Source organism: Paenibacillus radicis (ex Xue et al. 2023) (genome assembly GCF_024722015.1).
Taxonomy (GTDB): domain Bacteria; phylum Bacillota; class Bacilli; order Paenibacillales; family NBRC-103111; genus Paenibacillus_S.
The window spans coordinates 57,672-115,342 of sequence record NZ_JANQBD010000003.1 but is presented as its reverse complement, the minus strand read 5'-3'; the positions used below and the strand labels follow the sequence as shown (position 1 = coordinate 115,342).

At 44.3% G+C, this 57,671-nt stretch carries 48 protein-coding genes and 2 pseudogenes (2 of these 50 cut by a window edge); 25 read left to right on the top strand and 25 right to left on the bottom strand.

Features of this window, described 5'->3' with window-relative positions; genetic code table 11:
• The 4 genes from NV381_RS05345 to NV381_RS05330 form a co-directional block, all read left to right on the top strand.
• Window positions 1-99: the 3' portion of a sialidase family protein gene (locus NV381_RS05345; RefSeq protein ID WP_258212241.1), read on the top strand. 960 nt of this gene lie to the left of the window's left edge; the window shows 99 of its 1,059 coding nt (coding positions 961-1,059); its start codon lies beyond the left edge, outside the window; it ends in the stop codon at window positions 97-99.
• Between the two features lie 92 nt (window positions 100-191).
• Complete coding sequence (locus NV381_RS05340; RefSeq protein WP_258212240.1) at window positions 192-629, top strand: GNAT family N-acetyltransferase; 438 nt, start codon at window positions 192-194, stop codon at window positions 627-629.
• 21 nt (window positions 630-650) lie between these two features.
• On the top strand, window positions 651-1,391 hold the full coding sequence (locus tag NV381_RS05335; RefSeq protein WP_258212239.1) for a papain-like cysteine peptidase: 741 nt from the start codon (window positions 651-653) through the stop codon (window positions 1,389-1,391).
• A 183-nt stretch (window positions 1,392-1,574) separates the two neighbouring features.
• Window positions 1,575-2,717 (top strand): hypothetical protein, encoded by a 1,143-nt coding sequence (locus NV381_RS05330; RefSeq protein ID WP_258212238.1) that lies wholly within the window; start codon window positions 1,575-1,577, stop codon window positions 2,715-2,717.
• 112 nt (window positions 2,718-2,829) lie between these two features.
• Here NV381_RS05330 and shc read toward each other — a convergent pair whose 3' ends face one another.
• A complete protein-coding gene (shc, locus tag NV381_RS05325; protein ID WP_258212237.1) occupies window positions 2,830-4,731 on the bottom strand; it encodes a squalene--hopene cyclase in 1,902 nt (633 codons plus the stop codon).
• A gap of 257 nt (window positions 4,732-4,988) precedes the next feature.
• On the opposite strand from shc, the gene NV381_RS05320 reads away from it, so the two are divergent.
• The 5 genes from NV381_RS05320 to NV381_RS05300 all read left to right on the top strand — a co-directional run bounded on the left by NV381_RS05320 (window position 4,989) and on the right by NV381_RS05300 (window position 9,859).
• On the top strand, window positions 4,989-5,603 hold the full coding sequence (locus NV381_RS05320; RefSeq protein WP_258212236.1) for a DUF3267 domain-containing protein: 615 nt from the start codon (window positions 4,989-4,991) through the stop codon (window positions 5,601-5,603).
• 2 nt (window positions 5,604-5,605) lie between these two features.
• On the top strand, window positions 5,606-5,956 hold the full coding sequence (locus tag NV381_RS05315; RefSeq protein WP_258212235.1) for a VOC family protein: 351 nt from the start codon (window positions 5,606-5,608) through the stop codon (window positions 5,954-5,956).
• A gap of 350 nt (window positions 5,957-6,306) precedes the next feature.
• Window positions 6,307-7,875: an extracellular solute-binding protein gene (locus tag NV381_RS05310; protein ID WP_258212234.1), complete on the top strand. Its 1,569-nt coding sequence runs from the start codon at window positions 6,307-6,309 to the stop codon at window positions 7,873-7,875.
• A 198-nt stretch (window positions 7,876-8,073) separates the two neighbouring features.
• On the top strand, window positions 8,074-8,973 hold the full coding sequence (locus tag NV381_RS05305; protein ID WP_258212233.1) for an SDR family oxidoreductase: 900 nt from the start codon (window positions 8,074-8,076) through the stop codon (window positions 8,971-8,973).
• A 205-nt stretch (window positions 8,974-9,178) separates the two neighbouring features.
• Window positions 9,179-9,859: a VOC family protein gene (locus tag NV381_RS05300; protein WP_258212232.1), complete on the top strand. Its 681-nt coding sequence runs from the start codon at window positions 9,179-9,181 to the stop codon at window positions 9,857-9,859.
• 19 nt (window positions 9,860-9,878) lie between these two features.
• On the opposite strand, the gene NV381_RS05295 is transcribed toward NV381_RS05300, so the two are convergent.
• Complete coding sequence (locus NV381_RS05295) at window positions 9,879-10,778, bottom strand: LysR family transcriptional regulator (protein ID WP_258212231.1); 900 nt, start codon at window positions 10,776-10,778, stop codon at window positions 9,879-9,881.
• A 129-nt stretch (window positions 10,779-10,907) separates the two neighbouring features.
• Between NV381_RS05295 and NV381_RS05290 the strand changes: the two genes are divergently transcribed.
• From NV381_RS05290 to NV381_RS05270, 5 genes are all read left to right on the top strand, one after another.
• A complete protein-coding gene (locus NV381_RS05290; protein WP_258212230.1) occupies window positions 10,908-11,579 on the top strand; it encodes an O-methyltransferase in 672 nt (223 codons plus the stop codon).
• Between the two features lie 39 nt (window positions 11,580-11,618).
• Window positions 11,619-12,020 carry a pyridoxine/pyridoxamine 5'-phosphate oxidase gene (locus NV381_RS05285; RefSeq protein ID WP_258212229.1) on the top strand — a complete coding sequence of 134 codons (402 nt, stop codon included), beginning with the start codon at window positions 11,619-11,621 and terminating at the stop codon, window positions 12,018-12,020.
• Window positions 12,021-12,061: 41 nt separating this feature from the next.
• Window positions 12,062-12,271, top strand: a complete 210-nt coding sequence (locus NV381_RS05280; RefSeq protein ID WP_258212228.1) for a pyridoxine 5'-phosphate oxidase C-terminal domain-containing protein — start codon at window positions 12,062-12,064, stop codon at window positions 12,269-12,271.
• Window positions 12,244-12,801, top strand: a complete 558-nt coding sequence (locus NV381_RS05275) for a GNAT family N-acetyltransferase (protein ID WP_258212227.1) — start codon at window positions 12,244-12,246, stop codon at window positions 12,799-12,801. The genes NV381_RS05280 and NV381_RS05275 overlap by 28 nt, the downstream gene beginning before the upstream one ends.
• Before the next feature lie 302 nt (window positions 12,802-13,103).
• Window positions 13,104-14,537, top strand: a complete 1,434-nt coding sequence (locus NV381_RS05270; protein WP_258212226.1) for a DHA2 family efflux MFS transporter permease subunit — start codon at window positions 13,104-13,106, stop codon at window positions 14,535-14,537.
• Between the two features lie 58 nt (window positions 14,538-14,595).
• Here NV381_RS05270 and NV381_RS05265 read toward each other — a convergent pair whose 3' ends face one another.
• Together NV381_RS05265 and NV381_RS05260 are read right to left on the bottom strand one after the other, a co-directional pair.
• Window positions 14,596-14,784 (bottom strand): hypothetical protein, encoded by a 189-nt coding sequence (locus NV381_RS05265; protein WP_258212225.1) that lies wholly within the window; start codon window positions 14,782-14,784, stop codon window positions 14,596-14,598.
• 91 nt (window positions 14,785-14,875) lie between these two features.
• Window positions 14,876-15,421, bottom strand: a complete 546-nt coding sequence (locus NV381_RS05260) for a TetR/AcrR family transcriptional regulator (RefSeq protein WP_258212224.1) — start codon at window positions 15,419-15,421, stop codon at window positions 14,876-14,878.
• Between the two features lie 195 nt (window positions 15,422-15,616).
• Between NV381_RS05260 and NV381_RS05255 the strand changes: the two genes are divergently transcribed.
• The 3 genes from NV381_RS05255 (at window position 15,617) to NV381_RS05245 (ending at window position 20,275) form a co-directional block, all read left to right on the top strand.
• On the top strand, window positions 15,617-16,780 hold the full coding sequence (locus NV381_RS05255) for an MFS transporter (protein ID WP_258212223.1): 1,164 nt from the start codon (window positions 15,617-15,619) through the stop codon (window positions 16,778-16,780).
• 107 nt (window positions 16,781-16,887) lie between these two features.
• Window positions 16,888-17,871: an aldo/keto reductase gene (locus NV381_RS05250; RefSeq protein WP_258212222.1), complete on the top strand. Its 984-nt coding sequence runs from the start codon at window positions 16,888-16,890 to the stop codon at window positions 17,869-17,871.
• Window positions 17,872-18,049: 178 nt separating this feature from the next.
• Window positions 18,050-20,275, top strand: a complete 2,226-nt coding sequence (locus tag NV381_RS05245) for a YcdB/YcdC domain-containing protein (protein ID WP_258212221.1) — start codon at window positions 18,050-18,052, stop codon at window positions 20,273-20,275.
• An 80-nt stretch (window positions 20,276-20,355) separates the two neighbouring features.
• Here NV381_RS05245 and NV381_RS05240 read toward each other — a convergent pair whose 3' ends face one another.
• Window positions 20,356-20,895, bottom strand: a complete 540-nt coding sequence (locus NV381_RS05240) for an NADPH-dependent FMN reductase (RefSeq protein WP_258212220.1) — start codon at window positions 20,893-20,895, stop codon at window positions 20,356-20,358.
• Window positions 20,896-21,147: 252 nt separating this feature from the next.
• On the opposite strand from NV381_RS05240, the gene NV381_RS05235 reads away from it, so the two are divergent.
• From NV381_RS05235 to NV381_RS05220, 4 genes are read left to right on the top strand one after another with little or no spacing between them, the layout of a single operon-like run.
• Window positions 21,148-21,591 carry a MarR family winged helix-turn-helix transcriptional regulator gene (locus NV381_RS05235; RefSeq protein WP_258212219.1) on the top strand — a complete coding sequence of 148 codons (444 nt, stop codon included), beginning with the start codon at window positions 21,148-21,150 and terminating at the stop codon, window positions 21,589-21,591.
• Between the two features lie 52 nt (window positions 21,592-21,643).
• Window positions 21,644-22,585, top strand: coding sequence for a ring-cleaving dioxygenase (locus tag NV381_RS05230; protein ID WP_258212218.1), 942 nt, complete (start codon window positions 21,644-21,646; stop codon window positions 22,583-22,585).
• Window positions 22,586-22,601: 16 nt separating this feature from the next.
• Entirely contained in the window at window positions 22,602-23,660 is a 1,059-nt protein-coding gene (locus NV381_RS05225; protein ID WP_258212217.1) for an LLM class flavin-dependent oxidoreductase, read from the top strand.
• 12 nt (window positions 23,661-23,672) lie between these two features.
• A complete protein-coding gene (locus NV381_RS05220; protein WP_258212487.1) occupies window positions 23,673-24,239 on the top strand; it encodes an NADPH-dependent FMN reductase in 567 nt (188 codons plus the stop codon).
• A 358-nt stretch (window positions 24,240-24,597) separates the two neighbouring features.
• Here the strand turns inward: NV381_RS05220 and NV381_RS05215 are convergent, their stop codons facing one another.
• The 9 genes from NV381_RS05215 to NV381_RS05180 form a co-directional block, all read right to left on the bottom strand.
• Window positions 24,598-25,335: an HAD family hydrolase gene (locus tag NV381_RS05215; protein WP_258212216.1), complete on the bottom strand. Its 738-nt coding sequence runs from the start codon at window positions 25,333-25,335 to the stop codon at window positions 24,598-24,600.
• Between the two features lie 329 nt (window positions 25,336-25,664).
• On the bottom strand, window positions 25,665-25,850 hold the full coding sequence (locus NV381_RS05210) for a hypothetical protein (RefSeq protein WP_258212215.1): 186 nt from the start codon (window positions 25,848-25,850) through the stop codon (window positions 25,665-25,667).
• Between the two features lie 23 nt (window positions 25,851-25,873).
• Window positions 25,874-26,281 (bottom strand): SDR family NAD(P)-dependent oxidoreductase, encoded by a 408-nt coding sequence (locus tag NV381_RS38390; RefSeq protein WP_419182247.1) that lies wholly within the window; start codon window positions 26,279-26,281, stop codon window positions 25,874-25,876.
• A 270-nt stretch (window positions 26,282-26,551) separates the two neighbouring features.
• Window positions 26,552-26,809, bottom strand: a complete 258-nt coding sequence (locus tag NV381_RS05205) for a hypothetical protein (RefSeq protein ID WP_258212214.1) — start codon at window positions 26,807-26,809, stop codon at window positions 26,552-26,554.
• Window positions 26,810-26,945: 136 nt separating this feature from the next.
• The gene (locus NV381_RS05200) at window positions 26,946-28,703 is read right to left on the bottom strand and encodes a glycoside hydrolase family 3 protein (RefSeq protein ID WP_258212213.1); all 1,758 of its coding nucleotides are present in this window, start codon (window positions 28,701-28,703) and stop codon (window positions 26,946-26,948) included.
• Window positions 28,704-28,755: 52 nt separating this feature from the next.
• Window positions 28,756-29,406, bottom strand: a complete 651-nt coding sequence (locus tag NV381_RS05195) for a carbohydrate ABC transporter permease (protein WP_308861665.1) — start codon at window positions 29,404-29,406, stop codon at window positions 28,756-28,758.
• Between the two features lie 224 nt (window positions 29,407-29,630).
• Window positions 29,631-30,206 carry a hypothetical protein gene (locus NV381_RS05190; protein WP_258212211.1) on the bottom strand — a complete coding sequence of 192 codons (576 nt, stop codon included), beginning with the start codon at window positions 30,204-30,206 and terminating at the stop codon, window positions 29,631-29,633.
• A gap of 183 nt (window positions 30,207-30,389) precedes the next feature.
• A complete protein-coding gene (locus NV381_RS05185) occupies window positions 30,390-30,662 on the bottom strand; it encodes an HU family DNA-binding protein (RefSeq protein WP_258212210.1) in 273 nt (90 codons plus the stop codon).
• Window positions 30,663-30,774: 112 nt separating this feature from the next.
• Window positions 30,775-30,978 (bottom strand): cold-shock protein, encoded by a 204-nt coding sequence (locus NV381_RS05180; RefSeq protein ID WP_119792120.1) that lies wholly within the window; start codon window positions 30,976-30,978, stop codon window positions 30,775-30,777.
• Window positions 30,979-31,147: 169 nt separating this feature from the next.
• Here NV381_RS05180 and NV381_RS05175 point away from each other — a divergent pair, with 169 nt between their 5' ends.
• The 3 genes and pseudogenes from NV381_RS05175 (at window position 31,148) to NV381_RS05155 (ending at window position 33,388) form a co-directional block, all read left to right on the top strand.
• Window positions 31,148-32,065, top strand: coding sequence for a tyrosine-type recombinase/integrase (locus NV381_RS05175; RefSeq protein ID WP_258212209.1), 918 nt, complete (start codon window positions 31,148-31,150; stop codon window positions 32,063-32,065).
• Window positions 32,066-32,078: 13 nt separating this feature from the next.
• Window positions 32,079-32,740, top strand: a pseudogene (locus tag NV381_RS38385) (DUF4158 domain-containing protein); the annotation flags it as partial.
• Window positions 32,741-32,971: 231 nt separating this feature from the next.
• Entirely contained in the window at window positions 32,972-33,388 is a 417-nt protein-coding gene (locus NV381_RS05155; RefSeq protein WP_258212206.1) for a transposase, read from the top strand.
• Between the two features lie 581 nt (window positions 33,389-33,969).
• Here the strand turns inward: NV381_RS05155 and NV381_RS05150 are convergent.
• The 3 genes from NV381_RS05150 to NV381_RS05145 all read right to left on the bottom strand — a co-directional run bounded on the left by NV381_RS05150 (window position 33,970) and on the right by NV381_RS05145 (window position 36,557).
• A complete protein-coding gene (locus NV381_RS05150) occupies window positions 33,970-34,368 on the bottom strand; it encodes an SMI1/KNR4 family protein (protein ID WP_258212205.1) in 399 nt (132 codons plus the stop codon).
• 628 nt (window positions 34,369-34,996) lie between these two features.
• Window positions 34,997-35,332, bottom strand: coding sequence for a GNAT family N-acetyltransferase (locus NV381_RS38380; RefSeq protein ID WP_419182244.1), 336 nt, complete (start codon window positions 35,330-35,332; stop codon window positions 34,997-34,999).
• Window positions 35,333-35,651: 319 nt separating this feature from the next.
• Window positions 35,652-36,557 carry an AraC family transcriptional regulator gene (locus tag NV381_RS05145; RefSeq protein WP_258212204.1) on the bottom strand — a complete coding sequence of 302 codons (906 nt, stop codon included), beginning with the start codon at window positions 36,555-36,557 and terminating at the stop codon, window positions 35,652-35,654.
• A gap of 134 nt (window positions 36,558-36,691) precedes the next feature.
• On the opposite strand from NV381_RS05145, the gene yicI reads away from it, so the two are divergent.
• Window positions 36,692-39,013, top strand: a complete 2,322-nt coding sequence (gene yicI, locus NV381_RS05140) for an alpha-xylosidase (RefSeq protein ID WP_258212203.1) — start codon at window positions 36,692-36,694, stop codon at window positions 39,011-39,013.
• 400 nt (window positions 39,014-39,413) lie between these two features.
• Here yicI and NV381_RS05135 read toward each other — a convergent pair.
• The 8 genes and pseudogenes from NV381_RS05135 to NV381_RS05095 all read right to left on the bottom strand — a co-directional run.
• Window positions 39,414-39,676, bottom strand: a pseudogene (locus NV381_RS05135) (RNA-guided endonuclease TnpB family protein); the annotation flags it as partial.
• Between the two features lie 463 nt (window positions 39,677-40,139).
• Window positions 40,140-40,277, bottom strand: a complete 138-nt coding sequence (locus NV381_RS05125; RefSeq protein WP_258212201.1) for a hypothetical protein — start codon at window positions 40,275-40,277, stop codon at window positions 40,140-40,142.
• 356 nt (window positions 40,278-40,633) lie between these two features.
• Window positions 40,634-42,970: a WD40/YVTN/BNR-like repeat-containing protein gene (locus NV381_RS05120; protein WP_258212200.1), complete on the bottom strand. Its 2,337-nt coding sequence runs from the start codon at window positions 42,968-42,970 to the stop codon at window positions 40,634-40,636.
• Between the two features lie 40 nt (window positions 42,971-43,010).
• Entirely contained in the window at window positions 43,011-45,833 is a 2,823-nt protein-coding gene (locus NV381_RS05115; protein ID WP_258212199.1) for a glycoside hydrolase family 3 protein, read from the bottom strand.
• A gap of 100 nt (window positions 45,834-45,933) precedes the next feature.
• Window positions 45,934-48,033, bottom strand: a complete 2,100-nt coding sequence (locus tag NV381_RS05110) for a cellulase family glycosylhydrolase (protein ID WP_258212198.1) — start codon at window positions 48,031-48,033, stop codon at window positions 45,934-45,936.
• A 71-nt stretch (window positions 48,034-48,104) separates the two neighbouring features.
• Window positions 48,105-54,680: an Ig-like domain-containing protein gene (locus NV381_RS05105; RefSeq protein ID WP_258212197.1), complete on the bottom strand. Its 6,576-nt coding sequence runs from the start codon at window positions 54,678-54,680 to the stop codon at window positions 48,105-48,107.
• A 127-nt stretch (window positions 54,681-54,807) separates the two neighbouring features.
• On the bottom strand, window positions 54,808-56,832 hold the full coding sequence (locus tag NV381_RS05100; protein WP_258212196.1) for a beta-galactosidase: 2,025 nt from the start codon (window positions 56,830-56,832) through the stop codon (window positions 54,808-54,810).
• A gap of 101 nt (window positions 56,833-56,933) precedes the next feature.
• A protein-coding gene (locus NV381_RS05095) for an ABC transporter substrate-binding protein (RefSeq protein ID WP_258212195.1) crosses the window boundary here: on the bottom strand, window positions 56,934-57,671 show its 3' portion. Its footprint extends 939 nt past the window's final position; the window shows 738 of its 1,677 coding nt (coding positions 940-1,677); its start codon lies off the right edge, out of view — the gene reads right to left on this strand; it ends in the stop codon at window positions 56,934-56,936.

Sequence of the window (57,671 nt, the reverse complement as noted above, 5' to 3'; positions counted from 1 at the left end):
CAATCACGTGACGGCAAGCTCCATATAGCTTATACATATTTACGCAAAGGGCTGCGGTATGTGCGTGTGAACGAAGACTGGGTTCGTGAGCACAGTTAAGCAGCAAGTTGGCTGAGAATTCAAATAAAAGTATTGAAATTCTCAGTTAGACTTGATATTATGTCCTTTAAAAACTAAAGGTGCGGATATAAATGGATAATGAAAAAGAAGATCTGGTAATAAGTAATGACAAATCATTTTTGCACTTAGACACCGTATTTGAATTTCTTTCCAGAAGTTATTGGGCGAACAAACGTTCAAAGGAACGAATTAGAATATCTATAGAGAATTCGATTTGTTATGGAGTTTACATAAATAATAGGCAGGTCGGATTTGCACGTGTAGTTACAGATGGTGCAACCATGTACTACCTTTGTGATGTTTTTATTGACGAAGCTTACAGAGGACAAAGCATAGGAAAGAAATTAATAGAGAGCATCATTAAATCGGAAGAGCTAAAGGATTTAACGGGAATACTCGGAACCAAAGATGCTCATGGATTATATAAACAATACGATTTTGAGTTGGATCAAGAGAAGATGATGAGAAGAACGCCTGATTTTATTAGAAACATGAATAGACTGGGATAGCATAAGCAATAGGATGTTCCCATGGAGCTACTTCATAATCAAGGAGTTTTTTACGATCTAAGCGCACCTTATATGCCACACCGGAATAAAGTAACACTGGGCCATGTGATTACCTGTACAGGCTCAACTATTTGTTTGCCGGGAGTGAGCGTTATGAAGTGGAGTGACTGTGTAGGCCGTTATAAGATTTATATGAGTTTGGGATCCACCTGCCAAGCGGCCTATCAGTTGAACAGAATTGGGTTGCGTCAATCCGCCGGTCCGATCGACTGGTTTACTTCTCAATCCGTACCCGGCTTAGTTCAGCTGCTGAACCATCAGTTTAGAGGTTTAATGGAATACAAAAATCTCGAACTTATTGACAGGACGAGGGAATGTTTCGTTGTCAGAGATAACGCATACGACGTTGTTTCTTTTCATGATTTTCCCTTATATTTAGGGCGTTGGTGGGATGCATACCCAGCTTTTAAGGAGAAGGTCGATCGGCGTGTCAACCGCTTTCGGTACACGATTCAAAACAAACCCGTACTATTTGTCCGAACCGACACGAGCGAGAAGGAAGCACAGCAATTAAAGAGAGCGCTGAATACATTAATGTACGGGAAATTCAGATTGCTGATCATAAACAATCATCCTATTCGTCAGCTGCATGAGGAGGAGTGGGGGCTGGACAATGTCTGCTGTGTTAATGTCCCCCAAGGCTATGATTGGAAAGGATCGGACAATGCGTGGAACCGCGTCATGAATGGCTTTACACTGTAAAATTTCCAGCGCTGCTCCTAAAACCCCTAACTCATCCTAGTTGGGGTTTCTTTTTGTTGTGGATGGCAAAAGTAATGTCTCACTGATTTTTATGGTAAAATAAGGGATGAAGCTGATTTATGGATTTCACCGCTATTCAATAGCAAGTTAGTGAACTTACAATTCATTATAGAAAGGTGGAAGATGATGAGGCATGTTCCCAATAGGAAGCAAGAACAGGCGCAAGCGCTAAAAGCATCAGTTATGAGTGGAAAGGCAAGCAACATGCCGATCAGCCAGTATACAGCATCAGCCGGTAAGATTTCACGATCGACTGCTCCGGTTTTGCCATCACAGGTGCTGCAATTGCAGAAAATGATCGGTAATCGAGCGGTTTCTTCCCTACTTGGCAATCAAACATCCAGAGATAGCGGAACGCAGGCACAAGAGATATCCATTTCCGCTGCACCTGCAGGTCAGCAGCCTATACAGCGCTATTTTGATGAAAACGGCAAGTGGATTGACGGGCCTATTCCAAAAGGGTATGTCGAGGTCGGTCAAAAGCCTAATGGAGCGCCGAAATTCGGACCTGCAAAGCAAGCTCAAGCACTAGAAGCTGAACCGAAAGCCACTTACCCCAAAACAACAAAACAGCAGGAGGAGGAAATTCATAAGCATCCCAAATATCTCGAACGAAGTGACAACTTTATGATGAAAAATCAATTTCCTGACGGGACCCGCAAGTCATTCCTAAATAAAACGGGGTTGCGCAGCGCGGGGAGTACTCCAGTAAGGACTTCGGAGCAGATGAATAACGCTTCACCGAACAAATCCTTAAGCAATGCCATCTCAACATCAAATCCGGACGCTTCACCGAACCGAACTGTTTACGGCAAAGAAGTCGTCAGAATCAAATTACATAAACTGATGCGTGCACAATTGCGAGGCAAACCTGACGCACAGGGCATTAAGGTTGACAGTACAGATGATATTGTTTCGAATTTAAATAAGGATCAATCGATCGGTTCTGAGGACCGGAATAAATATATCAACTACGCGAATAAAGACGGGGAATATCATATACGGATTGAAGGCCCGAACAAAAAAGATGAAAAAGATACACAAGGAGCTCGGGTACTGCGCAGCCGTTTCTTGAAATCCGGTTCGTACAACGAAGAACATGATTCCGATTCCGATTCTGAAGTGGAAGATAATAAGACATACACGGAGGAAGAAGTAGGGGAACAAGAAACGCATGAAGAAGAGGAAACGAAGCCGAAAAGCAAAAATAAAAGGAGAAGAAATAAAAACAAAAACAAAAGCAAAATTGAAACCAAGCAACTTTGAAATCGGATACATGTAGTGAAAAGGTGAAGTCCAACAAAGGTTCATGTAAATCGTAAGAAAACAAATGCACTGAAAAAAAAGGATACCGCTTGATGGTATCCTTCTTCATTGATTATTTGTACTTCCTGATATAATTGCCAAGTGTTAAAAGAGGCCATATATATCGGTAGCTATGGTAGTGGATGTAAAAGCTTACAGGAAGTCCAGCACCCGTAGGGTACCGGGTCGTCCAGTCCTCCCGATGCAATTGAGCCATTAGCTGTCGGATGCCTTTCTCCATGGCAGGTACAGGCTTGGCGTGCACGGCGATAAGGGCATCCATTGCCCAAGCAGTATGGGAAGGAGTGCTTGCACCAAGCGGCACATATCGATTTTTGCGATCACTGGTGCAGGATTCTCCCCAGCCTCCATCAGTGTTCTGAATGCTCAGAAGCCAACGCACAGCTTTGTTCACGGTAGGATGCTGAGGATCATGCCCAGCTGCAATCATGCCCGTTAAGGCAGCCCATGTGCCATAAAGGTAACAAATACCCCAACGACCATACCATGAGCCATCCGCATCCTGGTTCTTTATTAACCAATCGGTTCCCTTCCGCATGAAAGCAAGGCTTTTATTAAAACCGGCCGTATTACCCAGAAACTCCAATGTCCTACCTGTAAGGTCGGCTGTAGAAGGGTCAATCGCTGCCTCACGTGAGCCTTCTATGGGTAGAAGCGTGAGCAGCTCATTGTCGTTATCTTTCTCAAAAGCGGCCCAACCTCCGTCCTTATTTTGCATAGACAACACCCAATTGAGTCCCCGGTTCCAGGCATCCCGATATACGGGCTCACGCAGTACAGTTTGCCGAATCGCTCTTAGCGCCGCAGTAGAATCATCGACATCCGGGTTGATCGTATTGGATTCAGAGAATCCCCAGCCGCCTGGAATAGGATTGGGATTACGTATACTCCAATCTCCCATCTTGTGTTGCTGCTTGGCAAGCAGATAAGTGACGGATTTTCTAATAGATGTATGTTCAGGCGAAACTCCAGCTTTTTGCAAGACACCGGACAGTAAGGCAGTATCCCAGATTGTGGATGGGGAATTTTGAAGAAGTACCTTTCCTGGTGAAATCCAGAGCATGGATATGAGCCCGCGAACCGCAGCTTTTATTACTGGGTGACGCTTGTCGTAGCCGAGCGCCAATAACGCCATAATCATTAGCATTGTGCTAGTCGCATAGCTGTACAACGAACCGTCAGGCTCGATTCGATCAAGCATGAACTGCTCCGCCCGTACGACAGCACTCTCGTGAAGTTGCCCGGGGAGGCTTGCAAGCTGCTTGATGCCGCTCTGAATCTCATCCAGCAGCCTTTGGAAGTTGTCAGAGGTTGAACGATGAGTTGCCGCTGTAACTGCTTCAATAGCTCTGTCGCTCCCATTTAAGTCCGATAGATCCGGAGTAGCGTTTGTTCTTAATGCAATCCGACGATTCGCCATAAGCATGATAGGGACAAGATGCACTCGCGCAAACCCTGAGAAATCAAAAAAACTGATGGGAAAGGTGGGAGGCAGAAGTAGAAACTCAAGCGGGATATTCAAGGATGATGGCCATGGACGCTGTCCGGTAGCCGCCAAAAAGACTTGGGTCAGCATCGTATTCGCCTGATTGAGTCCGCCCTTGGATATTATGTATTGAGCTGCTTTCCTCATCATGTCGTCTGTTTTTTTGCTGTAACCCGAATACAACAACGCATAATAAGCGTCTACACTTGCCGACAAGTTGCCCTCTTCCTCATCAGGATAAACCTTCCATGCTCCATTCTCCTGCTGTTGAGCAGCAATTCGATTATGCAATTGCCGAATCAATGTTTCATCAGGAAGCTCCAAGGTTCGAAGAATGATAATGAAATAAGCGTCTGTCAAAGTGCCATTATCAAAACAGAATCGCCAAGACCCATCATCCTTCTGCATGCCCGTGAGCGTTTCTGTCATTCGCCGAACTTCTTCATTCGCCTCGCTCCATACACTCATTAACTTGACCACCTGCCATTTTCGAACAGTTTAAACTCATGCTTATATGATATGAACTGTTTTTCACATCAATACCCGACTACAGTTGCCGGTTCAAAAATCATTAAAGTATATGCACTCAAATAAGCCTACCTTAATGAGTCGCTTATATGGTAAAATATACCTTGCGTTTCTAAGTATAGGTCACGAATAATCGATAGCATTTCAAGAAATTCCCGTAAAAATATAAAATTCATTCTCATAGGAGGTAAGTGAAAGTGAAGATCACTTTTCATATGCCTAAAGCAGATCCAGATAAACAAGCTAAACTACTTCTCCAGCAATGGGTAAAATTAAAGGAACCCAAATCCCTCCCGAAAGCTATTCTTTTATCTGTTCCTTTTATGATTCTGGGTGGTGCGGTTACGATTATGATTACCAGAATATTTTCTACAGTTAGCTTAGAGGACTATGGTCTTCAAGGAGGCACTATAACCTTCACTTTCAATATTTTATATCTGGTTTCTATTTTTTTACTGCTGCTATTACATGAGTTGATCCATCTGATTCTGATTCCAAACTTTGTGAAATCCGCTAGTACAGGGTTAGGGATTCAACTTTTTGGGGGTTTTGTATTTTCAGAGGAAATCATATCTAGACTTCGGTTTATTATAATATCCTTAGCTCCATTTCTAGTAATATCTATTATACTACCGATAATCTTAGGAGCTATTGGATGGTTGAATCCAGGCATTGTTTGTCTAGTATTTCTAAATGCTTTGGGATCGTCTGTTGATTTATTAAATGTAACTCTGATTTTATACCAAGTCCCGAAGAAGGCTAAAATCATAAATAATGGAATGGATACATTTTGGAAGGTGGTGGATCAGTAAAAATGAAGATCAAACGAATTGTTGCCAATATTGATACGCAGGATACAACAGCAGCTAAACGCTTTTACCACGATGTACTGGGCCTTGATTTATTGATGGATCATGGTTGGATTAGAACCTATGGATCGAGTGAGGAGATGAGCATTCAAATTAGTTTCGCCTCACAGGGGGGCTCTGGAACATCTACGCCTGATTTATCGATTGAAGTCGATGATGTCGATTCTGCGCTTGAACGTGTAATGAAAGCAGGGATTCCGATAGAATATGGGCCGACTGATGAGCCTTGGGGCGTTAGGCGATTCTATGTCCGCGACCCATTCGGTAAGTTAATTAACATTCTTGCTCATATATAAGGTAATTGAAGCCCTTTTATTGGGAGTACAGTTTGCCCGACAATATTTCGAGGAGTAATATGACCCGGTGAATAAAGCCCGCTATTTGTAAATGCAAATAGATGGGTTTTATTTGTTGTTACAGATAAAAATCCAAAAAAAACACGATAGTATCTAAAGAAATCCTATAGTAGGGAATTGTTGGCATACGGTAAAATTAAGCTAACTTATATGATAGCGCTTACATTACATTATGTTCGTTGTATTATACGGAGATGTCTATGGATAGTTGCCGTATATGGATTTTAGCGAAAGCCTTCATATAATAACGCTTTCGATCATTTTACAATGAAGAGGGGATGAGAAGTACTATGAAAAAGTCGAAGTGGATGACATGTACACTGGCAGTTGCAATGACCGTCGGTGCGATAGGCTGCTCTAATGGCGAAAGCGGCAAGCCCGCTGAGTCAGCAAAAGCTGGAAATGAATCAACGAAGGCACCGCAAGGACCTACCAAATTCAGCATCTCATTACGAACTCTCAATTATGATTATGTAGAAAAATCTGCAAATCTGAATGACGACAAATGGGTTAAAGAGCTTGAGAAAAAAACAAACACAGATCTCGACATACAACTTGTCCCCCATGCAGAGTTTGAGAAAAAGATGGTACAAATTTTCGCAACCGGCGACATTGCCGATGTAGTGCAAGCGGGTGCAGGAACAAGCGGCAAAGAATTAGCCGGATCCGTACAAGCAGGGGTATTCCTGGAGCTTAACGATTTGATTAAGCAGCATGCGCCGAATTTGCTGAAGGCAATCCCGCAAGCGGCTTGGGACGAAGTAACACTTAACGGCAAAATATATGCAATTCCGGAATTTATTTCACAGCCTTCTCGCAGAGCGACCTGGGTGCGTGAAGACCTGATGAAAAAAGCTGGCATTACGAAGGATCCTAAGACGGTCGAAGAATACCTCGAGATGCTGCGTGCCTTCAAAAAAATCGGCGTGGAACATCCTTTCATGGGGCGGCAGGATTTTAAATATGCTGATATTTTCTTCGGTGCTTATGACGTATACCCGTACCTCAGTCAGTTTGAAGTAGTCAATGGAACTGTACAGCCGAAGTTTTTTGACAACGAGAACATGCAAAAGGCGCTGCAAACGTACAAAACGATGTTTGATGAAGGCTTAATCAACAAAGAATTCGTGACGATCAATCCGACGAATTTCAAAAATATCATTTTGTCAGGCAAAGCCGGTATGTGGGAAATGAATGCGCAGGAGCTATTGCAGTGGGAAACTCAATTGAAGCAAATTGTTCCTGATGGAAAGATTAAGATCATTCCTTCTCCAGTAGGTACCGATGGTAAAGGTGGCGGATATTTGTATTCGTCCGGAGGCCGGGCCTACTTCATCAACTCCAAGGTGGCAAAGGATAAAATTCCAGGCATCCTTAAGTTCTTCGAATGGCAAGTCACCGAGGAGGCTGATAAGTGGTTTGACCTGACCTTACCAATTAATCCGAAAACAGATGCAGAGGTTTCCGAGCAGCGTTATTTGAGTGGATTCCTGCATATGGTTAAGGATGATGCTTACCGTAAGCAAATTTTGAGCGCCACACCTGAAGGCACGGATTTGCTCAAAACTTTCGAGACTATTCTACCTAATGAGGGGCGCGGCGGTCTCGAATTCGACCCTGCTCTCCAGGCTATGCAAAAAAATCCTGATATCACGCCATTATCTGACACTGCTCCTCCAGTTCTACTCAGTCACATGGTCAAAATGGTGTATGGCAAAGAACCAATCTCCGATTGGCCAAAAGTAATTGAAGAGTGGAAGTCCAAGGGTGGTAATGAGGCATTGAAGGAAGCTAATGAGCTTTATCAAAAGAAAAGCGGAATTAAGCTGAGAGGTTCTGAGGCGCAGAAGTGGAAATAAGAGAATAGTTAAGTGTAAGCAGCGGTAGTCAAGGAATGTATAATTCCAGACTATCGCTGTTTTTTTAGATCGAGACCAATATTTTTATAGGAATACTTCAATACTCTTAGCTCATTTAATTTTTACGTTGTGACAGGTACGAAGCGGGAACTAGGCGAATATCCTGATTTTGACTATAAAAGCAATGGAGGTCTCGCAGTGATTCCAATGTATCCATATTACAGTTATGAGACACGCTGCCAGCAAGTACCTATCACATTTCCGCCGCAGCACCAGGACGTGCAGCCTGGTTTGGAGTACTTAATGACCCCGCTTCCGATATCTGAGAATCCAGAATACAAGGGAAGCGGTAAATTGGAGGGGAAAATAGCGATTATTACCGGTGGTGATAGCGGCATCGGACGCGCCGTCGCCATCGGCTTCGCCAAGGAAGGGGCGGATGTGGCCATCGTATATTTGTATGAGCGCGAGGATGCTGAAGCTACCAAACAAATGGTGGAATGTTATGGACGCCGCTGCCTGCTGATCGAGGGCGATTTGCGCAGACCTGCTTTTTCCGAGGAAGTGGTAGGAAGGACGTTGGAATGCTACGGAAAGCTTGACGTACTTATTTTGAACCAAGGCGTTCAGTTTCCTCAGGAGAGCATAATGCATATTTCCAATGAACAGCTCGAAGATACTTACCGCACTAACATTTTCCCTCATTTCTACATGACGAAGGCCGCACTTCCTTATCTGAATCCGGGAAGCTCTATTGTATCGACAGCATCCGTAACCGCTTATGCAGGTGCACCCTTACTTGTCGATTATTCCTCGACTAAGGGTGCCATCGTATCGTTTACCCGTTCCTTATCGCTGCAGTTGGTCAGCAAGGGAATCCGGGTTAACGCCGTAGCACCAGGGCCGATTTGGACCCCGCTCATAGTATCCAGCTATTCTGCCGAATATGTAAAAACATTCGGTCTGGAAACGCCTATGAAACGTGCGGGGCAGCCGTTCGAACTTGCGCCGACCTACATTTATTTAGCGTCCAACGATTCCTCCTTCGTCACAGGACAGGTACTTCACGTCAACGGTGGTATCATGACCGAAACGTGATCTAAACAGCCCAATTCGAATTTGCTTCAGAGTGATGAGAGGTTAAAACGGTGATGATCCAGTGATTGGAAGTTGCACGTATGAATCCGCGCTGTGCGCGGGTTTTTTGTTTTTTTTTACCGTTAATAGAACCGCAAATAGGGTCGGATTTACGAATTATGGGTATACTGTGAGAGTGACATCCTTACATAAGGAAGGTGAACTAATGAAAATTTCGGAAGTAATCTTATGTACACATCAATTTGAAGCGATGAAAACATTTTATACTTCCCTGATAGGATTGGATGTTCTGGAGGATCAACCGTCTCAACTGTCGTTCCGAGCTGGGGAATCGATCCTTGCCTTCCGGAAGAACTCCTCCACGGAGAAGCCATTTTATCATATTGCCTTTACGATTCCGACTAATAAGCTAGAAGAAGCAAAGCCATGGCTTAATGAACGGGGCATCTCATTGTTCTCCAAGGATGGACTGGACGAGTTTCCATTCGATAGCTGGAATGCAACGGCAATTTACTTCTACGATCCGGACGGTAATTTGATCGAGTTCATCGCTCACCATACACTCGACAATGCTACACCCGATACTTTTGGGCCGAAGCATCTGCTTCGTATCAGTGAGATCGGCCTTCCCGTAGAGGATGTCCCGGAAGCTGCCCGAAAGCTCATCGACGCTTTCCAACTTAGCTTGTGGGGCGGAGACGGGCAGCAATTCGCTCCTCTCGGTGACGCAGAAGGGGTGTTGATAGTGGTAGACAAGCAGCGTCCTTGGTTCCCGGACGGACGGTCGCCGGACATATTCGATACCAAGGTTTCGATTAAAGGTACAGATTCTGCAAACCTTTTTCTTCAGAACGGTCTGTACGAATTAAGTGGTGGAGAAGTATAAGCTGCTGCAGTTGTGAGGCTTAACTACTTTTATAAGGATTTTGACGGATCATCTGTATCAAGTTCATCGTGGAAGCGGATAAAGGCTCATGTTTGCGAGTACAGATAGTAATTGTATTCTTTAGATGAATCCCTTCAACATAAACTCGACATAACTCTCCTCGTTTAACATATTCGCGTACAACTAATGAAGAGACGAAGTTCGCCCCATATCCGGCAATTACAGCTGTGATAGCTTCATGCAACCCATTGAATTGTAGAGAGATTGTGGGCGCCGGTGAATTGTATGTACGACATAAAGAAAATAATCGCTCACGTGTTGAGCTGCCCTCCTCCCGCATGACAAAAGGCTCCCTCATCATTTCTGTCAGAGAAACCTGCTGATTAGCATATCGATGATTAGGTGCAACAACAAACCATAACTCGTCTTGAAATAAATCTTCTGTCTGGATCGTATCCGGATATTCCTCAGGTATTCCCCCATAAATGGCTATATCCACATCTAGGTTTAACAGATGCTTTAGTGCATCACTTGAGTTCGTTGTGGTAATCATCATTTCAACTTTTTCATATTGTTGTTTAAATTTCGCTATCCAGGTAGGTATAAGAAAATGAGCGGGTAAATAGGTTGCGGCTATTCGAATGCATCCATACGAGCCTTCTCGGTAATCCTGGGTGAAACGTTCGATTTGTTGTTCTACCGCGAACAGTCTTTTGGCGAGCAAAGCAATTTCTTCACCTGCATCGGATAAAGCTATTCCCCTTCCTTGAGGCTTAATTAATGTGAGCAGCAATTCTTTTTCAAATTTTTTAATCTGAGCGGTAATCGCAGGCTGACTAATATTTAACAATTCCGAGGCTCGGGTCACACTTCCGGTCGATGCCACTACATGGAATAAGCGCAAAGCATGCAAATTCATTACAGGTCCTCCTTCGGAAAACTCATATATTTATTGTATAAATAAGATGAAAATATATATTATATTTATGATTATAGCTGTTTTACAATGTAATTAGAAGTTAAATAATAATGAGGAGATGTGATGTAAATGAATGAAATGAATACTTGGGAAAAGGTTGATCAATATATTACGGAGTGTCTGATTCAACATGATTCTGTTCTGGAAAAAGTGCTGTCTGTAAATCAGCAAGCAGGGCTTCCGTTTCATGATGTATCACCGAGTCAAGGGAAGTTATTAAACCTGCTTGCTCAAATGAAAGATGCCAAACGAATTCTGGAGATCGGTACATTGGGCGGGTATAGTACAATCTGGTTGGCAAGGGCACTGCCGTCTGATGGAAAATTAGTCACTTTGGAAATTGACCCGCATCATGCTCAAGTGGCTCAAAATAATGTATCCATGGCTCAGTTGGATGGTGTTGTAGAAATTCGGGTAGGGATTGCATTAGAGTTATTGGCTCAGATGGAGACCGAGGACGTAGCATCCTTTGATATGATTTTTATTGATGCTGACAAAGTTAATAATCTAGGTTATCTAAAATGGGCACTTCATTATTCTCATCCTGGGACGGTTATTATTGGGGATAATGTCATTCGTAATGGGGATATTCTTGATGAACATAGTCAGGATTTCAGTGTAAAAGGGATAAGGGCTTTTTATGATCTATTGGCTGAAGAATCAAGGATTACGGCTACCGCCATTCAGACAGTCGGCAGTAAAGGTTACGACGGCTTTGTTCTGGGTATTGTGAATAGCTGACTCACTTACTTGATGAATTGTGGATAGGGGGCACTTTATATGAAAAATCCGAATGAAAGGCTAAGAGGTTTAAAATCATTGACGGGGCCTTTCCAGGCCTTTGATACGAGTCGATTACCGGAAAATCCGGGGGAACTTTTCTTGCAATGGCTAAACCTGGCGATTGAGAACGAGGTGAAGGAGCCTCACGCGATGACTCTCTCTACAGTGGATGCAGACGGTTATCCGGATGCGCGAGTACTGATTCTAAAGGATGTTGTAGGCGATGCGTTCTACTTTGCTACCGGCTCCGAGAGCCGGAAGGGGCAACAACTAAAAGGTAACCCCCATGTTGCTTTGACATTTTACTGGCCTCAGCTGGGGAGGCAGGTCCGTATACGTGGTACAGCCATTGATATGGGGAAAGAGATGGGGCGGCAGATTTTCGGCAGCGATCGTTAGAGGCTCGCATCGTAGCCCTGAGTGGGTATCAGAGCAGGGAGATGGAGAAAGTGGAGGATCTGGAGAAATCACTTATCATACAGAGAGAACGGATCAGACGTGATCCGGAAATTGTTGCTTCCAATTGGGCGCTTTATGCTGTTAACGTGCAGGAAGCTGAATTTTGGCAGGGGGACAGTCATCGGAAACATATGCGAATTCAATACCATCGGAGGAATGGACAGTGGAAATATCGCAGGCTTTGGCCCTGATAATGATAATTAGAACAGAAATCAAAGATGACCACAGCCAAGTTTATGAATTAAATTATAAGGCTTTCGGAAATAGAGATAATGAATCCAAGCTAATTGAGCAGATCAGGTTATCCGAACAATTTATTCCTGAATTATCTATAGTAGCAGAAGCAGATAAACAAATTATTGGTCATATTTTGTTAAGTAGAGCTAAAGTAGTTGATCAAGTAAATGATCAATTAAAGGAATACGACGTAATTGTTCTTGCCCCGATCGCTGTGAGCCCCGATTACCAAAAACAAGGTGTTGGAACGCAATTGATGTTGGAAGGTATGAAAAGAACTAAACAATTTAATTATGGTGTTATTTTACTAATAGGTCATCCAACCTATTATCCTAAGTTCGGATTTAAGCCAGCAAGGAATTATGGAATTGAATTAACCCAATTTAAAGTATCCGATGAAGTTTTCATGGTATGTGAGCTAATTGAAGGTCAATTGAAGCACTGCAAAGGAGAACTTCAGTATCCAAGCTCTTTTTTTAGCTGATAGGAGAAGACATCACTTAACACTGTAATCTTGCTGTATCTGCCCTTAAATACAAGGATTAATATCCGCCTGAATGGCGGTTTTTTTATTTTGTCGGGTCCTATTTTTGCAAATATTTTTTATGCTAATTCGTAATTGGTATCGCTCTCGATAAAGCTTTATTTGTTAAAATGCAAGGTAGTAAATTTATGTAATTTATTTTTGGACTTGGATAAGTGCACTCTCTGTTGTATTATATAGCAGGACCGAATAGATAGAGAACCATACAAAAAAGTTTTTTCAGGAGAAGGAAGTGGAATCATATGAAGCAATACAATACGCGAGCCATTATGGCATCGCTGCTTATCTGCGGCTTTGTTGGGATGTTCAGTGAGACGGCACTCAACATAGCAATTAGTAATTTAATGGATGTGTTCCATATTACGGCCGCGACTGCACAATGGTTAACGACAGGGTTTCTGCTGACTCTCGGTATTTTAATGCCGATGACAGGTTTACTGCTGCAATGGTTTACAACGAGACAGCTTTTCATTGTTTCGCTTGCAAGCTCGATCGTTGGGACATTGATCGCAGCGCTTGCGCTCAATTTCGAAATGCTGATGGTCGCTCGTGTTCTGCAGGCAGCCGGTATGGGTCTATTGATTCCGCTTATGTTTAATACGATTCTCGTAGTTTACCCACCGGAACAGCGTGGGGCTGCTATGGGCTTCGTTGGTTTAGTCATCATGTTCGCTCCGGCGACCGGCCCAACTGTGGCGGGTCTTCTAATTGAATATTTATCATGGCACTACATTTTCTGGCTGTCTCTGCCATTTTTGGTCATAGGGCTGTTTGTAGGATTGAAATACTTGGAAAACGTCACCGAGGTCACGAGACCGCGCATTGATCCATTGTCCATTATATTGTCAACAATCGGCTTCGGCGGCGTGGTCTTCGGTTTCAGTAAGGCTGGCGAAGGCGAGGGAGGCTGGACTAGTGTGATCGTGCTCTCATCGATCGTCATAGGCCTTATCGCTCTTGTATTGTTCATCCTGCGCCAGATGTTAATGCGCGACCCGATGATGAACCTGCGCGTCTTTAAGTACCCTATGTTTATTGTAGGACTGCTTCTTGTGCTGTCGTGCATGATGATCATTTTGTCGAGTATGATTATTTTGCCTATGTATTTGCAGAACGGGATGAAACTATCCGCGTTTACTACTGGGCTCATGATGCTCCCGGGCAGCGCATTGAACGGTATCTTATCGCCTCGTATGGGACGCTTGTTCGATAAATATGGGCCAAAGTGGCTCGTGATCCCTGGCCTCGTCATCGTAGCGGCGATGTTATGGTTTTTCTCCAGTATAACCGTTGCATCATCTGTAGCTTTTATCGTGGCTTTGCATATCGGTCTCATGGTAGGTATCTCCATGGTGTGGATGCCGGCGCAGACGAATGGGCTTAACCAGCTGCCGCCGGAGTTGTATCCGCACGGTACGGCTGTCATGAACACGCTGCAGCAAGTCGCAGGTGCAATCGGCACAGCAATAGCTATCAGCATCCTTACAAGCGGCATGGAGAAGTACTTGCACAGCTCCCCGGTACCGAGTGAACCGGTCGAGATGGCTAAAGCCATGATGTTCGGCTCCCAGAACGTGTTCATGTTTGCGATGATAGTGACACTCATTGGTTTAGTCATGGCATTCTTCATCCGCCGCGTCATCGTTAAGCATGCACCGATGAATTCGATGCATTGATGTTCCGCACCCCTTAGAATAAGCATTGGAAAAACCCCTGGGTTAATCCGATGAAAATCTAGGGGGTGTTTTTTTTTGCTTCCATATTAATCTGCATGCCATCTATACGTATTTCCATAGAGACTTCCAGTCGCAACCAGTCGTACATGCTTTTCAATTCAAACAATTGGTCAACATGATAAACGCCATAAGGGAACGATTCGCGGCAAAGGGCCTCAACTACAGATACAGCGATCTTGGCTGTCATCCTGGATTGATCTTTTCCTTGCAGGAAGCACTCGATTATTGCGGACTTTAGCGGAAGGGGAGAAGCGGGGAGGCTTTCGCTAACGAGTTAATTATACAATCCTCTCTAGCAATGTCCCCAGCTGTTGGGCTAAGACATGATGGGGGACAGGCTTTTCATTAGTAAACCACCATTCCACTACCCCTACGAAAGCAGATGCAACAAACCTCACGAGAAGAGCTTCATTTAACCCCTCATTTTTCCCTTTAGTTACATCAGTCTCATTCATAAATTCTTCGGTAAGAAAGTTAAGAAACCGACCACGAAAATAAGGAGCGCCTTTACTCGCTAACATCATTGAAAAGAATAAATAATGACGTTCAAAGTATTCGGTCCAAATTAGAGTGGATTCGGTATACTCCAATTCAGATGCTGCTCTGCACGATTCCCTAAGAACGTCTATATGTTCTTCAATGAGCTTATCAAGCAAATCATATTTATCCTGGTAATGAAGATAGATGGTTCCTCTGTTTACATTTGCCCGCTCGGAAATATCTTGTATGGTAATGTCATCAAAATTTTTTTCAGACATGAGTTCAATAAGACCTTTTTTGATCGCTTCTTGGGATTTAAGAATTCTTCTATCTACTTTGGGCATTCTGAGGGTCACCAACTTTCTTTAATAATCAACGATTTTGCTTGTTTTGTTCACAAATCAACAAAACGCGTTCATTTAACCATTGCATGCGCCATGTTACTTTTATAATAATAGACAGTAGTTGATTATTCAATCCATATTGATTTATTTAAGGGCATTAAACAATGTAGCTCTTTTAATTGAGGAGGAATGAACGTGGAACGCTTGTGGACGAAGTCGTTTATCCTTATGACCGTAGGGACGCTTTTCTTATTCAATGCATTTTATATGCTGTACCCGACGCTGCCGCTGTTTATCAAACAAATGGGCGGTAACGAAACGCAAGTCGGCCTGTCGATGGGCGCGTTTATGTTAACTTCCGTCTTGGTTCGCCCGATCGTTGGCGGGCTGCTGGACCGTTATGGCAGGAGGCCCTTTATCGTCTGGGGGCTGCTGCTCTTCATCTTGGCGATGTATTTATATAACTGGATTGGCGGAATTGTTGTTTTAATGGGACTCAGAATCATTCACGGCATCAGTTGGGCCGTTTCTACGACTTCCATTAGCACGGCCGTAACAGATATGATCCCGTCTGCCCGCAGGGGAGAAGGCATGGGGTGGTTCAGCACGTCGATGACCTTGGCTATGGCATTCGGACCGATGGTCGGGATCTGGGTGATCCAGGACTTATCGTACCATGCTCTGTTTCTAATCGCTGTTGTTCTCTCTGCTGTTGCGCTGCTCCTGACGTTTGGAGCCAAAATGCCTTTCCGGCCGCAAGAGGGCACAAGGAGAATCGAGTTGTTTGAGAGATCGGTACTGCCCATCTCATCCTCAATCTTTTTCATGTTCGTCGCATATGGCGGTATCACTACCTTTGTTCCGCTGTTCGCTGAATCTATCAATGTCAATTCCGGTGTATTTTTTCTAGCCTATGCCGCAACGCTCGCTCTGAGCCGTCCTCTTTCAGGGAAACTTGCAGACCGGTATGGCGAGGCATTTGTCATCGTTCCAGCTCTTATCATTACGATAGTGGCTTTAATTTGCTTGAGCTTCTCGACTGGATTGTTAGGCGTACTTATTTCGGCGATCTTGTACGGGATCGGTTTCGGTTCCGCGCATCCGGCAATCCAATCGGCAACAATTCGTCTTGCCCACCCGGATCGCAAAGGAGTTGCCAATGCTTCTTTAGCAACTGTAACCGACCTCGGCATCGGACTTGGTGCGATCATGTTAGGTTGGGTCTCGCAGTATACGAGCTACTCGTTCTTATTCATGGTCAGTGCAGTGATGGTCGTGTTCTCCATGTTAGCGTTCATTTTCTTTGTAAAACGATCGTTGATAACAGAAGAACTGCAAAACACTTCAATTAATGGGTGAGAAAACGGTAGGGAGCAAATTGAAATCCTGGAGATTTAGGCGTTCCGAGAACACTGTACACACTAAATTGCGTAAATGAAATCATTCCCACATAGGAGGTAGTTAAGATGAAATATCGTACTGTAGGGAAAACGGGTATTCAAGTATCAAATTTATGTTTTGGGACGATGTCCTTCGGCGGAAATGCGGATGAAGAAACCTCTAAAGCTATGTTCAAGCGTTGCCGAGAAGCGGGTATTAACTTTTTCGATACGGCAAACGTTTATAGCGGAGGGCGTGCTGAAGAAATATTAGGGACATGCTTGGCAGACTGCAGAGATGAGATGGTGCTTGCGACTAAGCTGTATTACCCGATGGGTGCGGATATCAATGCGAAAGGGCTCTCCCGCCATCACATCATGCTTGAAGTTGATAACAGCTTGCGCCGCTTGAAGACGGATCGAATCGATTTTTACTTTGTGCATATGTTCGACGAGCTTACACCTATGGAAGAATCCCTTCGTGCACTTGATGATCTTCAATCACAAGGCAAAATCCTTTATCCGGCGGTGAGTAATTGGGCCGCTTGGCAAATTGCTATGGCATTAGGGATTTCCGCAAAAGAACAGCTGGCTCGCTTCGAATTGATCCAACCGATGTACAACTTGGTTAAGCGTCAAGCGGAGGTCGAAATTTTGCCGCTCGCCGCTTCCCAACAAATGGGCGTTATCTCGTACAGTCCGTTGGGAGCCGGTCTTCTTACAGGAAAGTATGGCGTGAATAAACGACCGGAGCAAGGACGTTTAGTTGAAGAAAAGCGTTATACCGATAGGTATACGGATTCAATGAATTTTGTCGTCGCAGACCGGTTTCATTCCTATGCCGCCCAACATGGCATTCATCCTGCAACGCTTGCCGTGGCCTGGGTTATGTCGAATCCAGCTATAACGGCACCCATAATTGGAGCAAGAAATATAGACCAGCTGGAATATTCGCTTGCTGCTCTCAATGTGGACATGACTCCTGAATGGCGTGATGAGATCTCTTCACTTTCCGTAACACCTGCGCCTGCAACGGACCGCGGAGAAACGCTGCTGCCGATATGGACATGACATACAAAAAGTGCACATGATGAATAGGGCGGAGGAGGAATCTTTAAGATGATTCCCAGTCCTTCAACGTAGATGATCCGTTTTTTGCTATTTTATGGTAATAATATTTTGTTAATGATAATATTGAGTTTAAATAGGATTCATCCCGTCTTAATCGGATTCTGAAAGGAGCGTTGATATGAAAAAAAGCCTGACGATTTCGTGTTCGCTCGCAGCCGTCCTTTGCGTCGGAAATTCCATTCCTCCGGCTATCCCTCTGGCGTTCGCTGCCAGTGAGCCATCATCGTCATCTGCAGTAGCCGATGATGTCCACACCGATTTGCGACTATCCGGGGAGCTTACGCTCATCGGCAGCGAGCAGTTGTATGACCGCCCGGCCATGAGCGCCGGCACCGGCTTATTTTTGACCCCGCAAACGATTGCTCCGCTTGGCTTTTCTACGGAAACCGGTTTCTATCTGATCTCCACCTGGCTTGGTGACAAGTGGATTCGACCGAGCGAGGGTGTGCTCGAAGGTATTGAGCCGGTGGAACAAGTCATTGTGCCGTATGCGCCCGTTTATTTGTTTGATGTTCCACTTCTTGGTCTAAACTCTGGGGAAACGGCATCCGGTCCTCTGCATGTTTTTGAGAAATGGCGCGGTTGGTATCATATCCACACAGATGACGGCGACAAATGGATTCATTTCTCCTATGCGCTGCCCGAACGGCTGCGACCGTCCAAAGAACCGGTCAGTCTCCCGAACGGCGCAACATTGTATCGGTATCCTTACGGGCTTTCAGGTGAAGTCGGTGTAATCGCCCCACAAACGGTAATTCCCGTGGAGCAAGGGGACGAATGGGTCCATTTGCGCGGTGATTTCGGGGATGGCTGGGTGTATTTACATCAAAAAGAGAATGAAGCGCCTGGCGACGACAGTGTTTCTGTCGACAAAGCGAAAGCGGCCGACCTTGCGCGGCAGCGCCTCGGATTATCTGACGAATATACGCTAGAGTCTGTCCGACTTGTGCAACTAGGTGACGAACAGAAGCGGTGGAACATTGTTTTTCACAAAAAACAAGAAGGCTTCACCATCGGTTTGGCTGATATCACCTTGAACGCAGCTAACGGATCCATTGATTGGTATATCAGACAGGAATCGGCCAGCATGCCCGAATTATCGGAAAAGGCACAGGATCGCACGGCTGTGAAGCAGCTTGTCGAAAGCTTTATTGCCGGGAAACCTCCCGCTGCCAATGCCGAATGGATGCTTGATGAGACTCCAACTAACCCCTTACACAACAGCAGGAACCGGATGGACCCTGCACTTTCTTTTCGTTATGTCCGAACGGTGAACGGGTTGCCTTACCCCGAAAACCATATAACGGTAAACATTAATCCGAGTCAGAACGAAGTTTCCTATTCCTTGGTATGGAACGAAAACAAACGGTTCGATGCTCCGGCAGGACTGATGTCGACGGAAGAGGCGGAGCTTGCTTTTGCCAATGCATTTTTGTCGAATGCTGTTTACAGGGCTCCAGAGGATTCCAAAGGGAATATATCCCCAGTCTATGCCGTTGTTCCGCGGATATACGACACTCTTGACGCGAAAAAGGGGCAGTGGCGAAGCGGTTCCGGCAGCATAACGGTCCGTGGTCCGGTCACGACGCAGCCATTAGTCGACATGCCGACCGAAAGCTTAAACTTATCTCTCGATCAAGCAGTGGATTCTGCCCGCAAGAAGCTTGGACTGCCAGAGTACGTCAGCGCAGAAAATGTTAGCCAAGGCATCTTTTCTTGGATATTCCAACTGAATGTATCGGCACAAGACGTCGATCAGACCCGTTCTTATTACGTGGAAGTCAGTAACATCACTGGGGACATCCTACAATACTCCGCCTCGTCTGATAGCGACGGCGCATTCACTTGGCTTACAGTTCCTTACATCAGCGAAGCCCAAGCCGAGGCGGTGGCTGAACAGGCGCTCCGGCAGCTGCTACCTTCCTATACATACCAGCTTTATAGGATCAGGTCGGAGCTTCGACTTACGGACGGCTTAGTGAACTCGAATCCAGAGTACCTATTTACGTACTGGCGCAGCATCGATGGCATTTGGGCGGATAGGCAGGAACTGACAATATCCGTCAGTGCTGTAAACGGACAATGGAGCCGGCTTCAAAGCCAGCTTACACCTCTCATTTATGCGCAAAATAGACCGACTTTCATTTCCAAGGAAGCGGTGTGGAAGCAGATGTTCACCCGATATCGAGTCGAAGCTTGCTACATGAATGATGGCGTACTGTTGACAAGTCCATCCACATCGATTCACTACCGTCTCGTTCCAACCACAGAATCGTCTTATGCGTCCTTGTTGGACGCGCAAACTGGCGTATGGCGTCATTTTTATACGCTTCAGCCCGAATAACCCGCAATATGTAAAAGGCATTAGAAAAGTATAATGGTGAAATTGTTCTCGCCAAAAGTGGTCAAGAGGGTAGGAAGTCATCAGCGCAAAGTTTTTAATGCACCGCTCCAAGCGAGCACTTGATCAAGCATGCCATTAACATTTGTGAGATGCAGATCAGCTGGTTTGAACACAGTTCCGTTCTCAAAATCAGTGAATAGTGACAATGCCGGGTGTACACGAACGTCCGCTACGGACAATTCACCCAAGATTCCACGCAGATGTTCAGCTGCACGAGCACCGCCCACGGAACCGTAACTTACGATACCGGCTGCTTTATTGTTCCATGCTTCGCGAGCATAATCGAGTGAATTTTTTAATGACGCTGATATGCTATGGTTATATTCTTGAACGATAAATACGAACCCATCAAGGCTAGCTAGCTTTGTATTCCAATTTGTTGCTTGTTCTGTAGCATCACTTTCTCCAAAGAGTGGAAGCTTGAAATCTGCGATATCTACAATTTCATAATTAGCATCTCCACGTTTGTCAGCGATACTTTTTACCCATTCTCCGACTTGTGGACTTACACGCCCTTGGCGAGTGCTTCCTAAAATGATTCCGATATTTAATTTGGACATCATCATTTCCTCCCTTATTATCACTGAAGCTACAAATAGAGCTTATTAATAAGGTGCCCTTGAATAGGTGTAGGGTATACTTAACTTTCTATAAATAAGCACATCAAAATCATAATTAAAGTGACACTAATTATAAAATCGTATTTCAGACATTATTTAATCTAAAGTAACTATATTTTAGTAATTCACTAATCTGCTTGCAATTTCATCAATTGAGTGGTAAAGTGAAAGCTGTGAGGGGGAGGAAACGAAATGCGCAATAATACTATAGGCTCATTAATCTGGTTACGTTTAATGCGATTTACGAACCAAAGTAATCAAATGTCGAATAGCTTTCTAAAACGTTTCGATTTAACGACTGCTCAATTTGACGCCCTCATACAAATTCGCACGTTTCAACCACTTACTCAAATGCAGTTAGCTGAAAAAGTGACCGTTACTCAAGGTGGTATTTCGCGTATGCTTGATCGTCTTGAAAAAGAAGGCTATATTGTACGTAAACAAATCTGGAAAACAAAAACGATTAGCCTCACAGAAAAAGCAGAATCTATTTTAGAACAAGCAATGCCTGAACAACTTGCTTTTCAATCCTCTTTTTTTGAAGATGTATTGAATAAAGAAGAACAGCAAACATTATATTCTCTGATAACACGGGTGCACAAACATAGCCAAAAAAAAGAATTACCTTTGGAGTAATTTTTTTTACATTATCAATTGACTAGTCAAGTTAACGAGAGGGGGAAATACGATGCATACCATTTCTGGGCACCATCATATTTCAATGCTTACAAAAAATGCTCAAAAGAATAATCAGTTTTATCAAAAAGTATTAGGACTACGCAGAGTTAAAAAGACAGTTAATCAAGATAACCCTGAGATGTATCACCTTTTTTACGGAGATTTAACGGGCAGTGCGGGAACAGAGTTATCGTTTTTTGAAATGCCCAAGGTAGGAAGTACAGTTCGAGGTACAAATGCAATTACACAAATTGGTTTGCTTGTTCCTTCATATGAAAGTTTGGTTTTTTGGAAAAATCGCTTTGAGTCATTAGATGTGCAGCATGGTGAGATTACAAGATATGCGGACCGAGATGCTTTGCATTTTGAAGATTCAGAAGGATTACGAATGATTTTATTAAACAATAACGGCGAAGTGGTTCCGGAAAATTGGTCAGGCTGGGAAGATTCCGTGGTTGAGCTACAGCATCGTATTCTTGGAATGGGCACAGTCGAAATCACAGTGCGCAACTTAGATCGCTTGGCCAACACATTAAAAGATATGTTTGGTTATACAGAAGCATCTCGCTTCGATACGGAAGCCGTTTATCAGTCAGTTGCTGGACAGTCATTTGGAGAGATTGTTATCAAACAGGTAGAAGGACCAAGTGAGAAGCCTGGAAAAGGGAGTATTCATCATTTAGCAATCCGCGTTAAAAATGAAGACGAGTTGCGTTATTGGGATGAGATAGTTAAAGCACGTGGCTTCCAATCAACAGGGGTTGTGGACCGTTTTTACTTCCAAAGCTTATATTTCCGTGAATCAAACGGTATTTTATTTGAAATTGCGACAGATGGTCCTGGCTTCACAACAGATTCAACGGTCGACGCGCTGGGTAAAGCATTAGATTTGCCACCATTCTTAGAAGAACGACGCGCAGAAATTGAAGGGAAGCTAATACCACTTGATTAAAAGGAGAGAGTAAACCATGGAAAAATATCGTATTCATCCAGAAAAAGGACTTGAGTTCGGTTTATATTCGATTGGCGATCATTTACCTAATCCACATACTGGCACAATGATCAGTGCCGAACAGCGTATACAAGAATTGATTGAGGCAAGCAAGCTGGCTGATGAGGCAGGTCTCGATGCATTTGCTGTCGGTGAAAGCCATCAAACTCACTTTACAACGCAGGCCCATACCGTTATTTTAGGGGCAGTTGCACAAGCAACGAAAAACATCAAAATCGCCAGCTCAGCAACAGTGCTAAGTACATCGGATCCTGTTCGTGTGTATGAGGATTTCGCTACACTTGATTTAATTTCAAAAGGTCGTGCTGAAATTGTAGCTGGGCGTGGTTCACGTATAGGGGCTTATAGCTTACTTGGTTATGATGTGCATGATTATGAAGAATTATTTGAAGAAAAAATGGAACTTCTGATGAAGTTAAATAACGAGGATGAAGTAACTTGGGAAGGTCAATTCCGTGCACCGCTAAAAAATGCGTCCATATTGCCACAACCTCAAAATGGTCATATGCCCATTTGGCGTGCTGTAGGCGGTCCGCCTGCTAGTGCGATTAAAGCTGGAACCGCAGGCATACCGATGATGCTTACAACACTAGGTGGTCCTTCAATTAACTTTAAGCATTCGGTTGATGCGTATCGTGATGCAGCGGTGCGTAATGGCTTTGATCCGAAAGTTTTACCAATTGCAACAACGAGTTTATTTTATACTGCTGAAACTTCACAGGATGCACTTCGTGAGTACTACCCGCATGTTAATTCTGGTATGCAGGCATTACGTGGCGGTGGTTATCCAAAACAACAATTTGCACAATCTACAGATTATCGTGATGCCTTAATGGTTGGCAGTCCACAACAAATTATCGAAAAATTACTTTACCAATACGAGTTATTTGGTCAACAGCGTTTTATGGCACAAATCGATTTTGGTGGCGTTCCATTCGATAAGATTGCGAAAAATATTGAGTTGATTGCAACAGAGATTATGCCAGCGATAAAAAAATATACAGCGATAAAATAAGGAGTGGTTATGATGAAAATTGTAGGAATCTCAGGTTCGATCGTAGGGTCTAAAACAAGAACAGCGATGGATAAAACACTCCAAATAACGCGAGGAAAATATCCAGATGCAGATGTTACATTGGTTGACCTTGCAGAATATAAAATGGTTTTTAGTGATGGACGTAATTATTCGGAATATGAGGGCGACACAAAGGTTGTGACAGAAACAATCATGGCTGCTGATGCCATCATTATAGGAACACCAACATTTCAGGCGTCTATACCAGCGACATTAAAAAATATATTTGATTTATTACCGGTCAACGCTTTTCGGGATAAAGTAGTAAGTATGCTTGTTACAGCCGGAACAGCCAAGCATTATCTGATGGCAGAGCAGCAGTTAAAACCAATTCTGGCCTATATGAAGGCTCATATCGTACCCACGTACGTATTTATCGAAGAAAAAGATTTCCACAGAAAAGAAATTATTAATGATGATATTCATTTCCGTTTGGAGCGTTTAGTGGAAGATACGGTGTTATTGGTTAATGCTTACTCAGATATTCGTCAAGCGAAAGATAAGGAATATGATTTTTAATGAGAATCATGCAAAAAGCTAAGAAAAGGCAGTTCGATCACACTTTAAGGGATCGCTGCCTTTTTCAGCGTATTCGCTACACACTTAAACTGAGCGAGCAGATCAGATTAAAATTAACATAATAATAATTATGTAAACTTTAAAGGTGAGGTCGCTTGATCATACATATTCACAAAATCCGTATTTTATACATATGTCTATAATGCGCCGTGTCACATTATATGTGACTTGATTTTTTGTTGTCTGGTATTATATAATGTGTATTTTCAAGCATCATTTACACAAATATTCCAAATCAGAAAAGCAGTCAACATCTTTTTCATAGGATAAAAAGCGATGATCCGTATCATTTATAATGTTACAGGTGTTCCATTAGTTCATTGATGTTTTTTATTATTGCTTTCGGAGTAGGATATTCTTTTGTCATCTGTTGCTTCCTGTTGAACCATACACAATGTATACCTATTTTTGCAGGACCTTCTACATCATTCTCCCATGAATCCCCGACAAATAAAGTTTCTTCTGACGAAACACCAAAATAATTTAATGCTTTTTGGTAAATTTGCGGGGAAGGTTTTTCATAACCAATTTCTTCTGAGATGAAGATTGTTCCATTTGGAAAAAAAGGCTTAATTCCTATCGCATTAATTTTGTCATACTGAATGTCAGCAGTTCCATTCGTCACAATCCCTAGTTGGTAAACCTTTGTTAATTGACCAAGTACATTCAAAAGTTCAGGATTAACTTTCATAAAGCTTTTACTTATCGAAGCATATAGTCGTTCAAAGCTAGTTGCTGTAGATTCGTCAGCCACTTTATTAAACTCCGCTAATGTTTGTATAAATCTGAAAGTACGATATTCATAAATAGTTATTTTCTGTTGATGATATAAATCCACATAAATTTTTTCTTTTTGGCGATATACCTCAAAGAGTTGGTCAGTATTAATATCCATTGTAAATGGATACTGTCGGAACGTTTCCTTGGTACTATCTTCCCAATAATCATCGAAGTGAAGAATTGTGTCGTCTAAATCAAAAAGTATAAGTTTGTAACAGGTAGACAAGTTTACACACCTCAACTTAGATAAAATCATTCTTTTATTGCATTTTGTATCGGTTTCAATTGTTACTTATGGTCTGTCTGCGGAACAGCTATGGGCATATTCACAAAGGACACCTTTCAAATTTGTGTAAACCACGCCCCCCCCCCCCACTCGTTCAGACCGATTTACTCCGTTCCAAGTGGATTGATTAAAGAGAGTTAGTCGGAATAAGCTTTTCAGCTCAAATCTTCGTCATTATGATGTTATGTACCACAGTCGGGAATGGGATAAAGTTCTTGTCATTGAAATTTGACAAGAACTTTATCCCATAAATCAAAAAAGCCGCGATTTACGCGGCAATTAATGAGATAATGTTCTTGTCACCCGACATCAATAACAGAACCTTGTGTAAATTGCTCCCCCAGTAGTAACTCGATTATTTTTTCAGCCACAATAGCTGGGGTTGCAAGCATTCCGCGATCCTTGACCATCTTAAAAATTTCCGCTGATTCAAAGATCTTCTTTCCCGCGCTTCTTGCTTCTTCCTGTAAGACTGTATCTATCATTCCAGGCCAAACCGATAAAACCTTTACAGCGGATTCTGCCTTACCTTGTTCAACACCGACACATTGCGAAAAACATCTAAGCCAGCCTTGGAAGCAGAATATACACTCATTCCGGGAAGATGGTTCTTGGCTGACATTGAAGAAACATTTAGAACTCGTTTCTCTCCCCTAATATGTTGTGAATTACGAATGAATGATGAGGTCAGTAATATTGGGGCAAGTAAATTCACATGAAGATTGTTTTTAAAATCTTTAACACTACCTTGCTCAATTCGACCTAACGGAGAAATGACTGCTGCATTGTTGATAAGGTAAATGCCTTCGGCATTTTGTTCGTCGACCTTGGAAAAAGCTTTTTCTATTACAAGGTCGATCTCATCTACATTGTTTAAATCAAACTCAAAGTAATCGATGTTCTTACTTTTTGCAATTAATGTGTCATTCTTGTTCCTCGATGCAAATCAGATGATGGTCTGGAGCAATAAGTTGTTCAGCAATTGCTTCACCAAGGCCGCGAGATGTACCAGAAACAATAAAATACTTCAACCAACTCAACTCCTTATATCTTAGTATCAAGTACTATTACTAGGTACAGCTTATACCATTATATGGAATTATACAAGTGGCTCTTTTTATTAATCCCACAATACTTCCGTTGTTGAGCGCGGCTACCTCACTTCTCCTCTTGTACCGTTCTTCATTTATTGGAACTTTTCAAACTCATTTTTTAACCAGTACTGATTTTGGTGAGAAATGTACTGTTCCATTCGGATAATCAATTCAACTAGCTCAGGCTTTGATAACTGCATATAACGCTGTCTAACACGATCTATGTCACGGTCTGGTTTAATGTGTTTAAATTCTTCTAAATCGTCCAGAAGTGGTTTATTTGATTTCTTACGAGCTAGCTTTATATGCAGCTTTCGGAACGATAATTTTCGAAAAAATAAGTTCATCATAAACTCCTCTTGTCGAGACTAAAGAACGAACAACAGAAGACATCTTGCTGGGTTGCAAGATGCCATTCAGTACATTCGATGATTAATTTATTTGATGAAAGAAACCTGGCGGTGAATCCATCGCTGCACGTTGTTCTTAAATACGAGTATCCCATACGCCGCAGAACGCATCGACTTCGCTGTTTCCTTTAAAAGACGATTCTCCGATAATCTTGGATATCGTTTCCTGGATAATGGTTCTGGTTGGCGCATACGCGTTGATGTAGGTCTTAACCATCGGCACATCATACAAATGAAACGGATTATGCAAGGAAACGAATACAGTTGGCATGGAGGTGACATACCATGGAATTTCACTGCTCATCGGTGAAGACCACTTGATACGGGCATAGTTTTGTGTTGCAAAATCCTGAACATTGGCAAACAGGATTACCGCATCGTACGCATCCATAAAGGCCGATATCTTCTCGCGTTTTAATCGTTGGACAGCGACCGGTGCTTTCTTGTCATCCGCTTTTTCCAGCTGCGATTTAGCCAGCTGCTCGGAGGGCGATACGTACAAAGTGACGTCAAAGCCGACCTTTTGAAGCTCTTCAACAATCATATCTTTAATGCCTGTCTGCTTTTGCCCAAAAACGAGTTCATCGCCAAGAACATATACCATGATTCGACGATGCGTGTCCGGTTTAAGGGGTAAATCCGCACGGGTTTGTTTAACAAGTGTGATCGATTGATCAGCCACTTCTCTCGCCATAGCCTTATGCTCTTCACAGCCAACTACACTTAGAGCTGATTTTGGTGGAATCAGAGTACCTGCTTGCTTTTTGCCAGGCAAGCCCAAGGAAGCTTTTAGTCCCAAAATGCGTGTAAGCGCTTCCAATAGACGTTGTTCGGTAATAATTCCATTCTTGTAACCGTCCATCATAAACTGAAAATCCTCTTCAGGATCATTAAAGAACAAGAACATGTCGCAGCCTGCCGCTATAGCGTGAGGCAATTGATCTGAGCGTTTCATAGCCGAGGTCAGTCCTAACATCGCGGAAGCATCGGTTAGCACCAATCCATTAAATCCAAGCTGTTCGCGCAGCAAGCCGGTAACGATTTCCGGGGACAAGGTTGCAGGCATGATCTCCGCATCTGTCAGATTCGGATTTAATCGGCGGGAGTATGCAGGTAATTTAATATGTCCGATCATGACGCTTTGAATTCCTGCTTCAATCATCCCTTGATATACCTTACTATAGGTTTGATCCCATTCCTCGCATGACTTTGTATTGACACTCGCTAATAAATGATGATCACGCTCGTCCACACCATCACCTGGGAAATGCTTCATAGCTGCAGCGAAGCCGCTTTGCGTGATCCCGTTAAAATAGGCCTTGGACATGTCCAAAACAACATCCGGCTTATCGCTAAAGCAACGTGTCATCGTTACCGGATTCCGCCAATTGTAATTAATATCAACGATCGGAGCAAAAGACCAGTTGCACCCAATCGCAGCCCCTTCGACACCACTCACATAGCCCAATTGATAGGCATATTTAGGGTCCTGTGTAGCCCCGATTTGTACATGAGTGCCAATTAAAGTCCCATCTGTACAAGCACCGTTGCCTCCTGACTCCGTATTGGCTGCAATGAGTAAAGGAATCTTGCTATTGTGCTGCAAATATTTATTTTGCTCATAGATCGTATCCGCATTATTGGGATTATACCGCACCCCGCCAATATGATATTTGTCCAGTATTTCTTGTAAATATTCCGGGTCATGACGGTACCCCAAATTAATAAACAGCTGCCCGATCTTTTCCTCAATAGTCATCGATTCAATTGTCGTTTCTACCCATTGGATATCCTCATCGCTTAAATAAAAGGGCTTTGCTTTTAAATTCACCATATTTATCAGGCTCCTTTATTGGGATTGGCATTTCGAGGTGTTCATTTCCAGTTTACCCCTTTACACTGCCCATGGCTACCCCTTCTATCACATGTTTTTGTCCAATAATAAATATGATCAACAGTGGTAAAATGGCTGAAACGGCACCCGCCATAATCAGTGAATAAAAATCTCCATTGACATCTGCAAACTTACGCATCCCGATCTGAAGCGTATACAAGGCATCCGACCGGATAAAAATCAGCGGATTCTGGTAATCATTCCACGTCGATATAAAACGCAGGATCATGTAGGTCGCCAAGGCCGGCTTGACCAGCGGGACGGTGATCTTGGAGAAGACGATCCAGTGATTCGCACCGTCCATTCGGGCCGACTCAATTATTTCATTATGTATGCTCATAAAAAACTGCCGCAGCAGGAACGTTCCCAGAACCCCGGAACCGCCTAACAGCATCAGGCTAAGGTGACTGTCAAATAAACCTAAACCCCGCATCATGATAAATTGCGGCACCATGATGGCTTGGTGAGGAATCATAAACGTCACCAGCACCAGCACAAACAGCATATCGCGTCCCTTGAAGTTCACCTTCGAAAAACCATAGGCTGCCATGCACGATATGAGTAACGAAAACGCCGTTGTCATTACGGTCACTTTCAGGCTGTTCCAATAATAAAGGGAAAAAGGCAGTAGGTACGTGTTCATGCGCTCTTTGCGTCTGGCACTCTTCCGGTTCAACCGGTATACAAATAAGAAAATAAATACCGGTCCGAGCCCGAACATGACAAATGGGTTGCGGTATAAGCGGTATCCTAGACGCTTCCATGGGGAGAGTGCCGCGTAGTCCTTCGTAGTCAGCGTCCAAATGTCGCCTGTACCTCTACGGCTAAATTGCCGCTAGTCGCATGATGAATGGAGTGCTCATTTTTCTATTGCTCATAAGGGAAGAAAGTGAGGATTCCCGTTATAGTTCCTATGATCTTATTCGCCTTCCTCCCAGCGAAGAACGACTGATGGCAGCAATCATGGAATATAATGAAGATTCGGATCATGAATCCGGCTGCTGGAATTGCAAGCGACAGTGTAATCCATATTGAGATAGACAGAGTTTCAAAAGCAAGACCCCACAGCAAGATGAAAGGAACGATGCTATTGACCAACTGCCAGACGCTCTTCCTCAAATCCGTTTTAACGTGAGGAGCCATGACCTTCTTCCAGCGAGTGTATTCTTGAAGTGTTTTCATAGTAAATCCCTTTTCTTGTAAACCATTCGCAGCAATGAATTTCCGGAACTTACCAAAAGGTTTCTGACCTTTCGATTCGAAAAGGCCATGTAAAGGAGGCAACCAAACAAAAGGCATCCCCCCCAAACAGTGAAGATAAATGAAGAAAAAACGCAGTAAATCATTATCAACCACGAACTCTTCTTGATTGTCCTTACAGGTCGGTTGTAAAGAATCATTTCTCCAATTATGATATATCATCCCTTTCCTTACTTGTTTCATTCTTTAAACTGCTCAGATTGGCTTCTTTTTTCTGCAAACCCTGTTTGGAATAAAAATTAATAATGTCGTCAATAGTAGAAAATACAACACTACCGTTCGAACCATTTGTACTTTTGTTAATAGAAAACCGCTTTTCTGATGTAGTAACATCTTTATTTTATATTAGCATTGGTGGCTTTAAGCTTAATTTAAAGCTTCTTTCAGAGTAATTCCTGCCGTGAATACAGGAACTTTACCTGCCGGAAGTTGTACCTCTTCACCGGTTTTGCGGCTTTTTCCCATGCGTGCTTCACGATTACGGACATCAAATTTCCCGAAGCCGACTAGTTGAACTTCTTTGCCTTGCTTTAAAGCTTCAAAAATTGAGTCCAGCACTTGTGTTACAGCTTTTTCAGCGTTCTTTTTTGAAAATCCACTAGATTTAGCTACTTCTTCTACTAATTGTTCTTTGTTCATTTGCGATACCTCACTTCTATGATTATAAATTATGAAAATGACAGCCCTCGTCCATGGATGCAAGCAAGAATAAACAAAAAGCTGTCCCACGTTTAGGACAGCTTGAAATATTTTAATATACTTTAGAAACGTTCTCAGCCTGCGGTCCGCGGTTGCCTTGGGCAACATTGAACTGGACGCGTTGACCTTCATCCAACGATTTGTAACCATCACCATCAATCGCGCTGAAATGAACGAATACGTCGTTTCCGTCTTCGATTTCGATAAAGCCGAAGCCTTTTTCAGCATTAAACCATTTAACTGTGCCTGTTTGCATAGAATTCCTTCGAAAATTAATTTATTAACCATGACCATTTCAATGACCGCTAATTTAGATTAGCGGTCATTATATGTTATCAGAACGCATACTTGATGTCCGCTATTGTTTTGGTTAAGATAAGAATATCATGTCCGCTAATGTAAGTCAATATTTGGAGGTCTCGCTAATGAGTGAAACGACCGGAATTTCTAAACAGGGGGAGCAGACGATTCACGACTTCATTCACGCTCTCACCACCCACGAAGATTTGAATCCCAAAACGCTAAAGGAATACGCAAGCGACCTGAAACACTTCATCGGTTGGTTCGAGACATCCGACCACCAAGAGGAAGAAGTGATATTTCGAATTGAAGAAGTGGCTACTCCAACATTAACACGCTACCGGGAAGCCGCTCAAAAAGTAATGGAATTGAAACCGGCGACCATTAATCGACGACTTATAACCCTGAAACGTTTTTTCGGTTGGGCCGTGTCGGAATCCAGGATTCGTCGCGACCCTTCCAAGCCGGTTAAATTAGTTCCTGAAGAAAAGGTAAGCCCCAGGCAGATGACAGACAAAGAAGAAGCTGCATTGATCGCTGCGGCTGAGCACGGTGGTTCCCTTCGGGATCAGACGCTTCTTATCGTGATGTTTCACACCGGATTACGAACAATGGAAGTGTGCGACCTAGCTCCCGGAGATATTCAAATCGGAAAACGCAGCAGCCAGCTCACGGTCCGATCCGGAAAACGGAATAAACAGCGGGAAGTGCCTTTGAATGTTACGTGCAGAGCTGCTTTAGAAAAATATCTGGCAGAACTCCCTCCGGACAGTCCTTATCTGTTTCCATCGGAGAAAACTGGCGATCGATTAACAGAACGTGCTTTACGCCATTTGATTCAAAAATATAGGAAAGCAGCGCGGCTCGAAGGATTCAGCGCCCACGATCTACGGCACCGGTTCGGGTACGTGATGGCAGAAAATACGCCGTTGCACCGATTGGCACAAATTATGGGACACGATAGTCTAGATACAACGATGATTTACGTCAAGGCGACTCGTGAAGATTTGCAATCTGAAGTAGAAAAAGCAGCTTGGCAATAAGGGGATGAGAACGATGTACGTGAGAGTAAGGGAACTGCTAACTTCGGAGGAACGGATGCAATATTTGCAAATACCGCCTGATCTCGGCGAATGGGAATTGGGAACCTATTTCACATTTACCCAGGATGATCTTGAAAGCGGCGAAGAGATTATAATCGAATCGGCTTTGCCGTACAGCTGTGCGTACTTCGCTATCTCGGCTGGACGCTTTCTGACGTAAAAGATGTGCCGGTTCAAGTCCTTCGTTATATTGCAAAACAAATCAATGCCGATATGGAGTCTTTTGCATCTTACGGCGACAGAGAAGCCACGAAATACGAGCATCTGGATGAGATCCGGCAGGAATATGGCTACCAGACATTCACCTTGAGCGAATATCGTTCTTTGTGCAAGAGTCTTTTTAGCCATGCAATGGCAAACGGCAATCCCTTACACCTAATATAACTCGCACTCGAAAATTTACGTAAGCGTAAAATCATTCTTCCTTCAATGGCTACAATTGAAAGAGCCGTTTGGGAAACTCGCAAACGAACAGAAGAAAAAATATTCAAGCTGATCAGCAGTTCACTGAAAGAATTACAGATTGCTAAGCTGGATCGCGTCTTGACCACCATCCCGGAAAGAAGCAAAACCTACTTGGCATGGCTAAGGGAAGACGGTGAAGATGACCCGGAGAAGTTAGCAAACTTCGCTCGGCGAACTATGAAAAAGAAAAAAGAAGAACTCGAACTCGCTCTTTGAGGTTATGTTAATACTCATCAACGCATGATGCTCAAAACCATTTTAACTCACATTGACTTCCTCACCGAACATGTTGAAATGTTAGATCAAGAGGTTGCACAGAGAGTCGATTCATACCAGGAAGATGTAGAGCGACTAGATTCTATACCTGGAATTGCTACTCGAATGGCTGAACAAATACTAGCTGAAATAGGAACAAATATTAAAAACCAATTTCCAAGTGCAGCCCACTTGTGTTCTTGGGCAGCTTTAGTACCCGGACATAATGAGAGCGCAGGTAAAAGAAAGTCTTCAAAAGGAAAAAAAGGAAACAAATATTTAAAATCTGCATTAACTGAAGCGGCACATTCCGTAGGTGCTTCTAAAAACTATCTCGGCGCTATGTACAGACGAACATTAGCACGAAAAGGCAGAAAAAGAGCTGCTATTGTAGTGGCCCATGCCATGCTAAGAATCGCTTATTATCTGCTAACAAGAAAAGAGATGTATGTTGATCTAGGTGAAGATTATTTTGATAAGCAGAAACTTGGAGCAATTGTATGGAATTCAGTTCGAAGGCTTGAAACTAACTTTAGGTTATAACGTTACGATTTCGGAAGTCTCCTGATCCACGCCCCACTTATATCCTTGGCGCTACACTTTTAAAAAAATGAATAAGCAGCGTCTTCTTCGTGCTGTTATTTTTCTGAGACTGCCAGATCTTTAATTAACTTTGTATTTTATTCCGCAACGTTCATCCCATTTTCGGTGAAGCTCCTGAGAACGGATAGCTAAGTCTTTATCAAATTTATGCCTGAAGTGATTGCCTTGCTTCATGATTCTCATAGCCCCCAAGTAATCGTCACTTAATGCCCAGACAGCTCTAGAAATATCGGCTAGAATCAATGCACCTGAACACTTTGGACAGGGTTCAAATGAATAGGTGTCTCAAAAATAGTCTTTTCAAAGAAAGTAAGTGATTCAAGGTATCCATTTGAAGTAATCCAACTTAAAATTAATTTCCTTTGGTTTTCTCTTTCGAGTGTACTGTATATCCTTCCGCCAATAATCTTTCTTTCCAAAGCACACCTGTCTGACAACAAAATAAGAATTATGGTTCTTATAGAAATCTCTATGATACTTTTCATCTTCTCATTCCCTTTAATATTTAGATATAATCAGTGTCAGTTGTTAAAAAGATACTCAATAAATTCAATAAATTTTTTAGTACTATAAAATGGGGAATCAATATCCATACCTATAAAATCAACCTCTACTAACGTTGAACTTTCATTTTGAAAATTATATCCGTATGCAGCTCCACCGCCATCTGAACCTATTATAATTAAACCGGGTGCTAATTCATGAACCGAATATTCCACGTTACCTTGAACTATCTCACCTATCTTCCACAACCTTAAATAACCACTTTCACCAATCGTACCTTCTCCACCATTTGTCTGTAACATAAATTCAACATAATCAACTGGAAATTTAATCCGAAGCATTGTTTCTACGTCTTCAATATCCCTTTTTGAGATTGGTGTGTTAGTTTGAAAGTTTTCCAAAAAATCTTCGTACACTTTTTATCTCCTTTGTTAAAGAGTTATATATTGAAAATAGGTTAGGGGGGTTTTACTAGCCGGTCATATGTAACTATATATTCCTCAAAAACGTACCGATCTCCTTCCTATTTTTTCCATTATCCTGCCCATTACTTTCACTGACAAAGGCAGCCGATCGTGTGCCGTCTGCCTTCATGTCGTGATTAAACTATAGTTCCCAGTTACTTCAACGAACAAAGCAGACTGCCGGGGCAGTCTGCTCTGAGGGAGCTGAACACTTGAACATACTTTTTGTTACTTTCCTCCAGCATGTCGGTTGTCTAATGATGATGTCGGATGACAAGAAATTGATCCGATAAATGACAAGAAACTGGTCAACTCTTGGAAGGGGAATTATCTCGGTTCTCTTTGTTTCTTTTGGTCGTGGCAGGATTCACTTGGACGATGTTATATCCTTTGTTTGTAAGCCAATTTGCTAAGTTGGACAAACCCATCATACCGAGGCGCTCCTTTTTTGACAAAGACGATTTCTTAGCCTTAATAGGAATGTTTAACATAACGTGGCTGCCGAATTGTGCTGGCAGCCGCGTCTTAGTTGGTAATTCCACTAACGTACTCCGATAGCTCAATGGCCAATAAAACCTCTTTATAAGTGCTTGTAATGATATAGGACGTCAGGCAAAGCTTCCCACCCATTCTTTTTCCAATACTGAATTGCAGTTGTATTTTCAAAGTATGCGAACAACATAGCGTGACCAAAACCCTCTTGTTTGAGTAAAGAAAGACTTCGCTGAACCATTTCGTTTGCTATTCCTTTATGTCGATACTCTTCCGAAACAGCAACATGATATAGTGAGCCGCTTCGCCCATCATGACCACATAATACCGTTCCTATAATATCATTACCCTTCTTAGCGACAGTACTGAACTCTGGATTGCGTTTTAAATATGCGCTAATCCTCTCTCTTATACTTTTAATCATTCACTTAGAATTAAAGACTTAAAATAATTGCAGCCTCAACTAGGTTGGATTTGTAATTGACGTACCCGTTTGCCGTACATGCAGCGCAATCAACGCTGCACCACAGAGGGTGAAAATGGGTAAAATCTGTTAATACTTCTACGAGGGCTGGGAGAAGAAGGTCTATAAACTATGGTGCCATTAGAGCCCAACCGTTAGTCTGACTCCAACCATCACGGTGCATCACAGACTGTCGCACCCAATATGGGTAGCACTTATGGGAGATTAACCCTTTTTGACTGGTTGCACCAGCTTTAACTTTGTTTTTTTGAGATCAAAGTCAAGATATGAATAACGTGGGTGGGCTAGACTTTAATCTTTTTCTATATTCTGAAGGTGTATAGCCAAAATGAGTCTTAAACACTCCTATAAAATAACTTAAGGTATTAAATCCGACATCTAACGAAATCTCAGTAATCTTCTTATTTGTATCCTTCAGCAGTAAAGCTGCTCTTTGCGCTCGCAACTGGTTTAAATATTCCAGTGGGCTTTTTCCTGTAAAACCCTTAAAATACCGGCAGAAATAAGACTCGCTGAAAGAAACAATCTTGGCTAGATCCTGTAAACGAATCGGATTGCTATAGTTCACTTGCATATATTCAATAATCAGCTTTAATCTATCAATATCCTTATGGTTGACGGAAAGCGGGAATTCACGAAAAGTAGGCCCTCCCAGCATAATTAGATTCGAAATAATCATTTGCAACACTGCTTTTGTGGAAAGCTCATATAATGACCTTTCATTTAAATTCAAATCGAACACTTGCATCAACAGTCCCAATAACTCCCTCTCGCTTGCAGTACGTTTGCTAATATGGGCAGGTATGACATATTTTTGCTGGATTAGCGGGTTAATATATTTCTCACGAACAAGGTCAAACCGATCGCCCCCCAGAATATCCAAATGAAACACCACGGCGGTGAAGAAACATTCTTCGTTTGCGGAAATATAACCCGAATGAAGTTGACCTGAATTCACGAAAATGGCTTCCCCAGCTTCCAATTCATATTCATCCATAGAAACACGAAATACCGCATGTCCCTTTGTAAGCATTAGAAACTCCAGTTCATCATGCCAATGAAGTTCAAGCAGTTGTTCGCCTGGCTGGCAGGAGATTTCATAAACTCGGATCGGATAAAGCGGATCACCGTGTATACGGTCCTCTTTTAAATTTGCTTGTTGCATATCGTGGTAGGACCTCCCTTTGCATAATAATAAAACAAATGTCAATATCCTAATAATTCTTCACAATATAACGAAAGGAAATTGGAGGACGAATCAATATAATTATATTATTATACTTCGAAGGGATGATGGCAATGAAATTTTCTAACGGCTATTGGATGGTAAAGGAAGGATATACGATCCTTAATCCTGTCGATGTCCGCGATGTACAACAAAATGATAGCAGTCTGACTGTGTATGCTGCCGCCCGGAAAATTGAGCGAAAAGGTGATACCTTAAATGGGGCGATGTTGACTTGTGAATTTAGCTCACCTATTCCCGATGTCATCCGTGTTCGTTGGACTCATCATGCAGGCAAAAGCTCAAAAGGGCCAGCTTTTGAAATATTCGAAAATCCACAGACGCCTGTTTCTTTCAATGGCAGCAAAAACCATGTAACGATGAAATCTGGCGGTTTAAGCGTAAAAATAAACAAACACAACACTTGGGGGGCCGAATTCTTCTTTGAAGAGCACCGTCTAACCGGTACAAACAATAAAGGTGCGGGGCATATAACTACGGCTAATAAAGAGATTTACTTTCGCGAGCAGCTCGATCTTGGAATTGGTGAGCATATTTATGGACTTGGAGAAAGATTTACGAATTTAGTGAAAAACGGCCAATCAGTGGATATTTGGAACGAAGATGGCGGTACCAGCAGTGAGCAGTCTTACAAAAATGTGCCCTTCTACTTATCAAGTAAAGGATATGGCGTGTTCGTCAATCATCCTGAGCATGTATCTTTCGAGGTCGGTTCTGAAGTCGTGTCCAAAGTCCAGTTCAGCGTGCCCGGCGAAAGTATTGACTATTTCATTGTAGGTGGCAAAACGCTAAAAGATGTTCTGAATAATTACACGAAACTTTCCGGCAAACCCGCTCTTCCACCAGCCTGGTCCTTTGGTCTGTGGTTAACGACCTCCTTCACAACGGATTATGACGAAGCTACCGTGAACAGCTTCATTGACGGAATGATCGAGCGAGAGCTTCCGCTGCATGTATTCCACTTTGATTGTTTTTGGATGAAGGAATACCAATGGACCAACTTTGAGTGGGACGCCGATATGTTCCCTGATCCGGTGGGTATGCTCAAACGATTGAAGGACAAGGGACTCAAGATTTGTGTTTGGATCAACTCGTATATTGGTCAGAAATCACTGCTCTTTCAAGAAGGAATGGACAAAGGATTTTTAATCAAAACTTTGGATGATCACATTTGGCAGTGGGATTTGTGGCAGGCAGGCATGGGACTTGTCGATTTCACCAATCCAGAAGCTACGGAATGGTACAAGAGCCATTTAAGACGGCTAATCGATATGGGAGTGGATTGCTTCAAAACAGATTTCGGAGAGCGCATCCCGACCAATGTCAAATACCACGATGGTTCAGATCCATTTAAAATGCATAACTACTATACATTCCTATACAATAAGGCCGTATTTGAAGTGCTGGAAGAAAAGCTCGGCAAGAATGAGGCTATGTTATTTGCCCGCTCCGCTACTGCAGGAGGGCAGCAATTCCCGGTACACTGGGGTGGAGATTGCTCTGCCAATTACGACTCCATGGCGGAGTCACTCCGTGGCGGCCTCTCGCTCGGGTTATCCGGTTTCGGATTCTGGAGCCATGACATCAGCGGATTTGAAAAAACGGCACCGCCTGATATTTATAAGCGCTGGGTAGCTTTTGGCTTGCTGTCCTCTCACAGTCGTCTGCATGGTAATGAATCTTACCGTGTTCCATGGCTATTTGACGAAGAAGCAGTAGATGTTCTCAGACATTTTACAAAGCTAAAAAGTACTTTAATGCCTTATCTGTTTGCAAGTGCTATCCAATCCACAGAAATGGGTATACCGATGATGCGTGCAATGGTACTGGATTTTCCGGCAGATCCATCCACTCATCACCTGGATACGCAATACATGTTGGGAGACAACCTGCTGGTAGCCCCAATCTTTAATGATCAAGGACATGTGATGTATTATGTTCCCGAAGGACGTTGGACTGATTACTTCAGCGGACAAGTTATTGAAGGTGGTAAATGGCAGGAAGAAACGCATGACTACATGACGCTGCCCTTGCTAGTTAAACCTAATACGTTGCTTGCCGTAGGTGCAAATGATCAGAAGCCAGATTACGATTATGAGGACGGAGTGTCTTTTCATTTGTTTGAATTGCAGGACGGAGCCATTGCTGAAACGAATATTTTTGACATGCAAGCAAATCTTCAATTAACCGTAACAGCAGTACGGAAGGTAGATCTTATTGAATTCTCTATTCAAAGTGGAACTAAACCCTACACGATTGTATTAAGAAGTATACATTTAATCTCTGCCATAGAAGGTTCATCCTACTCAAATTCTGCATATGGCATCGTGCTTACTCCAGAATCTGGTACATCGCACATTGTAATAAGGTTGTAATCGAGATTATAGAAGCGGCTAGCCAATGTCCTTAGAAATCAGAGTTGAGATTGAATCGCAACGGCGGTTCCTCTAGGCTAATGAATATCAATTTTAACAAATACATTCCCTAAAAACGAGGCTACTGAAAAGACCTCTAAATGAAAGTAAGGTACAGATTTTCTCAATTTATTTTTTGAGGAGACTGTACTTTTTCTTTATAATTAAGAGTAATACGTGCCATTTACATTGCTAATTTCAGATGGTTTGCAGCAGCATTCCTATCTCTGTAGTGAACTACAAACCACCTAAGAGGTGGATGCTTCTTGGGAGTTTACTGCCTCCAAGTTTACCCAAGCTTATAGGCTAGTTGTGTGTGACATTCAAGACAAGTTCATTCACATACAGCAAGGTCTTTCACTAATTGGCTACCTGCAAAGTTTTTAGGTGCAATTATCATTTTTCTGCCATGCCAGTTAGCCTTATATTCGAGCATCGAACAAACATGCTCCAAGATACTTCGGATATGGCTTTAGCTAATTTGTGACTCTGCATCATGTTCTTTACACGCAAGTCTTCCATAACGATCACTTAGTTATCGCTTATCATTTTGGTTGACGTTTTGTGCAAGAAGTCTTTTCGTTGATTCGCTATTTTTTCATGAAGTTTGGCAACCTTCAGCTTGCTTTATATCGGATATTGCTCCCTTTCTTAACAAGTCCTTTTGTAACATGGGTCAAATAATCCACAAAATTGAAGCCCGTGACCTGCTTGAATCCTCTGCTCAGCGTATAAGGATTCGTTGCTGCAGCCTGCGCGCATTCATCCAGCGACAGATCCTCACGATATCTTTCATTCACCAACCTGATGACCTGCTCAACTAGTTTTCACGAATATTTGTTCTGGATTGTCTGGATCTGCTCCAGGTAAGGAGCCATCACGTGCTGCTTTACCCATTTTTTTAAAATTGACGTCTCCTGCATGCTCAGCATGTCTTCCAGTAAATTTCCATTTGTAAGTAATGGATGCTGGTGGAAGCTTGATTCAATCAGCATATGCTAATGCCGTATAGGAGTTGGAACAGCGATTGGCGAACCGTCATCTCCCAATCCGCGCTGCCCTCCAACTCAGCGACGAAACGGTCGAGCTACACGTATAACTCCCGCTCCAGCCCAAGTCTCATCATCTGCAGCAGCTCCTTTTCCGCAGCAAAAGGATACTGAGCTGGATGGCGGGTGCTTTGTGCTGCTTCTTCCATATCAATAATTTGCCGACTCTCTTGCATATCCCGATACCGCGCTGCTTGCCGGGATTGCTCGAACAGTGTGGGAATTTCACCTGCATACTCCGTTAATTTCCCGATGACTTACATGAAGCCCCAGCACCCTAGATAAAGAACCGGTCAGCTCATTAGATTACTTCTTAAATTCGTTCGGTTTACCACCGTTGAATAATTATTATTCACTACTAGGTCTCCTCAGCTTCAATTCTATGTAAATTTCTTCTCTGACTTTTATTGTAGGTTAGTTATCCTTTCAGTGAATTCAATATCTTTATCATTTGTTTAAGTCATTAACAGAGATAGCTAAGCTATTGTCTGTCATTTTATCTATTAGACAAGAACAGACCGTCGATCCAACCTTATTTTTGCCATGTATCCTTTATATCACCTATGACGATACCAAGGCCATTCGTTCCGAGATATACACGTCCGTATACTCGCGGGTCACCTGTAATAGTTCGATTTACAGCACCAAACTGGTGTTCATCATCACTAATCTTTACCCAGGTTATTCCTTGATCATCTGATCTGAACGCGCCATATTCATCGTCTATTTTCCCATATACATAAAGTGCCATTATGTCCTGCCCTGGTGCTGCCTTACCAAACCCAACTGCGGCTGCCTCCTGCACATGTTCAAGCTTTGTAAAGCTGCTGCCTGAATCATTGGAATGAAAAAGGCCATACGTGCTGTCCGAGAGACTATTATCGCCTGCTGCAGCAATCCAAATATCGCCCTCGACTCCCGGCATCGCTTTAAAATTACTCGTTAAATGAGATGACAGCCCCACTGCAGACGATTTTGAAAAATAAGCTCCGCCGTCCACGCTGACGTAAAATTCTCCATTATGCATCCCGTAAAACTTAACTGGATTTACCCGATCCGAGGATATTCTAGCACCCGACGGTATTCCCTGGGATGCTGTCCATGTAGCGCCTAAATCTGTAGAAAAGCTAACCGGTCTGTTGATCCCTTCAGCACCTTCCGGACTCCACACGATGCGGGTGCTGTCAGCACCGACTGCAATTAAACCTCCGTTAGTGCGGTCGCCAGACAACGCTGTCCATGAGTTGGTCGCTGATTTCCATGTTTTCCCGTTGTCGGTCGAAACCCCCATTCTTGGCCCTTTCCCTTCGCCATCATGATTGCCAACTCGTACCACGATATCAGGGTTCAATTCGGCATAGTCGATATCTGTGCTGGTGCCCAAATAGGGATTCGTTATCATCTCTGGAGCTGAAGTTAGGTCTCCATGTCGGAATCCTCCAATATCCCCCATCGCGCTTAAAAGCTGCGCTCCTGAAGGAGGACTGACAAGTCCAAGCACTGCCGTTTCCTCGATGCCGTTGGCATATACGGAAATATCTATATGATGGTCTTGGTCAAGCTCCGTCAAGTTTTCGGACCCATACAAGGTGGCACCGGTTCCGTAAAGCAGCCGATCTGAATTGAATGGATCGATTTCTAGAGAACCAATCATCCATCCTAATTTCGGCGAAGTTTCCGGCAGCTGTTTTTTAACCCCCCAATCCAGCCAAGGCGAGATCGAATAATCGATTGAAAATTGATTGTGTCTACCGCTTTTTCCTCCTTCATCCATAGCCCAGAAGGATTTCCATGTAGCGCCACCGTCCAAGCTGCGATAGATGAAATCGTCCGGCCACCATTTATTCATCGTCGCTGCCATGACTGTGTCTGGATGCTGTGCATCTACAGTTATACCTCCATAGGGGTTGTCCGTGTTGCCTGTAGGACTGATATCAGTCCAAGCGCCAGTTGCCGTATTTAGCTTCCATACAGCTCCTTTACCGCCGTTATATGGACCTACGCCTTCGTTATACGTAATAAATAAGTTACCTGTGGATGCCAATACGCCGTGATGCGGCACAAAACCTTGATTCGGTTGGCCTGGAACAGCCTCCCATGTTTGGCCGCCATCCGCACTCCTATAAATACTTTGATTGGTGTCGGCAACGCCTGCATAAAGGACCTGAGTCGTTTCATCCGCTGTGCCGGTCGCAGGATCGAAGGTGACCCAAACAACACCTACCTTATCCTTATAATCATCTATGAAATTGCCTTTTGCCGTAAAGCTGTCGACCCTGCTCCATGTTTCGCCAAAATCAGCGCTTCTCCATAAGCCATTGCCGCTTCTTGCGCCAAAGTAAAGCACACTGTTGTTGTTAGGGTCAATCACAAGCCGCTCTCCCATAGAACGCCCTGGCATGTTACCGCCGAATTTAAACGGAAGCTCGGATCTCTTCCACGTATTTCCTTTATCCGTCGAGCGTAGAATAACGCCGTTCATATCAGTCCATTCGTTAGTGTAGGTTCCTGCGGCGATATACAAGCGATTGGGATCAACGGAATCGGTCGCCAAGCTTTCCACTCCAAGCATATTCCATTCCTTGGCGCTTACAAAATCCATCAGCTGCGTCCATGAACGGGTAGTCGGCTCCCACCGGTATGCCCCTCCTATGTCGGTGCGGGCATATATCAAATCTTTTTCCGTCTTATTAAAAATAATGCCCGGTATAAAACCGCCGCCTACCACCTTAGCCCGTCCCCAGCTGTAGGCCTCGCTTTTTATGCTGCTATTCTCCTGCTCGTACGATTCAGCCGAAACAAAGACAGCAAGTTGTACCGAGCTTATTATTATTGCTACAGCACATACCGCTCTAACCCACTTCAACATAGGTTTCCCTCCCGTATTTTCAATATCCGCACAGATTGGTTCAATCAATCCGGATCGATTTTAATTGCATTGCACCCTTCATTACCAAGTAAACATCATGCCTGCCGGTAAAAGCGGCTGTACTCGCAGTTACCGTCGTCCAAGCCTGAGCTCCACCGGTTGAAGGCACCACGCAGGTTCCCACAAGCTGCCCATCCTTGGAGCCAAGACGAAGCTCGATGCTGGCTTTCTTCCCTGCATTAGCTAGCCGCGCTTCAATTCTCGACGCTTCATTTCCAAATTCCACATCATAAAAGGCGATCCAGCCATCTCCATCACCATTATGAATACAGTTGCCGCCTTCCGTACATTCGTCTATTACCACGTTATCGTAATCATCATATAGAATTGCCGAAACAGGCTGTTGATTGAGCTTCCTGGGAGGGACAACTTCACCATCCACCTTCACAATCACCTGGTCCTCGATCCTCGTGGAGGTGCTTCCTATCATGATAGTATATAACCCATCTTCGACACAGTACTTTTCGCGAGTAACGTCCCAGAACGCCAGCTCAGCAGCAGGCAGCTCAAAGCTCACAATTTTACTCTGATCAGGCTTCAGGTGGATACGTGTGAACCCTTTTAATGTTTTAATCGGCCGCTTGACCCTTGATCGATTGGAGCGGACGTACAGCTGAACTACTTCATCTCCGGCTGTACGTCCAGTGTTCTTGATTTGAATGGAGACCGTCAGCTTCCCCGCTGTATCGATTCGCTCCCTATTTATTCGTAAATCGCTATAGCTGAAGCTTGTATAGCTTAACCCATGCCCGAACGGATACTGCACTTCATCTTCAAAATATTGGTAAGTCCGGTTTCCTTTAATAATGTCATAATCCATCAAATCCGGAAGCTGATCTGCCGAACGATACCACGTCATACTTAATCGCCCTGCAGGGTTATACTCGCCGAATATAACATCGGCCATTGCGTTTCCCAGCTCCTGACCTGCATGGGAGGAATAAATAATCCCTGGCACGTGCTCACTGGCCCACTCCAGCGCATACGGATAACTCCCGATAATAACAACAATGATGTTGGAATTCGCCTTGGCAACCTCACGAATGAGTTTTTCCTGATCGGGTGGGAGCACGATATCCTGACGATCCACACACTCCTTGCCGTTAATAAACGGACAATTTCCTACGAAAACAATCGCCGTATCTGACGAGGCTGCCGCTGCTACCGCCTGTTCAATGCCATCCTCTACGACCTCAACCACGAATTGGTGTCTAGCTTCGTTTGCTTCATCGCTGCACACCATAAGCTTAGCTTCTGTATCAATGCCAACAAGCCTGCCATCCCAAGACTTAATCGACACCATACCATCGGCCCCATTTTCCATGCCAAAGGCTTCTTTAACGAACCAGCCGCGGGTTTCCAAGGCAGATGCCGACAATGTAAGGTCTGACTCAGTAACAAACCTATCATTGCTCAGTGCCTTCAAGGTCGTGCTGCCCCAGCCCCAATCCATACGGACGAATGTTTCCGCCACAGAAGCATCAGTTCCTGTAGCATGCAGCAACCCATTGTTTGCCTTATCAATTCCTACATAAAGCCCTGTAGCTGCTGAGCGAAGCCGAATCCGGTCAGCCCCATCGTGATAGCTAACTTCGCAGCTGTCCAGCTTTTGCCCAATTCCTTGAAGCGGAGTGATTCGATAGGCAGGCGTACCGCTGTACCAATCGGTATAAGCTACGGAAGCCAGCGGTCCAAGCACGCTTATTTTGCCCAGCTTCTCTTTTTGCAGAGGCAATGCTCCATCATTTTTGAGCAGCACAATCGACTCGCGCGCTGCCTGAAGCGATATCTCTGCATGTTCAGCCGAACAAAGTCTTGACTCCGGCACAGAGGCGTAAGGATTGCGCTCAGCATCGAACTCGCCGAGCCGAATCCGGACCCTGAACGTGTTTTTAAGTGCTCGATCCAAATCGCTTTGCGCAAGCATGCCTTGCTCGATTGCATCGCGCAAAGCCCGGAGAGAAATATCCTGATCATCCGTTATACTGTCTATTCCACTCTTAACAGACCTTGCAACAGCTTCGGCATACGAAGCTAAATAACGGTGATCATCGACTGTACCCAGTACATCTCCGGCATCACTGACGACAAATCCATCCATCCCCCACTCTCCCTTGACAATCCGATTCATATCGAGATTCAGATTGCAGGGTGTCCCGTTTACGGAATTGTACGCGCTCATCATCGACTGAGCGCCTCCTTCGCGAAACGCTGGCTCGAACGCTTTTAAATAATACTCTCGCATATTGCGCGGATCGATGCTGGCAGAGCATTCCCCACGATGTATTTCGTTGTTATTACCGAGAAAGTGCTTTAAGGTAGCGGCCGTTTTCAAATAAAAAGAATCGTCCCCCTGCATACCCTTAACCAGCTCCGTCGAAAGCCTTCCGGTCAAATAGGGGTCTTCCCCATAAGCTTCCTCCGTGCGTCCCCACCGGGGATCCCTCTCCATATCTACGGTTGGGGCCCATATCGTAAGGCCGTTCAGAGCAGGGTCCTTCTGATAATAAACCCTCGCCTCGTCCCCAATAGCGGCACCGATCTTATGCATCAAGTCCGGATTCCATGTGCAGGAAAGTCCGATATTCTGAGGAAACACGGTTGCCTCCCCGAGCCAAGCCACACCATGCGCTCCCTCGGTGCCGTGCTTGTATTTATTAATGCCGAGCCGTGGTATATCTGCTTGATATTGACACATTAATTGAATCTTCTCTTCCAGCGTCAACCGTGAAACCAGATCTTCAACTCGCTCATTCAGCGGCAAATCAGCATTTTGGAAAGGATATAGCTTTTTGTTTTCCATATTTATTTCACCTCATGTCTAATGTTTGGCAGGCCTGATTTAAGCATAACAAAGCAAAGGAGCCACGCTAATGACTCCTCTATTTGTACAACCACGCTGCTTATTTGGCCAAAATGCTCCCCGCGTTATCGTTCCAGAAAATGCCTTCCTTCCAGTTCTTTGTGAAGAGAGCAAACTTTACAATATATTTACCGCTGACAGTTGGTGTGTAAATATACCTAACCGATAAGCTGCCGTTCTCTTCGATCACTTGTCCGTCGAATACCTTCTGATCTATTTTTTGACCATTCAAATGAATTTCTATGTTGACTACCGCGCTGGAAATCGATGCGCCGTCCACACTCTTTATTTTGCCGATAATCTCCACAGGTTCCCCGACTGAGACCTCTTTCGGCTTGATAACCAAGCTGCTCGTAAATTGAGGATGCTTCGGACCCTCCTCCATCTTCAGCGTTACCTCTTGGTTAACCCCCTTCGGGAAAAATTCAAACGTTACTTTCGTTTCTGTGCCCGGCTTTAAGTTTTCCAAAAATCCACTCTTCAGGATAAGGTCGTTCCCTTCCGTAGCAAAATCATCGTTGTATCTTAAATACCCTTTGGCCCATTCCTCTTTAACCGGAGCTCCCGTAGAGGTAACTGCCTTTACGGTTGCCAGCGCTGTACCGTTGAATTCGATCGGAAATTTTACATCCTCCGCTGCGCCAATCGCTGTCGCATCCGTCTTCGAGAAGGATGGCTGTGCATACTGGATTAAAGGCATTGTCTGCTCAACTCCGCCCGAGAAATGGAACTTAAGCTCCGCATTGACTCCCAATTTCTTCGACTTTATGAGCTGGGATAACATGCTTTTCTTAAACGTGATCTCTGACTTCTGTTGATCAAATGTATAATCCGTTCCACTAATTAGATTGCTGGTTCCGGTATAAATTCCCTCGACCGTATTTCCATTTAGCTCTAGCTTGGCCGTATAATCCTCTAACGGCTTATCATCAGCGAAATAGGCCTCACCAGGGAATATAAACGAATTCCGTATGCCTTTAGCTCCAGATACTATGGTTTTGACCGCTTGTTCAAAGCGCCAGGTATGGCTTTTTCGGTCCAAGTTATCGTTTCCATTGTCCCAGTATATTGGCGCAAAGCCATACTTGTAAGACAGCTGCATCATGTAGTCATAGTAGTATTGCTTCGAATGCTCATACACTTGACCTACAGTTCCAAACTCCCCCATTATGACGGGAACTCCATTTCTTACAAATTTGTCGTATACGGGTCGGAAGGCTTTATCCATTTCCTTCTTGTCATCATCCGTGCCCCAAGTCGTGCGTCCCCACCAATTGCTCACAAAGTCCCACGGCGAGTAATAGTGGAAGGTGGCAATTATGTATCTGTCCTGAGGTATAACCAGATGATCGACTGCCATTTCGCTGTTGTCTCCCTCGGCACCGATGACCAGAAGCCGCTTGTTATTGTATCCTCCGGAATTACGCATGGTTTTAACCATCCTAAAGTTCATCACATTCAGCTCTTCAGGGGTCAGATGGTTTCTTCTGCCCGGATTGTCGGGATCATCCGGCGTTAAATTATTTCCCTGAAATTCTCCTCTATCCGGTTCGTTCAGCACCTCGAACATCAGCTTCTCACTCTTGAATCTGAATCGGCTTGAGATTTGAGCCCACACCTTTTCCAATTTGTCCATATTGTTATTGAAATTATCGGTAAACATGCCGGTAGTCGGATCTACGGCCATTTGTGTAGCCCACATATAGTTGTCATGATGGACGTTAATCATTACGTACAGATCGCGTTTGAGCGCCCAATCTACAACCGTTTCCACACGATTTAGCCATGCGGGATCAATCGGATAGTCGGGGCCGGAACCGATATAAGCGTCCCACGTAATCGGAATCCTCACGCTTTTGAACCCGATTTTCACAACATCGTCAAAGGTCGATTCTTCTACCGGCGGGTTGTTCCAGGAGCCTTCCCCTCCGGTTGCATCCAGCGTATTGCCCAGATTCCAGCCGGGGGCCATATCGCGAACTGCATTGGCCGGATTCATCGCCTTGAACGAATTCACATCGATATTTTTGACGTATGGAGAAGGCTCGGGGGTTTCTGCATAGCCTGCAGTGCTTAATGGCATAAGCATCATTCCCGAGAGAGCCAGCAAAGCAAGCGGCTTAAAGGCCATTTTCCTCATTTCAGTCGTCCTCCTTTGGTTGAATATGAGAATGCGGCGGGTAAGCCGCCGCATCCAATTGCAAACGAATCTCATTTGGTATAGATTCGATGCATCAATACAGCCGTTTCCGCTCTCGTTATGGACGCATTCGGATACAATCTGCCGTTGCTGCCCTGAACCAGCCCTGCGCTGCTAAGCGCAGCAATACTAGCTTGGGCGTATTCTCTAACGTCTGCTTGATCATCGTAGGAATTAGGCTCTAGCGTGACGCCTTCCATGGTCAAGCGACCAACCACTTGCATAGCCCTAGCCGTAATGACCATCATATCCTGGCGGCTGATCTCCTCATCCGGCGCGAACATATTGCCGCCAATCCCAGTTGTAATTCCCAGCTTCTTCGCTGCACCTACTGCCTGTGCATAATAAGCCGATTCCGACACATCCGAAAAGCTGGAGTCTGCTTTTGCCGTCAAACTCAATGTACGCGCCAGCAGTGCGATAAAAGCGCCTCGGGTCAGCTTACCTTCGGGACTGAACGTTGTATCCGAGGCGCCATTAATTACCCCCTTGGAGGCAAGCAGCTCAATTTGCTTTTGCGCCCAGCCATAACCATTCAAATCTTCAAAGGTTTTTTGTGCGAAAGATACTGCATACTTGCTGAAGTGAGTCGTAACAAAGCTGATTTTTCCGGCAGTACGCTCATAGCGTCCGCTTGGCACTCCAACAACCTCACCGTCATCGGCAATGTGTACAATGACCATGTTCTCGAACTGGTCGAGCTCCGCTGAGGTCGGTGAATAGCTAAGCGAGATACGTACAGGAGCGTCCGGATTGTTCCAAGGCACGATGCTATCCCCAACTCGAAGAGAGACATCGTACACCGGCCGATTTCCTATAAGAGCTGCTGCTTCTGCGCTTAACGCCGTTGTATCGACTTGGTTCAATGTAATTCTCACTGTTTCTGCACCGTTGAGCATAGATGCAACAAGCATATTGCCAGGTAAGGAAACGGAACCTACCGGAGTGATAATTTCAATTGTTTTATCATTTTCGGCTGATGTTAGAGCTTGCGTTGGCAATTCAACACCGTATCCGCGAGCTTCTTTAGCTTCAGGGACCGATATGGCTACCGTCTTATTCCAGCCATCCATGATTCCGGTTTGAGCCAATGCCTGAGTAATGGTATCCATGCCTACGCTTAGGATGGATAAATCTCCCTGCAGCTGTGGACTGCTGGTTGCTTCAATCTTGTAAATCCCTTGCGTACCATTGGTCAAAATTTGATCTAGCGGAGGCAGCACAGGGGGAGCGATCGGCACTGTAGGCCGAGAGCTAATTACAGGCACATCTGAGATAAGAAGGCCTAAAGTGCCAGGTGCTGGTATAATTATTCCAGAATTGTTATAAAACCTGTACAAATGTGCCTGAGGCCTCATTTCAATGCCTTCTACAGTTCCAAATACGTATTTTTGTTCATCTTCTGAATCTAGATCCTGTTGATCCCATTGCGTTACATTCAATTCAACTCTAGACGAGTCCGTATAAATACCTGTAACTTTGGTCGGCATAGTCAGTTTTTTACCAACGTATATGGGAACTTCCGTTACTTCAAAGCCTGATAATTCATGTCTCGCATTATCGGAAATCCATATATCGCTTATCCAAAACTTTACCGGAGTAGTTCCGTTTCTGCTTGACTGAGCCATCTGAAAATCAGAGATGTTCTTAACATCCAGCTTGTCACTAATCAGGTCTTTTAGCGGTATGGATACAGGATGCCAAAACGTGTCGGGGTAATTGTTGAACGTAATGGTATTGGTCGTCGTTTTACCGTCTACAGTACTGGAAAGGCCAATGTTGAATTCCTCTCCTCCTGAATCCCCCTTTATATTGAAATTCAATACGCCATGCTCCAGAGCATTGCTTAAATCATAAGATCTAGTGTCCTTTTCATCTGCCCCCTGATGACCCAGGAATGGAATCGTAGCTCCCCAGCCTGCCCACTTCGGTGACGGTAAGCCTCTGTAAGCATTGATGAGATAAGAAGGCAATCCATTATAAGTCACTGTGGTGTCGAACGGCAGCGTTGCCCCCTCACCTTCTTTTCTTACAACGCCATTCTTGTCTTCTATGACGAAATGTCCCCATGCATAGGAACTACTGTTGATATCCTTGCCTCTGAAAATACTGAGACCCACGTGGTCGGCATCCGGTGATGTCCATGACATGACGTATACAGTTGCTTTAATCGGCAAGTCGATTCCTTCTATTTTACCGGAAAACTCGAAGCTTCCCTCTGACTCGTAGTTTGAAGCCGGAAACGTATTCCATGTGATCTTGTGATCCGATGTGGACCCGTCACTGTATACAATGGTTCCTGTGTTTGGTATGACAGGAGCTTCACTTGCTAAAGTGTAAATGTTGATCGGCATTAGGCTCATTGGCGTACGTACAATGATGGTGGCTGTTACAGTACCAAGTGCGGTCGTTCCATTCACATGAAACGCAAGCGCACCGTCAGCGTATTTGACTGGAGCAATGGTCTCCCATGCTGTAACAGCAGTTGCTTCACCTACTCCATCCTCGAACAGCGCTGTTACAATGGACGGCAATACTGGCGCAGTTCGCGCATAGGTCTTCAATGTTACATCCCTGAAGCCTTTGAAACGATGCGGCATATTTGCCTTCTTAACCTTAACGTCTGCCTTGACTGGGTACCCTCCATCCGCTAAGCTGCCTTTTACCGCTATGTTGCCTACCTCATAAAAGTCACTGGAAATCAAGTTCCAGTTTATTTTCATGAATCGGGTCGCTTGGCTTTGAAATAGGGCGTTAACGCCTGTTGGCAGAGATGGATCCACATAAGCCACAGTCGATTCGCTTACAGCCGGAGTGCTTATTAACGTGTCCGAAGTAACGTGCATATCGTTCAGCCAAAATTCCATAGCTGAGGCCGAATTGTTCGAAATTTTGATTTGCTGTACTCTCTCCATGCTAAAACTCTTCGGGAGTACAAATGATTTCAATGGGATCGACACATGCGTCCATTCATTAGTTGCCTCGATCAGCATATCATCCGAGGATACTTGGTCGTCAGCATCGTATAAGCCAAGCTTGAACGATTCTCCGCCTTTTTTACCCTTAATATTAAATTCGAGGCTGCCGTAATTCATGTAAGGCCTAAACGAAGGATAATTCTTCACCCAGTTAGGGTCATTCAAAAACTGTACTCCCCAATAGCCGCTGCTTCCTGTTACCTTGACATTGTGGGAGCCTAGCCCGTTGTAAGTAACCGCTGTATCAAACGGAACCTCTCTCAACGAAAATCCGTTGCCGGCATAAGGGCTAGCCACAATACTGGCTGAAGCTTTAAACACAATGATATCGGCAGGACCATCTACACCCACGTCAATTACTACAGTTGCTTTGGGGACACCGCTGGCTTCTTGAACCGCATTAGGGTTTACCATTCCGATTACCTTGAACCCCTTCGGCCCCTCGTAATATTCCTTTGAAGCAATATCGCTCCAGCTGACGTTGATCTCCTCTTGCGAGCCGTCGAGGAAATTTGCAATTACAGTCGCAGGCATCACCGGAGCAGTCTTCTCACTTGTTGACACTGCAGGAATTGTGCTAAATGCTGCGAAGGTATGCGGCTGCCCGTTGGTCACCACTACCTTAATTGAAGGCTGCAGCTGGACTCCCTTCACCGTCCCCTTTACCGTGAATATGATGCCGGCTGACGCATATTGCGATTCAGCAATGCTGCTCCATGTCACATTCAACTGCTGCGTGCTTCCGTCGCTGAGTACAGCAGTCACAGCAGCTGGCAGACTTGGCGCGATGCCTTCCGTCGTAGTAACATTTGCTATGCTGTAATTCATTACATAGGTTGGTGTAAACTTCATATCACTAACCCGAACCTGCTCTACCGCACCGTTGTTATAGTCGAAAATCCCAACTTGCCTAACCTTTGAAATATCAAAGCTAGTTTGTTTTATTGTAGTTGGACTGCCAATTGAAGCTACAGTCGTGCATGTATTATCAGCAGGAATATCGGAAGCCGTTAGTTTGCTTAATGGAATGGTGTAATGCTCCCACTGGCCCGTTATTGGTATTTCGCATCGGCCCGATTCCGCATTAGTTGCGTTATCCACTGCGTTCAAAGCAATTACTAAAGTCTTACCGACTGTCTTGCCTTTAAAATCAAATTCGAGCGCACCTTTAGCAGCATAGCTGGTAAGATTCCAGTTGTCCCCAAAGGTATTGCTTTTCAAAAATTTCATGTTCCAATTGCTGCCGGCCGCCGCTCTTTGCAAATTATAGGAAGGCGTTGCCCCATTGGGTGTATCCGTTGTATCAAAAAGAGTCGGATTTAAATTGTTTAAAATCTCATAACCCGCCCTTTTGTCGTTGAACACCGAGAGCGTTTGTTGGATGACATTGACTGTAATGGAAACAGGTTGTGCCGTCACACCGCTGGCGATTTGAGCAGGGGTTGGGGCCGTCGTTCCCGCAACTGTAAATGTCGCTGGCGCCGAAGCGTACTGCGCAGGAAGGACTGCACTCCAATTTACGGCAACATCCTCCTTCGAAAGATCCAGGAAGCTCGCTGATATGACAGCAGGCAAGCTCGGCGCAACGTTCACATTGGCTGTGACTGGCGCGAGTGCAGCAAAGTTTGTAAATGTATGCGGCTGTCCGTTCGTAACCGTAATCGTTGCTTTAGGCTGAATCTGAATTCCCTTAACAGTACCTTGAACCGTAAAGGATTTGCCTATTGTATCATATTGCGACGGTGTGATAGCGCCCCATGCTACATTCAATGTTGTCGGAGTTCCATTGCTGTACACCGCCGATAAGACGGACGGCAGCACAGGAGCAACCCCTGGCAGTGTAGCAAAATTCAATGCTTGATAACCCGAAACAAAAGTAGGGGTAAACTGCATATTGCTGATCCACAGCTGTTCTGCGCTTCCAGTATCGCTGAATATGCCAACTTGTCTAACCTTGGAAATATCGAAATTGGCTTGTTTAGTGGTGGTTTGATTCCCCACCCCAGTAACTGAAGTACACGTAGTATCAGCAGGAATAGCAGAAGCATTAAATTTGCTTAAAGGAATGACATAATGCACCCATTGATCCGTAAGTGTAAGCTCGCATCGTGCCGATTCCGCATTTGAACCATTATCAACGGAATTCAAAGCAAATTTGATAGTCTCACCAGGATTCTTGCCTTTTAAATCAAATTCGAGAGCTCCGCTTGTGACATAATTGGATAAATCCCAATTGTTGCCCGTCGTATTGCTTTTAAGAAACTTCATCGTCCAGTATGCCACGGAATTTCTTTGCACCTTATAGGAAGGGGTCACACCATCTGGACTTTGCGAGGTGTCAAAAGGAACCACCCCTGATGCCAGCGCAATATTGCTAGGATTTTCAGCACCAGCGCGGCTGTCTTTAAAAACCGTATAAGCTGTCGAGGCCGCTACATTGACCGTTACAGTTATCGGTTGAGCTGTCGCTCCGTTTGCTATTTGAGCTGCTGTTGGATTGGTTGTCCCAGAAGCAGTGAAGCTCGACACAGCTGCATATTTGGAAGCGTTGATTGGGCTCCAGCTGACAGCGATATCTTCTTTAACGTTGTCCTGAAAATTTGCTTTAACCGTTGCTGGCAATGTTGGTGCAACGCCTACAGTCGTAGCAATGGCTGAAAGTGTATCATAGCTGGTAAACGTATGCGGCAGTCCGCTACTCACCGTTACCGTTGCCGTTGGCTGGAGCTGAGCACTGCTCACAGTTCCTGTTAGGGTAATGGGACCAGCTGACGCATATTGGGAAGGTGACAGATTCCATGTAACTGGAAGCAATTGTGAGGTACCGTCGCTATAGACCGCATTTACTACCGAAGGCAGTGTTGGCGGCGTTCCCGCTGGAGTTGTCGCAGTCACTGGGCTGTAGCTGACTACATAAGCTGGCGCAAATTTCATATCGCTAACCCAGATTTTTCCTAACGAGCTGCTGTAATCAAAAAAACCAATTTGTCTGACTTGGGCAAAGGTTTGATCGAAGCTGGCCTGCACAGCAGTTGTATAAGTACCTCCTACCGCTGAACAAGCCGCTGCACTTGCAGCATTATTGTTTTTAAAATTGTTTAATGGTATTGAAATATGAGTCCATTGCACTGTTATGGTTATTTTACATCTGGATGATTCCTGGTTTGACGCACCTAATGCCGAGGCTTTATTCAATGCGACCTCGACCGTCTCACCGCCTACATTCCCTTTAATATCAAAATCAAGACTTCCTGTAGAGGCAAAGCTTGACAAATCGTAATAATCTGTACCTGAATAATTATTTTTCAACCATTTTAAGTTTACTGTTCCTGCGCCACTCCGTTCAATTTGATACGCATAGGTTATCCCATTAACCGTTTGAGTCGTATCAATTGGGGCTATGTTGAAGCCATTTGGGCCAAAGACTGTTCCTTTGATATTAGTTGGGATTTCATAAGCTGTGCGGGAGTTTTTAAATACGGTTACTTCGCTGGCAGCCTCTGCCACGGTTGGATTGATAAAGTCAAACACATTCAAGCATGAAAAGACGAGCAGTATTACAAGCAAACTCGAGATCGAGCGTCGCCATCGGCTTTTTTGAACAATCATGAATAAGCATCCTCCTTATGTAACGGGTTTTCCAAATCATTATTTTTGTAGCGCTTTCACAACTATAGTAACATGCTGCAAATGGCAGAAGTACATGACAAATTAGTGCTGTTTTCAGGCAAAATTTTTACTTTCCGAGGATCATAACCCCTTTTGCAGGCAGGATGGTGGCTCCGCTGATGATTTTGCCGCCAATTAATTCAAAGGCTTGCTCCGCTCCTACATCTACAGTGACAGGAGAATCATTATGATTGAGCAGAAAGGTATACGTCTTGCCATCCTTCTCCCGCTCTGATATTTCCACACCCGCAGGTGCATTCAGCAGCGGCGCGATCCCCTTTGCTTCGCACAGGTTTGCTAGCAAATCCTCCAGGAATTGAGGCTCAGGGCTGGAAGCTATATACCATGCCTCTCCTTCGCCAAAGCGGTTAACCGTTACAACAGGTCTTCCCTTGTAAAAGTCAGAACCGTACGAGGCAACGATTTCCGCACCCTCGCTATGAATCAAATCGCACAGCAGCCAACAGTCATACATGCCCTTCAGACTGCCCCGGTCTTGATTAAGTACAATTTGGTTGCTTTGTTCCGGAAGCAGCGCATCGATTTCCTCCGCCCATATGCCGAGCACCTTGCGCAGCTCACCAGGATAACCGCCGACAGTGACTATATCGTTCTCATTCACAATACCGCTAAAAAATGTAGTGACATAAGTGCCGCCACACCGCACAAATTGCTCAATCTTGGCCGCATAGCCCGGTTTGACCATGTATAATACAGGGGCAATCACGATATCATAGGGAGCGAGCTCCTCCTCCACACTGATCATATCCACTTGGATGTTCATCCGGTAGAGCGCATCGTAGTAGTGGTGCACCTCATCCGTATACTTGAGTGCCACGCTAGGACCACTCGACAGCTCGACAGCCCATCGGTTTTCCCAATCATAGACGATAGCAACTTTGGCATTCACTCGTGAGTCCAAGAGCTTCTCGCCCATCACCTGCAGCTCGCGTCCCAGCTCTGCGCATTCGCGGAACACACGGGTATGCTCATGTCCAACATGCTCAATGAGCGCGCCGTGATACTTCTCGCAGGCGCCAATCGAACGGCGCAGCTGGAAAAACATAACGGTGTCCGCTCCGTGCGCAATGGCCTGATAGCTCCACAGCCGCATGACACCGGGACGCTTGAGCGAAGTGTAAGCCTGCCAATTTTGCTGGCTTGGCGTTTGTTCCATTAACATAAACGGCTGGCCGCTCTTCAACCCCCGCATCAGATCATGCACCATAGCGGTGTAGCTGGGAGGGGTATCGAGCGATGGGTAATTATCCCACGATACTACGTCCAAATGCTTGGCCCACTGAAAGTAATCCAACTCAGGGTAGGTTCCCATCAAATTCGTCGTAATTTGAATGTGCGGCGTGTGCTGCTTAAGCTGCTCATACTCGATCTTATAGCATTCCAGCAGACTCTCTGATTGAAATCGTCGGTAATCGAGGGAGATCCCTTGGAAGTTAGTGCGGTTTCCCATCCATTCTTCACTTAACGCATTCGGTACAACGATCTCCTCCCAATCGTAAAAGGTATGGCCCCAGAATGCGGTATACCATACTTTATTCAACCGCTGTAGCGTGCCATAGCGCTGCTTCAGCCATAAACGGAATGAAGCTGCACAATTATTGCAGTAACAATATCCGCCATATTCATTAGAAATATGCCATGCCGCAAGACCGGGATGATCTTTGTAACGCTCACCCAATTTGGCGGCCATAGCTCCAGCATACTTACGATATGTCGGGCTGTTCGGACATGAATTGTGGCGGCCGCCAAATCGACGTTTACGGCCTTCATAATCAACACGCAAAATGTCTGGATATTTCAACGCCATCCAGGCGGGATGCGCTCCTGTCGAAGTAGCCAAGCACACATAAACTCCTTCTCGGTAAAGACGATCTATAATTGTATCGAGCCATTCCAAACGGTAAGTCTCCTCATCCGGCTGGCTTAATGCCCATGAAAACACGTTGATTGTCGCTACGTCAACCCCAGCCAGGCGAAACATCCGAAGATCTTCCTGCATCGTCTGCTCGTCCCACTGCTCAGGGTTATAGTCGCCTCCATACCATATTTTCGGTATTCTGGGATGAAGCATAGAGTACCCTTCTTTCGTCTTTTATTTCTGCCACACGAAGTATAGCCCTATTCGTAAGGAAAGAGGGTCCGTTACATGCGGACCCGATTTTAACGATTGGTTTATTCGTTCCAAAGCTTGACCTTATCCTGCAGGAGCTTGGTAAATTCCTCTTCCATTTTGTGTACGCCAGCCTTCTCCAAATCCTTTTGGAACGCATCCCACACCGCGTCAAACTGTTCGGGCTTAGCCAAAATCATCTCCGGCACCCGTTTTTTGAAAAGGTCGGAAAGCCGTTTGGAGAGTACATCCGCTTCCGATCCGGTGACTAGATTAGTCTGCCATGCAGCGCCGTAAGGTCTTACAGGAAATTCGGACTCCTTCGGAAACAAATCAATCCACATGTCTGCGTTATAGTGCTTCAATGTTTCTTTTTCAACGTCGATGTAGTCAAGCTTGATCTGCTCCTTGCTCGTAGTCGAGTAGGAATTGCCCGTTGAATCCATTACACCGTTTCCTGCAATTGGAAAAGGATATCCGTAGTTGCCGATTCCGCTCTTCTTGGCATATAATGGGTCATTTGCGCGTTTATCCTTGTCTTCCTTGGTCATGACGCGTTTACCGTTTTCAACCGTGTAATTGATACCTTCGATGCCCCAAGAACGAAGAACCATACCTTCCTCCGATGCCAAATAGTCAAGAAACTTGATAATTCGAACCGGATCCTTGGCCGATTTTGTAATGCCGACTCCCCATCCGGTCAGATAACCGGCACTATGTGTGGAGTGATCCTTGTACTGCTCGTTCAGTGTGACAGGGAAATTGGAGTAGGTACGTTCCGGTTTGCCCGATTGGCGAAG

Bases quoted from the DNA above. Each gene is read 5' to 3' on its own strand.
- NV381_RS05265 (WP_258212225.1), bottom strand. From the start codon at position 14,784: ATGACAGCCAAGATCGCTGTATCTGTAGTTGAGGCCCTTTGCCGCGAA.
- NV381_RS05300 (WP_258212232.1), top strand. From the start codon at position 9,179: ATGAAAATTTCGGAAGTAATCTTATGTACACATCAATTTGAAGCGATG.
- shc (WP_258212237.1), bottom strand. From the start codon at position 4,731: ATGAGTGTATGGAGCGAGGCGAATGAAGAAGTTCGGCGAATGACAGAA.
- NV381_RS05280 (WP_258212228.1), top strand. From the start codon at position 12,062: ATGGAGAAAGTGGAGGATCTGGAGAAATCACTTATCATACAGAGAGAA.
- NV381_RS05250 (WP_258212222.1), top strand. From the start codon at position 16,888: ATGAAATATCGTACTGTAGGGAAAACGGGTATTCAAGTATCAAATTTA.
- NV381_RS05335 (WP_258212239.1), top strand. From the start codon at position 651: ATGGAGCTACTTCATAATCAAGGAGTTTTTTACGATCTAAGCGCACCT.
- NV381_RS05260 (WP_258212224.1), bottom strand. From the start codon at position 15,421: ATGCCCAAAGTAGATAGAAGAATTCTTAAATCCCAAGAAGCGATCAAA.
- NV381_RS05330 (WP_258212238.1), top strand. From the start codon at position 1,575: ATGATGAGGCATGTTCCCAATAGGAAGCAAGAACAGGCGCAAGCGCTA.
- NV381_RS05105 (WP_258212197.1), bottom strand. From the start codon at position 54,680: ATGATTGTTCAAAAAAGCCGATGGCGACGCTCGATCTCGAGTTTGCTT.
- NV381_RS05195 (WP_308861665.1), bottom strand. From the start codon at position 29,406: ATGAACACGTACCTACTGCCTTTTTCCCTTTATTATTGGAACAGCCTG.
- NV381_RS05340 (WP_258212240.1), top strand. From the start codon at position 192: ATGGATAATGAAAAAGAAGATCTGGTAATAAGTAATGACAAATCATTT.
- NV381_RS05270 (WP_258212226.1), top strand. From the start codon at position 13,104: ATGAAGCAATACAATACGCGAGCCATTATGGCATCGCTGCTTATCTGC.
- NV381_RS05180 (WP_119792120.1), bottom strand. From the start codon at position 30,978: ATGCAAACAGGCACAGTTAAATGGTTTAATGCTGAAAAAGGCTTCGGC.
- NV381_RS05310 (WP_258212234.1), top strand. From the start codon at position 6,307: ATGAAAAAGTCGAAGTGGATGACATGTACACTGGCAGTTGCAATGACC.
- NV381_RS05215 (WP_258212216.1), bottom strand. From the start codon at position 25,335: ATGATTTTATCTAAGTTGAGGTGTGTAAACTTGTCTACCTGTTACAAA.
- NV381_RS05210 (WP_258212215.1), bottom strand. From the start codon at position 25,850: ATGATAGATACAGTCTTACAGGAAGAAGCAAGAAGCGCGGGAAAGAAG.
- NV381_RS05145 (WP_258212204.1), bottom strand. From the start codon at position 36,557: ATGCAACAAGCAAATTTAAAAGAGGACCGTATACACGGTGATCCGCTT.
- NV381_RS05100 (WP_258212196.1), bottom strand. From the start codon at position 56,832: ATGCTTCATCCCAGAATACCGAAAATATGGTATGGAGGCGACTATAAC.
- NV381_RS05110 (WP_258212198.1), bottom strand. From the start codon at position 48,033: ATGAGGAAAATGGCCTTTAAGCCGCTTGCTTTGCTGGCTCTCTCGGGA.
- NV381_RS05120 (WP_258212200.1), bottom strand. From the start codon at position 42,970: ATGTTGAAGTGGGTTAGAGCGGTATGTGCTGTAGCAATAATAATAAGC.
- NV381_RS05115 (WP_258212199.1), bottom strand. From the start codon at position 45,833: ATGGAAAACAAAAAGCTATATCCTTTCCAAAATGCTGATTTGCCGCTG.
- NV381_RS05205 (WP_258212214.1), bottom strand. From the start codon at position 26,809: ATGATGAACTTATTTTTTCGAAAATTATCGTTCCGAAAGCTGCATATA.
- NV381_RS05225 (WP_258212217.1), top strand. From the start codon at position 22,602: ATGGAAAAATATCGTATTCATCCAGAAAAAGGACTTGAGTTCGGTTTA.
- NV381_RS05125 (WP_258212201.1), bottom strand. From the start codon at position 40,277: ATGCAAGAGAGTCGGCAAATTATTGATATGGAAGAAGCAGCACAAAGC.
- NV381_RS05285 (WP_258212229.1), top strand. From the start codon at position 11,619: ATGAAAAATCCGAATGAAAGGCTAAGAGGTTTAAAATCATTGACGGGG.
- NV381_RS05185 (WP_258212210.1), bottom strand. From the start codon at position 30,662: ATGAACAAAGAACAATTAGTAGAAGAAGTAGCTAAATCTAGTGGATTT.
- NV381_RS38380 (WP_419182244.1), bottom strand. From the start codon at position 35,332: ATGATTAAAAGTATAAGAGAGAGGATTAGCGCATATTTAAAACGCAAT.
- NV381_RS05190 (WP_258212211.1), bottom strand. From the start codon at position 30,206: ATGAAACAAGTAAGGAAAGGGATGATATATCATAATTGGAGAAATGAT.
- NV381_RS05200 (WP_258212213.1), bottom strand. From the start codon at position 28,703: ATGGTGAATTTAAAAGCAAAGCCCTTTTATTTAAGCGATGAGGATATC.
- NV381_RS05240 (WP_258212220.1), bottom strand. From the start codon at position 20,895: ATGTCCAAATTAAATATCGGAATCATTTTAGGAAGCACTCGCCAAGGG.
- NV381_RS05155 (WP_258212206.1), top strand. From the start codon at position 32,972: ATGGCTGAACAAATACTAGCTGAAATAGGAACAAATATTAAAAACCAA.
- yicI (WP_258212203.1), top strand. From the start codon at position 36,692: ATGAAATTTTCTAACGGCTATTGGATGGTAAAGGAAGGATATACGATC.
- NV381_RS05230 (WP_258212218.1), top strand. From the start codon at position 21,644: ATGCATACCATTTCTGGGCACCATCATATTTCAATGCTTACAAAAAAT.
- NV381_RS05235 (WP_258212219.1), top strand. From the start codon at position 21,148: ATGCGCAATAATACTATAGGCTCATTAATCTGGTTACGTTTAATGCGA.
- NV381_RS05175 (WP_258212209.1), top strand. From the start codon at position 31,148: ATGAGTGAAACGACCGGAATTTCTAAACAGGGGGAGCAGACGATTCAC.
- NV381_RS05315 (WP_258212235.1), top strand. From the start codon at position 5,606: ATGAAGATCAAACGAATTGTTGCCAATATTGATACGCAGGATACAACA.
- NV381_RS05290 (WP_258212230.1), top strand. From the start codon at position 10,908: ATGAATGAAATGAATACTTGGGAAAAGGTTGATCAATATATTACGGAG.
- NV381_RS05295 (WP_258212231.1), bottom strand. From the start codon at position 10,778: ATGAATTTGCATGCTTTGCGCTTATTCCATGTAGTGGCATCGACCGGA.
- NV381_RS05245 (WP_258212221.1), top strand. From the start codon at position 18,050: ATGAAAAAAAGCCTGACGATTTCGTGTTCGCTCGCAGCCGTCCTTTGC.
- NV381_RS05220 (WP_258212487.1), top strand. From the start codon at position 23,673: ATGAAAATTGTAGGAATCTCAGGTTCGATCGTAGGGTCTAAAACAAGA.